Below are 57671 nucleotides of genomic sequence, written 5' to 3'. Positions count from 1 at the left end.
TCGATACAGTTTTGTGCCATCGCGGCAGGATTCCTGTAGCCGTTTCGCCACGGCGCGTAACACTTGGTCGCCGAGCTGGTGGCCATAGGTGTCGTTAAACACTTTAAAATGGTCGATATCGGCCAAGATCACACAAGTGCCTAAGGGGGCTTGGGCTATCATTCCTGCAAAATCAGTGTCAAAGGCGCGGCGATTAAAGCAGCCCGTCAGTGCATCGTAGAGAACGTCTTTTTCTGTTTGTTCAAGTTTTTTCTTTAGTGCGTCTATTTCGGTTTGAGCCTTCTGCAGCTGACCGGTAAAGAACTCTGTGCTCGAGCGAATATTGTCCGACTCTTTCACTAAGCTGCGGACCAGATCGAGTACTTGTTCGACGCTAAAGCCTTCGTCTTCGATGCGGTTGAGCTTTTCAAAATTACTTTCGATACGTGACTGGAAGTCATTGGCATCTAGATTGGTATCTTTGAGTGATTGGGAAAGCTCAGTCACCATAGCATCCAGATTTTGGCGCATTTCTCTGACATCGAGCTCAACTGGGTCGGCAACATATTGGCGATACAAGATTTCGCTACTGACTGGAGGGCAAGTGTTGTATTGGGCAATAACAGTATCGAGTTGTTGATTTAACTCGGGATTTTGTTCACCAACATAAGTGTACCAAAGCGCATAGTTAACTGGGGTGGTCGGAATTTTATGTTTGAGCATCAGAGGCACTGCTTTTTTGAGGTTCAGTGCAGCGGCTTGTAATAACTCTAGCGACATATTGTTACCTTACTCAATGAAAATACACGGATATTTTAAAATTTCGCTATTTTTTATTCTGTTGCAGTCAGATTTAGGTCAACGATAAGAATATCGGTCAGATGGAGACATGATTACCGTTTACTCTTGGATGCAGCGACTCCGTTTGCGCTAAGACTTCCATCATAAATTAAAGATGATATGGTAAAGTCTATCCTTAAAACCAAATAATGATAATAACTTGGGAGAAAGTTGTGAAAAATTTAATCATAACCACAAGTCTGTTGGCCACTATTTCATTACCTGTCTTTGCTGAAACGGCATTTGTGAAAAGTCTCGATCTCGTGCAATACCGAACCGATGTGAAAACCTTAGCGAGCGATGCTTTTGGGGGACGCGCGCCCTTATCTGAAGGTGAGACGTTAACTTTAGACTATTTAGTGACAGCATTTAAAGATATGGGTCTCAAACCCGGATTTGGCGATAGCTATTTACAGGCGGTTCCTTTGGCGCAAATTAGTGCCGATCAAAACATGCAGCTTGATATCGGCGGACTTAAATTTGCCAATGGCAGTGAATTTACCGCAAGAACCCAAAGAATCGCTGACACCGTGAGCCTGAATAAAAGCGATGTGGTATTTGTTGGCTATGGTATCAATGCACCCGAATATGGCTGGAATGATTATCAAGGGTTAGATGTAAAAGGCAAAACGGTCATCGTACTCGTGAATGACCCCGGCTTTGCGACCCAAGATCCAACAATATTTAAAGGCAATGCTATGACCTATTATGGTCGCTGGACTTATAAATATGAGGAAGCGGCGCGTCAAGGCGCTGAGGCCGTGTTTATTGTTCACGAAACAGCGCCTGCCGCCTATGGCTGGGGTGTGGTGCAAAACTCCAACACAGGGACTAAGTTTACTCTGGTCGATGCCAATAATAACCAAGGTCAAGTGGGCGTGATGGGCTGGGTTCAGCACGAAACCGCACAAAAAATCTTTGCCAAAGCGGGATTGGATTTTGATACCTTAAAACAGCAAGCAGCCAAGCCAAACTTTAAGGCTATCCCACTTAAGCTGAGCGCGCAGCTCACGTTAAACAATAAAATTGAACGCGCCGAGTCCCATAACGTCGCGGCCTTACTGCCCGGTAAAACGCGCCCCGAGGAAGTGGTGATGATGCATGCCCATTGGGATCACCTTGGCACTGTGATTGAAGACGGTAAGTCAGAGATTTTAAACGGTGCGGTCGATAATGCCAGCGGTGTGGCGGGGGTTTTAGCGTTAGCGCGTTACTTCAAACAGCAAGCTAGCACGGCGCCACTGGATCGCTCGGTGCTCTTCAGTGCCTTTACTGCAGAAGAAACGGGTCTGATTGGTGCACAGCATTTTGCTCAGCATCCCAATGTGCCAACCAAAAATATCGTCGCCTTTTTAAATATCGATGGCATGAATGTAAATAAAGGCGTGGATTACATTTTGCGCTATGGGGAAGGGGTATCTGAGTTGGAGCAATACTTAGATAAAGCCGCCAAAGCCCAAGACCGTTCGGTAAAAGCGGATCCAAGACCACAGAATGGATTGATGTTTAGATCAGACCATTTTGCGCTGGCCCAGCAAGGTGTACCAGGATTGTTATTTATGAGTCTTGGGGATACAGATCCTGACTATATTGCGCATAAATATCACCAAGGAGCCGATGATTATGATCCAAATTGGACGTTGGAGGGCGTGAGTCAAGACCTAGACTTGATCGCCAGTATGATAACCACCTTAGCGAATGGTTCAGATTGGCCCCATTGGCTTGAATCATCAGACTTTAAAGCCAAACGTGAGCAGGATGGCCGTAAATAGGGTTAATGGGTTGGATCATGAGGGCGCCCAGTAGGCGCCCTTACTTTTTAGCACTAATTTGGGCTAGGGTTCGGGCAACTGTTTGAGCGAGAATGGGGGGTTAATACAATATGGGAAGAGATTTTTTATAGCATTAAAATTAAAAGGAATAGCTGATAGAAAGCATAGGGCCAATAAAATTGTAATAGATGTTGTAATCGGCGATTTGAGTATCTTTATTCGGCGAATTTTGGGCGATATCAACGTCAACTTTATAGTAGTTATAGGCCACGCTCATTCGCCAGTTTGGGGTGATTTGTGCATTAACCCCCACTTTAATATCAACCAGTTCGCCTTTGACATCATTGAGTTTGATATAGAAATACTGTGCATGGCTGGTGATTTGCCAACCGGGAACAAATTCATACTGACCATATATGCCAATGTCGGGCAGTGGCGCAGTGACATTTTCGTCAACAATGCGCGGAATTGCTTGGCTACCGCAGACATTATTGAGTAATTCCGATGAAGCGCAAACACCAATCACCCCTTCAAAACCTGTCTTGATAAACATAGTATGTAAACCAAGTGATAGACCGACATCATAGTTACTGCCTTGAAATACATCATAGCCATAGCCGAAGCGCAGTACATCAATGTTTAAGGTTGAATTTAGATTACCGCCTGCTTTGATATCGTAAATGGTGTCGTTAATCTCGAGCTGGAAGGGTTTGGTTAAGGCTTGGGTTTCGGCGTTACGATGAAGCTGTTTCCAGTCTAGGTAGATATTGTGCCGTTCGTTAAAGTGATAATTTAACTCGATAAAGGGTAAAAATTCGTTTTCTGCAAGTTGTAGATCGGACTCATAATCTAAGGTGAAATTATTACCCGAAATAGGGTTAGTGACTTCCATATTGGTGTCTGATTGCGAATAAAAGCCGCCTAACTGAATAGTAAAATCATCGGCTTGCACTTGAGTGCTGAGCAGTGACGCTATGATTAGGGGTAATAGGCGTATCGACATGTTAAGGAGTGACTCCTGCATTATTCTTATTATGTTTAGCGATAAGGTCAGAATTTAGTGCCATAAAAAAACAACATTTGGAGTTTAACAGCAAATTTTTCAATGTGAACAAAATGTTTTAAAAAATGCAAAAAATTGTGATTCAAAACAAAAGTAGGGCTGGTTCTCGTGAGGTTGAATGAAATTTGAGTGAGCGATCACATCAATTGTGGATTGAAAGACTAAGGGCAAGTGTTTCCTGCCTGAACTGCTTTAGGATTGTTGCGTTATTGATGGGGCGAGATACAAATGGATATAGACACAAACATGGAGGAGAATCATCGATATTGAGAATATCTAGCGGTACGAACCCGCTAGATATTGATATGTCCTAGTGCTTCTATTTCGTCTCGATAGAGGACGCAGACGATAGAAGTGACGGGGTAGAAGTCTCAGCCTCTACGCTATCAGCTACGATTTTTGGGCTACTTGGTTCATCTTTATTAAACATGCCTAAACGGATGCGAATAAAATGCAAAATTTGCGCGGCAATATCCACATTCAAACAGGACTCTAAGCCCTCAAACCCTGGAGATGAGTTAGCCTCACAAATTTTGTAATGGCCGTTATCAAACAATAAATCGATACCTGCAACATCAAGATCGAGAATATTGGCTGTTTGGGTGGCAAGCCATTCAATTTCAGGAGTGATCTGAAATGGACGCGCTGAACCACCGGCACTGACATTGGCTTTGAAACTGTCTTCTTGACCACGCCTTTCATAGCAACCCGCCACACGACCACCAATAGTGAATACGCGTAGATCGCGCCCATGGCTGTTAGCGATAAACTCTTGCAGAATGATGTTAGCGTTTTTATTGGTCGCTTCAATCAACTGCATTAAATCGTCAAATTCACGCGCCTTATGGGATAAAAACACACCACTGCCCTGTGAGCCTGAAAGTGTTTTTATCACCACAGGAAAACCGAGATGGCGTTCTACGAGGGCGATATCGACGGGGAATTTAACCAACATGGTTTTAGGCGTAGGCAGATTTTTCTCGGCCAACAATTGTTGGGAGAATAACTTGTCTTTAACGATTTCAATGGCTTTAGATGGATTGAGGCAATATACCCCTAATCTTTCTAAGTGACGAATAATGGCTAAAGCAAAGTAGGTCGTGCCTGAGCCCATTCGCGGAATGATAAAATCGGGCAGCTCGACGGCTTGCCCATTCAATAAAATACTCTTGTTATCTTCTCTGGTGACAGTCAGATCAAATTCATCAGGTGCATAAACTTCCAACTCTATGTTATCGGCTTTTGCTGCCGCCAGTAGACGCTCAATTTCATACCATTCAGGTTTTAGCTGAGTCGCGGTTTCTTTATATAAAATCCAACCACGCATTTAGTAGCAAACCTTAATCTTCATTCTTTATCCTCGGGTTCAGGTTCATCCTGAACATCATCTTCAATATCAAATACAGCCTCAGCCTCTATTTCTATCTCGGGCTTGGTTGCAGGCAAATGCACTGTACCAACCACGGCATAAAAGGGTTTCCCCATGGCGAGCCTGCGATACTTTACCCAGATCTGCTCTAACAAGCTACTGGGGGCGATATTTCCTTTGGCGACTTCCACAAATTGGGCTTCATCAGAGGTGCAAGGCAGCGTTTTTCCTTCCGCTAAATTCTTCATCGCATGACCATGCAATTCAAGGAGTTCAGCTTCTTTATTGGTAAAATCGCCGCTTCGTTTAAAGCCTTTGGGGAAATTAGCGTCGTCGTAGAAACGTTTTTGAGAGACAAAACTGGCAGCAACTGAGCCGTTAAACGTCTCAGAACCCTTGTTAGCGTTAAAAAAAGACTGTTCAGACATGGCAGATACCCTCTAGTTTTTGATATACAAAGATTTGCAACTGGAGTATTGGCTAGTATTATTGATTTATAAATCAAAAAAAATTGCCTATGTTGGTCAAGAATTTTTATGGATACCGATTTACTAAAAACCTTTCTCGAAGTCTCCCGTACTCGCCATTTTGGTAAAGCGGCTGAGAATCTTTACCTCACCCGAAGCGCTGTGAGCTTTAGGGTGAAACAGCTTGAGAGCATTTTGGGTGTCGCCTTATTTGAACGGCAACGTAATAATATTCAGCCCACGCCAGCAGGCGAACGTATGCTTGGTCATGCCGAGGCGGTGTTAACAGCATGGGAGCGGGCTAAGCAAGATGTTTCCCTCAGTCAGTTACAGTCGACTCAGCTTGCCATTGGTGCAGGGCCGAATATTTGGGACGCTTACTTGCAAGGTTATTTACAGGGACTGCATGTCGGTTTACCTGGCGTGGCGTTGCGCACCGAAGTGCTACCCGCGAATGCAATGACGCGTCAGCTAATGGACCGTACCCTAGATATTGCGATTTCATTCGATCCGCCAAAGCTTGATCAATTTGAGATAGTACAACTGGGGCAAATTAATTTGTTGTTGGTGTCGAGCTTAAAAGGTCAAACGGTAAAAGCGGTTGTGCCGGGGCAATATGTAAAAGTCGATTGGGGTACGGCGTTCAATATTGTTCACGCGCAGGAATATGCCTCGCTGCCAGTGCCAACGCTGCACACAAGTTCAGCGCGTATTGCGTTAGATTTCATCTTGAATAATGGCGGCTGCGCATTTTTACCTGAGCATCTAGTACAACATGCATTGCGCGGCGGCGAATTGCATCTCGTCAGCGGCGCGAATGCCATTTCACGAAATGTGTATCTTGCGTATTGGGCTGAGAATGACCGCTTAGCCCAGATCAAACAAGCCATTGACTTTTTAAGGGACGATGGCTCAATGGTTGCTCATGCGACGGTTTAGAAACTAAGAATTAAAGCACTAGCGGCGTTAATACAACCAGCCAAGTTAATCCACAAAGCGCAAGACTCATAAAGACGGCAGCCGAGGCAATGTCCTTGGCTTGGCCACTTAACGGGTGTATTTCACTGCCGACACGGTCAACCACAGCTTCAATCGCCGAGTTTAATAGCTCAACAATCAACACGATAAACAACGTGAAAATCAGCATAAGGCGTTCAATAGTGCTGATATCAACCCATAAGGCTACGGGTAACATGACTATCGTCAAGATTAATTCCTGTCTGAAGGCGGCTTCGTGGATCCAAGCGGCCTTTAGGCCCTTCATCGAAAATCCTGTCGCTCTGAATATGCGCTTAATACCGTGATTATTGGCTGGTTTCATAGTGTTTCCAATTGACGTTAGCGACAAAGCGCTGAGGTTTTGCTCATTCAAAACAGGGTGAATAAACCCTACTGTTGTCTTTGTTAACATTTGACTGAGTTATAAATTTGGCCGCAGTATAGCCTGAGATGAAAAGTGCATAAACAATTAACTGAGCAAATTTGATCATCAACATTCGTTGTTAACTTAGGGAGTTAGTGACTTTTGCGGTTATTTTAGTGCAACTTTAGCCGTGCGGCCTAAGCTTGATGAAGGATATATTGCAGAGTGGGCAAGGGAATGACTCATACAAACCCGTTACGAAATTTAACATTTAATCATTTCATCCGTTTTAGTGTTTTTAAGCTCAGCTTGCTCATACTTTGCGGTTTAACTCTTTCGGTTAACGCACAAACCTCACCACCTGCCATACAACTAGCTACTGAGTTTGATGCGACTCGAACTTCGCAAGATATTAATATTCAAAATTTTTTGATTAGTGAGAAACTCGACGGGGTTCGAGGTTACTGGAATGGCAAGGAATTATTCACTCGGCAGGGAAATGCCATCGCTACACCCATTTGGTTTACTGCGAATTTTCCGAATTATCCCCTCGATGGTGAATTATGGCTTGGGCGAGGTCAGTTTGAAGCGATGTCGAGTTTAGTTCGACAAACTTCGGCTAAGGATGATGATTGGCGCAAAGTGCGATTTATGGTGTTCGATGTCCCCAAGGCGAGTGGCGACTTTCAGCATCGCTATCAATTTGCGCTGACTGAACTGAGTGGCAAATCGAATTATCTTGAAGTCATAGTGCAGTTCCAAGTAGAAAGCCTTGAAGCCCTGTATCAAAAACTCGATGCCTTAGTTGCAAAAGGCGCCGAAGGCTTGATGCTGCATCGCAGTTCCGCGACTTATATTAGTGGCCGCAATCCTCATCTGATGAAGTTAAAACCTTATTATGATGCTGAAGCTACTGTTATCGCTTATATCCCAGGTAAAGGTCAATTTGCAGGGCAGATGGGCGCATTAAAAGTGCAAACGCCAGACGGCCGAATTTTTAGTATTGGCACAGGTTTTAGTCTCGCAGAGCGCCAACATCCCCCCGCTGTGGGCACTATCATTACCTATAAATATCTTGGTCTTACCGTTAACGGTTTACCGCGGTTTGCCAGTTTTTTACGGGTAAGAACCGATGTTGAAACTGAGTAGCCGTACCTAGTAAATCAAATTGCGCATTAGTCTTTACGCTGAGTAATGCGCAATTGATATTTTGATAGTGTTATTCGTAATAGGCGACTGTCGATAATAGTTGTTCACTGAAATTAAAAATATCATCTACAGAGTTAATAGGATGACGAGTTTCATTTTTATTTTCATCCACTAATCCTAGATACTTTTGTTTAGCATTGAAGTGTAAGCGGCATAAGGGTTTTCGGTTATTATCATCCAATAGTATGCCAAAGTAACTTTGGGTATCCCTTGCGATGATTCGATTAACTTCTATTTTTTGCCTCAATATAGCTTTTATCACATTGAAACCGTCAATTTCTTCTTCAGTAGTAACTACTTTAATTTTTTCATCATTGGATGGGATTGGGGTATCGATTAAATTTTTGTTTTCATCAGTTGGTTTATCATTGCCAATAGCGGATTTTAAACGTTCATTAATGCTGTCGTTGAGAAATTGTCTTAGTGCTTTATGAGTAATTTCAGCAAATTGATGTTTTACTTTAGGTGTAAGAACCCCATCATAAGCCCTTGAGGCAAAAAAGCGAATAAACTCTTCTTCAGGTTCTTTAAATTGCTCACTAATAATACGTTTTATCTGACTCAAGTATTTTAGTTCTCCTGCCGCGCTGACTATTGAGTTAACGTCGAACGAGTTTTTAGTCAGCTTTTTAACTTCAGGAATTAAGTGTTCATCAATATTTTCAAGATCTAAGATCAGAAATGGTTTTTCATCCATTTTGTTAGGAGCATCAAGATCGGTATAAAATTGATATTCAGTACCGTTTGTAAGAATAGCTAAGCGTGCGTTTGTGACAGAAAAATAACGAAATAGTTGTGACGCATGCTTTATGGACAGCTTTTCATTGTACTTTTTGCATTCAATAAGGATTTGCACTTCACCTTCCTTAATTAATGCATAGTCAACTTTCTCACCTTTTTTACCTATAGTATCTGCCGTAAATTCTGGGACAACTTCGCTAGGATTAAAAACATCATATCCTAGAACTGTATGCAAAAATGGCATAACTAAGGCATTCTTAGTCGCTTCCTCAGTTTGAAGGCTATTAGCAATTTGAGGGATGCGTTTTGATAGAGCATCGATTCGTTCAATAAAATCCATTTTACTTTTCCTCTTCTTGTACTTTGTGGTGTATTTTTTATTTGAGCGAGTATGCGGTGGACATTCAGTTTTATTTTAAACCGTACTCTGACATATAAACCTAGTCGATAAAAAATCCTTAGCAAGGAGGCTAATTTGTTTCTGTGCTGTTTATCGTATATTTTACGGGTTAGGTTAAATTTTGTGCGTGCTTGGTATGTATATGGCTCAAGGGGAATATTTTAGCTGAGGTGACACCCTTAACTTTCGGATCGTAGCGCGCATTTTATTTTTGATAATGGTTTGGTGTAAGAATATTTTGTATTTCTAGGTTTAACATGTTGTATTTATAGGTAAATAATTAATGTATTAAGCTGCTTATCATATTAAGTTTACATCTAGGTTTAAGCACATTAGATAAATTATTGATAATACTAAGCTATGAGGTATTCATGTTAAAAAATCAAAGTGTACGGCGAATATTGATGGTTTGTATGGGTAATATCTGCTTGAAATTTAACTCATTGTAATTGTTAGATAAAAACCTCTCTCCAAAATCTCTCCAAAATTCCTCTCCAAAACGCTGTGTGATTTCTGGTGCTAAATCACTAGCTCTATCCACATCTGGCCACGTATATCATGATATGCAGCAGTGGTTCGCGGGTCTTTGTGACCAAGTAAGATTTGAGTGTCGATTCCCTGACCGCTATAGAGTCTTTCTGAAAGTGATCGCAATTCGTGAAAGGTCGTTGTCGATGAACCAAGCTCGTCGCGGCATTCAGAAAAGCGTTTGGTAATGGTATCAACAAACACTTGCCCACCAATGGTTGCACCTCTACTACCGTGTTGATGGTGGATCAGGTATTTAGATACACAGCGGCTACGGCACGATAAAACAACGTTGCCAATGCTCAAATCTAACGCCTCAAGTTTAAGTCCCAATGGCAGCTTGAGCATCGTTGAGGTTTTCTGCTGAAACACATGCAACCATTCGCCTTCAACGTAGGAGTAGGGCGGCTTCGAACGGTTTCCTGTTTTCCAATTTTGATACAGTCTTTCCCAATCGTTGCCCTTTTTAAATTGCATGTTAGCGATATCAACGCGGCGCTGCCCAGTCACCAATGCGAGCAGAATGGTATTTTTAACCCACGGCTCTTTGGTTTCGGCAACCGTGAGGATTTGTTTCACGGCTTCTAGTTCAAGCCGATCCCGAACAACGTTTACCCGTGGAGATTTGGTTGCCGATGCGGGATTAAATCCACCGGTGATTTCTCCCGCTTGAGCGGCTTCTTTGAAAATATCAATAAGTACTGATCTCACCGCCTGCGCAGTTCTTTCTTTTCCTTGCGCTCTTAAAGACTGCATCAGCTCGTAACAATCTTTGGTCGATATGTCTTTGAGGGGAATATTGCCCATTGCTTTTATAGCAATCGTCGCCTGAGACTTACGGGTTTTAAACGTGTTGAGTCTGATCTCGCCGTTATTTAATCTATCGCCCTGGATAGCAATGTATGTTTCAACCCACTTTTTAAAGGCTATGCCATGTTGTGCCACACGTTCAGGCCTAGCGTTATAGTTATCGATAAACGCACTTGCAAGTTGTTGAGCAATTAACAGATTTAATGCGCTTGCTCGTTCCTTTGCGATGGTTCTATCTTTACCTAGCCCCCTAAAGGCCCCATTGCGGGGATCTCGGTACTGGTAATAAACCTCACCATTGCGAGCATCTTGCCGGCAATAAAGGTTTTCTACACCTAGGTCGAACTTACGTGGTCTAGCCGCCATTGAGGATTCTCCTGATAACAGGGTCGCTTATATCACTGACCACAACCTGAGTCGGGTCTACATAAATTGCATTGGATTTAACCGCCCAGCGTCTACCGAGCTTAATTGGTCTTGGGACAATGGACCCTGACTTTGCCCAAGCCTGCAAAGTCGCTTTTGATACAGAGAAGGCGATATGCATTTTCGCCCAATCTTCAAGGGTAATATATTGCTCGATCATATCGGACTCCTGATTAAGTCAGCGCCAGCATTGTTGCAGTGTTCATCATCGTGCCTTACCTGCGTTAAACAGCCTTCATCCTCATCTTCTTGCCATTCACCTGAGTCGATTAATGCTTTGGTGCATTGACTGCAAATCTGATGGGTACGGCCGCAATGTTCGACAAAGGTTGGTCTATGCGCTTCACAGAAATAACCCTCGCAGCTGATCTCATCTTCGCCATGCATACCGCCACACGCATAGGCAAGACCGCGGTCGATTTGTTTGTGGCAACCCGGATGATCACAGGTTGCTTCGAAGGCATAACCAATGGGTCTGCCGTTACTATCCTCACCACAATTTGACCAGCTCATTGTTTGCCATCCTCAATGTAACGATGAAAATCATCCTCGCCACACGTTGCAAACTCTTTTTCGCAATGCGCCCATGAACAGACAAATTCGTTTTCGCATAGATCTGATGCGTAAATCGTATTTTCACCGCCACAGTGTGGACATGAAACTATTAGCCCTGCAGGCTTTGCCATCTTCTTCATTGTTTACCACCATTTGTAACGCTTTTTTCTTGGCCGCAAATTTTTAGAAGCTCATTCGCATCAGTTATTGCACTCTCTATTCCTAGGCATTGTGGATAGTCATTACTTAATACAAATAGGTTTGGCAGTGCTTGTGTAGATATGAAGGTTTTGAGCTTATCCACCTGCATCGCCAGCTGGCTGCGCTCAGCTGTTAGAGTGTCAATTTCTTGCGCTGCCTCAGCCGCAAGATTCTTTTCACCACGACGAGATAAGTCGTCTTGATCTGTAGCGAACTGCTTTAGCCGTTCAGATAGTGAAAGCTGCTTCATGCTGCTTCCTTATCTTTCGGTGCGAAAAACAGTGCGACGGGGCCATCTTCGGTGTCGTGAATACTCAGCAAGAATGAGCCGGCCTTGTCGCAAACGGGTTGCCAATCGCTGATATCGGTGTCGCCCTCGTCAAAATAGCGCTCGATGAGGTTTTCAGGGGCATCGAGTTCAAACCAAATCGCCACAAACTCGCCGCCTTGGCGTGCAGCCCATGCTTCACACTCCACACGGGTCACACCTTCATCCCACTCGGGCAAATCGGGATGGGTCCAATAACCTTCTTCACGTTCTACAGTTGCTGCTTGTATCGACTTCATGCTGCTTCTCCTTGGCGCTGGGCTTGATATGCCCGCCATGCGGGCAAATCAGTGTTTGATACTCGCCAATCAAGCTCGCCAGCCTTGTCATAGGCCACTGAGCCGCCATATTGAGCACCCTCAAAAGTAAATGTCGCAGTGCAATACAGTTGTGGATATGCACCGTTAAACGCCGTGAAGGTCAGATCAGGGCGCAGTGATAACAGCTGTTGCTTAAAGGCTTCGGCCTTAGCATTGTGCTGCGTAATGTCAGCTTGCTTTTGTGAATGGCACGCCGCGTTGCAATAAAACGCCTCGCCGATGCCGATCACCGCTTCAATGTCCGTTGCATTGCCTTCATCGTCTTCGGCTTTAATTGGGTTGCCGCAGTGGTAACAGGTAAAACACCAACCATCGGCCAGTAACACTTGATAAGGCACGTTGCCTTGCTCAGCGTATTGGTCATATTCAGGGCAGCGAGTAACCGACATATCATCTTCAAAGGTCAGATTGAGTTCGCCCGCACCTATGCGACGAGCGGCGGCTGCATGTTGATGAAACGCAATGCACGCGGCGCCCTCGCAATGTTCTTGTACTTGAAACGCTTTAATCTTGGGTGTGTTCATGCTGCTTCTCCTCTTATCCTGAGTTTTGATTCTGCGTTGAGTGCGAATACTTCGGCGTCGGCTTGCCCGAAGTCGCTGCACTCTATGGCGTTAAATGACTTACAAATGCCCCAGCCGTGGTAATTGTTGGGGGTGTACTTCACTTCGATTTGTTGCTGATCGCACATCAAGGTGGAGTAGGGCTTAGATAGCGTGACCACACCTGCTTTAGTGCTAAACGTATTCATGCCGCCTCCTTGTTTTGGTTGCCGCTTGTTTGGCTGACAGGCGAATGGCAGGGCAGGCGCATTGGGTGATATCGGTACGAATACACTATGGTGCGGCTAATGCCCTTGGCGAGGTTGGTTAAGCCGTTGCCCAATGCTTGCCAGTACAGGCAATCTAACGCGCCGAGCGCCAGCGCAATTTTGATGCTGTCGCCCGTTTTTGCCTTGAGTAACAGGCTTAACTTATGGCTGCGGTAATGATTTAACAGATGGCGAAACGCCGCTGATTGAGTCATTTAGGCCACCTGCTTCGGTTGCAAAGGGATTGTTAGCAAAGGGTTTGATTGCAGCTTGGCCCAGTCGATGGCCTTAATGGCCTCGACTGTGGCGGCGATTTGCTCTAGCTTCTTTTGCCCGCGCATAAAGTTTGAAAGCTCAATACCGTGGCGAGCGGCCGCGCGTTCGGCGGGTAGGGCGCTGGTGTAATGCAGCGTTAACGCGGCAATCACCTCGGGCGAACTAATGCGGGTAAGCGACAGCAATAACGCAACACGCTCTTGTGATTCAAAGCCTGGGAGTAAGTGGTTCATGCCGCACCGCCTGTGGTACTGATCACTTTGAACTCGATCACCCACACCCACGGGTTGGCATCCCAATTTTTATAGATTGAGTTCCATAGGGATTTAAAAGCATGCTGTGGTTTTTTATACCAACGCCAATGAGGGGAGTGAGGTTTATGGTTCGAATGCTTTTCAACGCCCCCCCACTTTTGGTAAAGGGCGTGATGTTGCAAACCTTCTGCTTTTGCATCTTGCTCGCTGATATCATTTAGCCTTTCTACCCGAACGGCGGTGACTTCAAGCAGAATACGAGCGCAAGAACGAGGCATATGGATAGATGGTTTCCAATTGCTTTCTCCGTCGGCATGTGAAGCTTTGAATAACACCGTTCCGTTAGCCAGACATGAGCAAGGTGATTCACTGCAACCACATTCATCAGATGAATTGAATTGTCGCCAAGTCTCACGAACATAAAGCTGATCACCAACCAAGCCAAATGGACTACTTACTTCATCAGAACACCAAAACTTGAATATTCCTTTTGATGTTTCTAGCGGGAGTCTTTCGCTTTGAACTTGAGCAGGATTAACAGTTCTCCGCGTCTGCGTTTTACGGCCATCAAGAATGGCGCGCACCATTTCGGTGTTGAAGATAATAGGGCGCTGTTTCATGCCGCCACCTCTGCCTTAGTCAGTGACAGGATCCAGTTGCGTAACTCAATCATTTGAGGGCACAAATACATTGACGCGACATAGGTATATAGATGTGGGTAATCATGCTGTTTACGCCTGATAAACCAATTCGCATCAGCTTCGGTGAGGCAGGATTTAATGACCTCTTCAATTTCTTGAAAGTGAAGTTTGGTGAGGTTTGATGGCAAATCGTAATGATCTGAATCAACATCAAAATCTTCGATAAACGCTTGAGTGAATACGTCGGCAAATGATTCGATTTCATCGTGGTAAGATTCGATCTTGTCGTTCTCGAATAACCACGTTTTACACCATTCGGCATCATGCTCTAGTAACCATTCAGCAAGGTTGCTTTTATCGCCATCATCAGAGTGATAGAGCGTTGAATAATCGCCGTCTTCACCGTAAAAAATCTCCCAGTGATGATCGTTGTAGCCTTCTTGAGTCACTAAGTAGCGCTTGCAGCGCACTTGCCAGATTGGCTCCGCAGTAATGCGATTATCTTGTTGATGCATTTGCTGAGACATTTCAAGCAAGAATGCGGGGATTTCGATGTGTTGGCTCATGCTGATTTCCTTATCTTCTAACCAAGAAACGGTGCAAACCTTTGGCGGCACGAATGGCGACAGTGCGGTCGGTGGTAAACTTGCCACCGGGCAACATCCAACCTTCCTTAAACGCGACGATATGACCAACGCCGATTTTGATATCGCTGTGTAGCGGTTTGTCATCAGTTAACATGCTGCACTCCTTCTCTCGTCATCACACTCAGCAGGGCTAAGCTGCGGCTTCGCCGTTAAACACCACCAGATTGATGATGGGTTTCTTGGTTTTGGGGTTCACCTTGTCCGACAGCTTGTGATAGCGAATATGCACATCGCGGTGGGCTTCTTGGGTCATGGCTAAAACGATGTATTGCTGGCACAGCGCGGGCGTCGATAACGAATGCGACAGGCGTTGTGGCTTCATGGTTTCAAACAAGTGCTTCGCCATCTCATCCAACTTTGCTTGGTACTCGTCGGGGCTCAGTTGACGGCGGTTAGGGTGCGCACCGACTGAGGTGCTGCACTTTTTGGCCGCTTGATTTTTCGCTAAGGTCATGGACACGCCGTAAACAAAAAACATAATTGCCTCCAACAAGGTGAAACTGTCGCCGTAATCGTTACAGGGATATGGACCATCACCCCTTGGTTGCTTTGCCTAAATCGTGAATGTTCGCGGCTGCTCTGTGGCTTTACTGCTTAGCGGCCGACGGGCGTGGCTGGCGTCATCGTGTGCAGCGGATGCACATTAGTGACGGCTTGCGAGTCGTTACGCCACACCATCACTTTGCCGTACAAGCCTTGTAGGGGCTCAGTGAAGCGCAGGCTGAAATTGAGCCCGAGTTCGCCCGTGTGGCGAATGAACTGGCGGTAAAATGCTGGGCTTGGGTGGTGATAGGCAAAATGCTTGACCAGCTCGGCGCAACGGGCTTGCACTCGTGGGCAATCCATCGGGTCGATGTGGCCCTTGGCCAGCGCCATCAAGCAGGCAAAACGTATTGCAACCAGTAGACGAAACTCATCGCGTTGCTTAGGTGTGGTGTGAACTTTTGCTAGAATCATTTCCTTGTCCTCGGTAGTGCCCATTGGGAGCAAAGCTCGAAAGGGCCGTCAGTCGTTTATGGTTCAGCATGTCAGTGCTTGAGATTAGCTTTCTGTTTGGCAGTTTTAATCAACGAATCAAATGTACGTTATGTACATATCTAGGTAAATACAAAATGTATATTTATTTTGTGTGGCTACTTTTATACAAAATAGTGATGTAAGTGATTATAAATACACATAAAAAATGAGGGGTTGATATAGGAAATGTACAAATTGTTCAATAATATGATAAGGAAGAACTATTTTTTGGATGTAGCTAGTGATTAATTGGTGATCTATGCCGATTTTGAGCTCAACAATTGATTAAAAAATAAACTCATGGAGGGGGCGTAAAAGAATTCAAGATCTTAAAGGATGGGGATAGTGATACGTAGGTTTCTAGCCAAACTAGCACCGATGATTTTATGCTTTTGCCTTGTTAGATTTGTATAAGTAGATACTTATTTTTTTAGGGTTACTTAGGTTAAAATCGAGTTAGTGAAGTGATTAAGGATGATTGCGGAAAATAAGTAAATCTAAGAATAGCTGCCCACTAAATGTAAGCATAGAAGCAAAGCGCTGGTTTATAGCTATCGATAGGAGTGTTTGCATGTTCAGCCAAAGCAGTTAATTTTTTAAGATAATCCGCTGAATATGTTAGTAGTTGTATAGAAATATAATTATACATTCTGATGCCATAGTTAGAAGATATAAATTATAGAGCTAAAAATCAAGATACTGACAAATGTAATGTATTTCTTTCTAACCCTACAATCGTTTCTGGCATTAAGCAGAAAGGGAAATTGTTCGGCAACATGATATCTGCTGTATTGTAAAATGATTTTAAGATAAATTTGATAAAGTTCCCAGGACATATAGGAGCAACAATAGGAATTCTACAGTTCTTGTATTGACCAAGACTCATATGGCTAGATGGATGCGTCAGTTCTTGAAAATTTTCAGGATCGTAATCAAAACGTATTGGTACAGGTAGAATGGACTTTAATATAACATCAGCGTAGTAATTACTTTCATCGATATATAGTTCAGGATCATTCTGAAATGACTCGAAACTTGGCGATGGAAAATAACATAGTCGATGCTTTATCAGATTTTCTCGTTGATCAAAACAATACAATATCTGAATAAGACCTCCGTCAAGAAGTCTAAAGTTAAACTGCCGATTCTCAAATAAGTGAGTGTAAATTTCAGAATACGCTACATTCTTTAAAGCTATAGAAACATCATTGAATCCTGAAAATGTTACATGTGTTTCAGTATGATTTTTAACTTCAGAAGCAAAGTTCTGGTCATCACATATGCCCGATTTAATCAACTCAGAAGTTATTTTATTGATTGATGAAACAGCAGTCTTTGGTGTCAAAATACTATCCTTGACTTAATTTAGCTAAAAGAGCCTTTCTTAATTCCTCAGGAATATCTTCTAAACTAACTTCACCATCTAATAAATTAGATAAGTTTTGAGCACTTCGCTTAGCTTCATTTACTCGTCGTTTTTCTGAAGAAGTCATATCTCTATTTACAACTCTCATCTTTTGTCTTTCCAATTCGAGAGGATATCTAAATTGTAGAGAAAAATTATTATCAACAACTTTTTGATATTCTTGAACAATACCATCGAAGTCTTTACCAACACCATAAATTCTCAGCCATGCTTTTGTTCGCGTCATTGCTGTGAACAATATATTTCGCTTTTTAGATAGTTCAAAATCAGTATTGCAATACTCTGCATGCATGATATAAACCATCGCCGCCTCATTGCCTTTAGCGCGATAAATAGAAGTGAAAGTCACACTGTTATCTGAAAAAAATTCATCAGGCGAGGCTGTAATCCCTGCTATAGAAGAGTTGATCCCTTTTTGAAATAACATATCTCTTAAAGTGCCAACTTCACTCCTCAACTTCATTGCATTAGGGTGAATAACAAGTATATCGCTTGCGAGTATTTCATCTTCTGTAATATTTTTCTCAATTTGTGCTGCTATACATTCTGCTTGAGAGTAAGCTGAATCAAATTTTTGTAAATGTAAAATATCTTCTGCCGTATTGTGAGCACTAAGTAACGCAGGACTAGAGTGTGCACTCCTAGATAGTGTTAGATGACTATTTTCTTCTAGTCTTCCATTAAGCACTTCATAACCTATTTCTCCCCATAATTCTGGATAGTCAAACATTTGAATCATTGGATTATGATATATTCCAAAACCTAAAGCATGAGCAGCAGTTAATATATTCCCAGGATTCCTATAACAGATATCTAAAATAATATCTTGAGCTGCTTTGTCAAACTTAGCATTTGGCTGTCCTGTAGAATCAGTACCCCATATTTCATCAGGAGATGACATACCACTATCACCTAGATTTTGAAGCTCATCATATGCATATATGAGTTTCTGAGGTTTATGTAGCATTCCGTAGCATAACTGAAGGAAAGATGGTGAAAAATCCTGTGCTTCATCAATCAAAATTAAATCATATATGGGTTTCATTTCTGATGTTTGCTGCAAGAATAAATCGCAAATAAACTCAAACTCTTTACCATATTGGGTTACAAGGCTTTTTGCGGCCGAGTAGTCATAGTAACGAACATTATTCGCACAACATGCTTCGTAATACATACCTGTACTACTTGGGCTTCCCCAAGCATGGATGATATTTATCATGTCCCAATCAGGTAACTCACCTGATGCATCCTCATAAAATTGAGTTATAAGCCGTTTAAATTGCTCTTTTAGAGAACGACTATTAAATGTTATGGCAATTTTCCAGTTTGGATTTTGAGAATGTATATGTGCAACTTTTCGAGCTAATACCACTGTTTTTCCAGAACCAGCTAAACCTCTAATCCTTTGAATACCGTCAATGTTTTCAAGAACAGCTCTTGTTTGGCTAACATCCAATGTAGCAAGTTCACTCTCTAACTTTTTCAAGACAGCCCCTTTAGAGTCATCTTTAGTTACATAGTTTCTTTTTTTAGTCTTTTTCAGACTTGATAGTGATTGGAGCCTAGAAAGAGTTGGTTTTAATAATTCTGGTTGTAAAAATTGGACATGACAAACTGCATCTAAAACTTCTTGCGGTGTTCGGCATAATTGAACCGAATCACAGAGATCTTGATCATAACCAACTGGAATCAATGGGGCGTAAGTAATAGAGTTAACTGGTACTACTAACACTCTATTTTTTGTTAACTCCTTCAATTCAGATAGTCTCGCACTAATTTTAAGGTGCACCTCGTCTACGCGATCGACATAATCCTCTGATATTGTACGTGTTTCAAGAAAATGAATAATTGAAATACCATGTTCTTCTGTACAGAGCAAAGCATCTAATTTAATGCCTCCTTCACTTGAGGATATTACTGGAAAACCTCGATAAAAATGCCCTGTAAGACCTAGCTCTTGTCCAAATATCTCATCAAGTTGTTGACTTGCAACTTGGCTTACAGATGGTGTTCCTAAAAATGTGATCATGTGAACCAAGCCTTTACGTAAGTTCTTACAGCATTAATGAAAGTAAGCAGAATAGCGATTATATTGATTTTTTATAAAACTGTTTTTAAATAATAAAATTTGAAGAAAAACCTTAGTTCGTACTATACAGCCCTATAAAAATAGTCAATGTCAAAAGAATTGTTCAACTTTAGAGCATTTTACAAAGAGGCAAGTCTGGGAAACATGTTTGAGTGTAAATTTTTTGCATATTGTCATATCACTAAATTATAACCAACATTGTTAGTTTTATGTCTTCTGCTAATGCCTAAAAAATTTTAATTTTAGCATCTACAACAACACCAATGATTCTACAGTCTCCATTGATTGGCATCGTCGGGTATGCAGAATTAAGTGGCCTTAGGAATTTCTGACCTGCATCGATCACCAATTTTTTAAACGTTGCTTCATTTACATCAGTCAACTTTGCAACCACAAAAGACCCATTTTGGAAATCTTTCTCTGTATCCACTAAGACAAGCGTCCCTTCTGGAAAACTTGTTCCAGCGGGAGACGTCATAGAATCTCCTTGTACACGTAACCAAAAACATCGATCACTCGTTCGCTCTGTTGTTTCATACCATTCGTCTGTGCTAGACGACATGCATAGTTCTAAAGCCTCAGTCCAAGCTCCAGCCTGCACATAACTAATAACGGGAAATTTTTTCTGGTATGCAATAGGTGATTTCGTGTGGACCACGTTTGAAATCGCTTCATCAGGATATTCTAAAGTCCCATCAGAATGAAGTAAAAGCGAGTCAAGACTGACAGCTTTTAGAATTTTTGCTATTTGGCTTAATGAAGGTTCACGGCGTTTATTCAACCAATGGCCCATTCCTCCCGGAGTTACTTCTATCAACTCTGCGAGCTTTTCTTGGGTCATCCCAATTTCTTTAATTCTGGCTTTAACCAGATCAGTCCAATTCATTTTCATTCCCAAAATGTACATTATGTACAAATACTATCAACGAACAAAATGTACATTCTTGTTGCTTGCTAAATATACATAATGTACATTTGCATAAAGTGTCAATTCTGAGGTGAGCATGCAACAGATTCGAAACATCAGAGAGAGAGCCCGAATTTCCGTAAAAGCTCTCTCTCAAATCATCGGTACGGATGTGTCAACCTTCTATCACTATGAAACAGGGCGAAGAACTCCTGACTTCAATCAATGCTGGAAAATTGTAAACGCACTTAACCGTCTTGGCGCCCAATGTTCATTTGCAGATGTATTTCCAAATCCATTGGATATATCAGCAGATGATAGCGTTGCCTAACTTCTAGGCCGGAATGCGAACCCGATGCCAGTAAGCGTTTTGAAGTATCCACTGTTACGGCTCGCTATTAGCGACTTACATGCATTAGTACGCGAGCCGTGATCCAGTTAGTAAGTAGTGAACATCGGTCCAATTAATTTCTAATCTTCAATAACAGTAAGTTAACAGAGAGAGGCTTATTAGCATGAAAACCAATTCACGTAAAAAAGATAGCCGTTTGAATTTGTTGATGAAAACGATTCATCGGGTGTTGGAGTTACCCAAGATGACGCGCTTTGCACTGGCGATAGATTTTGTTGCGGCAGTTGAACGTCTCGGGCTAAGCGAGGTGTTGGCGGCGGAGGGCATTAGCTTTGCGAGCAGTCAAGACGTGCACAACGATGCGCGGATAAATGCCCAAAAGTTGTTCCGTTGGCTCGGCCAGTACGAGGGCCAACATCCGCAGGCTGATCGCTTGTTTCATGTTGAGCAAGCACTGGTGGCGGCGCTACCTGAGCATTTGCGGGTGCAGTATCTCAACGATGTGTTTGGTTGCACTGGGGTGACGGTAATTGCCGACCGCATGAATGATGGCCATGTGTTGCATGTGGCCGATATGGCGGCATCGCTCACCAAAGAGAACGCCGAGGCGCAAGTGGCGGTGATCCATTTGGGCGATGAGCCGAAGCGCGAGCAGTTAGTGGCGGCGCACCGTGAGTTAAAAGAGTCGGCGGCGACCACGCAAGCCAGCATGGCGGCGTTAGAGCTGGCGTATCCGTATTTAGCGAGTCATGGCGGTAAGGCGGCGCAATTCGCGGCCGAGAAGTGACAGCGATGCCGCAATCGAACCTTAACATCAATGTTATCGCCAGCGCTAAGACTGAGCTGCATCAGCAGTTGATCCGCTTGGGCGACATGATCGGCGACGGTTTGCATTTAGAACCCGATGGCAAATGGATTGCGAAAGAGTATGTAAAAGTGGCGCGGGCGTTAGGTTATCGGCCCAAACGAGCGAATCACAGCGCACAGATTAATGCGGTGATGCTTAAGCGGGTAGCTGATGTGCCGTGTGGCCAGTGCGGTTTGGCTTTAAAGCAAACCAAGTCGGGCTCAAAACGCGCCGTGTGTGCCAATGGGCATAAGTGGCAGTTGTTGAAATGAGTTGTTGGAATGAGCTGTTGAAATGAAAGAAGGAGTGAATGGCATGTTCACAAATCAGTTAAGTGATAACTGGGTGCGTAAAAAACGCCGTTATCAAATTGCCCGCCACAGTTTGGCGACCGATGCGGGCTTGATACCTAAGATAAAGTGGGGAGCATAACGATGTTTGATCCTGAATGTTTAATTTGTTGTTTGGAGGGCGGCGCCGCGTGTTCGGTACATGGGCAAGTTAGCCGTGATGATGGGCCCGCCGTGGCCGCGCTTACCGAGATGGAAACCGCGCAAGTGACGTTACTCATGATGCAAGCAAAGCAGTTAATGCTTAAGGCGATGGCGCTTAAATCTAAGTCGAACATGCCTAATCGCACTGAGCCTAACGTGGCTGAGCTTAGCGCCAATGAGCTTAGCGCGGCAACCTCTGAACGGGCAGCGTTAAGTGGCGTGAACATGGGCAAAGACATTGCCTGTTTTCATGGGCATACCACGGCGGAGTTGTTTAAGCGAACGCAGGTGGGCCGAATGGTTGAGGTGTTAAGGAGCTGCGATGAATTGCAGCATAGTCGCCCCGAGCGTTGGGCGGTTATCGCGACCGACATCGTGGATAAGGCGTTGCTGGGCAGCAACAAGCAGTTGTTGCTGCCGACGGTGAGCATCGATTGGATTATGAATTATCTGCTAATGGAAGAACAACGCGCGGAGCGTTCTATTGCGCTATTGGCTGAGGATGTAGGCGCGGCTGATATGAGTGCAGCTAATGTGAGTGCCATAGCGACTAGCCGTAACGCGCACATTAAACGGCGTGATTTTTTTAGCCAGTTGCGCAGTAACTTGGCGCACAAGGTTTACTTGCTTGGCAGTGAAGGCGAGCGAGCGGAGGGCAACGGGGCGCATTGCAGTTGACCCGTTGCAGTAGACATAAGAAAGCCCGCTGAAGTTTTGGCGACCGATGCGGGCTTAATACCTAAGAGAGGCATTGACATATTACTGAAGCAGAGGGGGGAGGTCAAATTTGGATTTTGCGCTGAGTGGTTAGTGATTCGGCTTGGTGTTTTATTCGAGAAGGAGCTGCTGTTGAGCCGTCTCAAGATTGCAGCAGGAGGCTTCTACATAAGCGAAATATTCAGCTTGAGTGGTTTTGTTGAAGATGAAATAACCGCCTAGTACATCCAGCTGTCCGTAGATGATGTGGCCAATTTCAAAGCTTTTTGGATTGTAAATATCCATGACGCTGATATTGCCATTATCAAGTTTTACTGCAATACGGCCGCAGTTTTGGCTTATTTCAATAACGGTTCCATATGTTTTTTTTGACATGACAAGTTTGGCTCAACTAGCTGTTTTTATTGATTAATTAAGTCATTTGAAGTTTTGGCGACCGATGGGGCTTAATCACTAAGAGAGGTATTTATATGTTAGGCAAGCATTTTTATTTCGTCAATTTTGAGCCGTGGGTTGCTCCGTTTGGGGGTGACTTATGAGTATGGAATTGATGGTAAAAGCGATGAAGGCCAAGGTGGGTAATCCACTGCGCAAGCTGGTGTTGATCAAGCTTGCCGATAACGCCAATGACCAAGGCGAATGCTGGCCGAGTTACGAGTATATTTCGCAGGCTTGCGAGATAAGCGAGCGGTCGGCGATTAACCACATTAATGCGCTGGTTGACGTCGGACTGGTGCGCAAAATTACCCGCAAGAGTGAGCATAAACGCAATACATCCAACCTGTATATTTTGGACTTTTCATCGTGTGTTCTGAGTGATAAACCTGCTCAAACCCTACATTTTACTGAGGGTGCAGCAAATTCACCCTTAGAAAATACTGAGGGTGCAGCATATTCACCCCTAGAAAATATTGGGGGTGCAGCAGATTCACCCCTAGCCAATTTTGAGGGTGCAGCAAATGCACCCATGGGTGCAGGAGATTCACCCTCTGAGGGTGCAGGAGCTGCACCCAGAATCTGTCACTCTTTTGAACCTATCAAAGAATCTTTAAAAGACTCTTGTCCAGCAACGAGTGCTAAGTCGGTTTTCAATGCGTTTTTCAAAGCCTACCCCGCCCATCGCAAAGGCGGCTCGGATTCGGCTGCATGGAAAGCGTGGAAGGCTGAAAAGCTGACCGATGCCGATTGCGTGTTGGCGGTGAGCTGGTTGAAGGACGCTGCGGCGCTGGATGCGAGTTGGGGTTTTAGCGCTAACGGCCAGTTTGTGCTCGGCATTACCAAGTTTATCCGCGAACGCCACTGGTTAACGCCGTTGCCAAGACCGATGGGTACCGCGGTTGGGCAAGTGGATTGGAGCTACGCGGTGTATGACCCAGAGGACCCTTTGATATGACGGCCAACCAAAATGCGAGCATGAAATCACTGCAGACCTTAATCCGCCAGCCGCTGGTTGGGCAAGGGCGTGTGAGCCAACCCGAACCCACGGCAATGGACATGGCGATTGTGGACAGCGTGTTTAGCAAGTTGCGGGTGTTGTTCCCCGTGAGTGCGCCGCGGCCTGAGGACGAAGCAACCCACAAAGCCGAGTGGCTTAAAACCTTGGCGGCGCAGGGAATTGCCAGCCGCGAGCAAGTGCAAGCGGGGTTGAATCGCGCTAGACGCGAGCAGGGCGATAGGCAGTTTTGGCCGACACCGCGCCAGTTTGCTTTGTGGTGCCAACCCACGGCTTGTGATTTGGGGCTGCCCAAGTTGGAAGCCGCGTTTAAGGAGGCTGCGCGCCATTACCATCACCCTGACAAACATACGTGGAGCCATGATGTGGTGCGTTTAGCAGTACGCGAGACGGGCAGTTGGATGTTTGCAACAGGGCTTGAAAAGGACGTGTTGATGACGTTTGAACGCAATTACACAGTGCTGTGTCGGCGCTTTAGCCGTGGCGAGTTGACCGATGTGGAATTGCCAAAGGCACTACCTGAAACGGTGACGCGGCCCACTGAGGCGGCCAAGGCGAAATCAATTATTGCCAATTTACGTGCAAACTTTGGGCTTAAGGGGGCAAACGATGGCAACTAAACCACTGACACAGCGCGAACGCTTGATGCGCATCATCACCGGCAAACGGTTTTGGACCCTGTTTGAAATCCAGCAAGAAAGCTTTAACCGCTTTGGGGTTCACGACAGCGAGACAGCCTTAAGTGCGCGGTTTCGGGATATGCCGATGAACCAGCGGGTAAAGCGGATACGCTCGGGTACCCATCACACCTTTGAATATCGGTTGGAGGGCTAGATGGCGCAGATGGTGATAGCAACAGGCGTGGAGCAAGGCAAGTTAAACGATGCAGTATTGCGCCGTTGGTTGCGGGCAGGGATAACGCGGGACTTTCGGGACTCGCAGTTTCCGGCGGTGCGGTTACGGGCCTCGACCGATAGACGCCAAGCCTCGGTGTATTTAGTGATGAACGAAGCGGGCAAAACCGTGTGGCAAAAACAGGGCGTGTGGCCAGTGATGTGCTTGAAGACTTTTCTAGCGGAATTACCCAGCCTGTTAGCCAAACGCAGCATGGGCCAAACGGTAATCAGCAACGAGTTTGCTACGGTTTCGCAACAGCTGGCGCAGTAACTGTAAATCGTTAGTGAGTAAACATCTCAGCGGCTGCTTTGGTGAGTTACCACTCAATGAGCTGAACTTTATCGCAGTGGACAGTTATTTAATCAAACCCATGTTGGCGCAGGGTTATTCGGCCAATTACATCAAAGCGGCGGTGAAGGTGTTGAAACGAGCGCTATCGGTTGCGGCCGATTTACGGGTGTTAGACACCAATAGCTTGGCGGGGTATCGGGTGCAAATGAGTTTGAAGATGCCGCCTTTGGTAGGTACGCAATTAAGCGAGTCGGACGTGGGCCCGTTATTCAGCGCATTGCGTAATGCAGCAAGACCGGTGGCGATGTTGTTTGTGCTGATGTTGATGTTCGGTACCCGCATTGGTGAAACCCGTTTAGCACGTTGGGACCACTTCGCCGGCGATTACTGGTTTATCCCGGCTGAGAATGCCAAGAACCGCCAAGAGCACCGACTACCCATGACGCCCACAGCCAAGAAGCTGATAACCCATTACGCCCAGTGGCAATACACGCATGTGGGCAAGCGGGCGTTTTTGTTCCCAGGTGAGGTAGGGCCGGTGAGTATTCGCACCGCGCAATATTGGAGTGAAACGATTCGGTTTAAGGCGTTTACCTCCCATGCACTGCGCAAACTGTGCCGCACCATTATTGCCGACATGGGTGTAGACACCATGGTGGGTGAGCGGATTTTGAATCACACCTTGCCATTACTGCTGCGTACTTACGTTAACAGCACCTTAGATAAGGGCATGTTGATGGCGTTAGATGCCTACCATGCGCACTTAATCACACTGGGGTTTGATGATGTGGCGCCCGAGATTATGCGCCAATCGACCACTGAGCCGAGTGAGCCAGACGAGCCAATGTTAGTGGGGTGGTTATGACGATGACAATAACAATATCAATTAGCACAACTGGGTTATGGACTTCACGCAGGAGGATTTATGGCTAATCGCGCCGCGGATGTATTGAAAGTAGGGCGCCGTTTACGGGGCATGACCCAAGACGAAGTGGCTGAGATTTACGGCATTAGCCGCAACACTTATCAACGTTGGGAAAATGGCCGCACTACTGCGCCCTATGACGATGTGACATCGATATGCCTTGATGTGTTTAAGCTTTCGATTGAGAAGATAAATGAGGTGGCCAATGGGCTTTAGCGATGAACCCGAGCAGAGGATGAACATTAAGGCGTTGCGGTTAGGGCTGTATCGCTGGGGCCGTTATTGGGTGTACCAAGAATTGGGCAAGGGGTTTTCGAATCGCAGCGCCTGCGACCGTTTAGGCGAAGCGCTGGGCGGCAACTTAAAGCACGAACTTAACGTGCCTGCCCACGTCGCCCATTTTGACCAGCTCGTTGAGCAGTTATCCCTTAACTGCAAACGCGCCATCCGCGCCCATTACCTCTGCAAAGAGCAATGGGCCCTAATGGGATTTGACAGCAAAAAATCTTACATCTTCTGGCTAAGAAAAGCCGAAATGGCACTGCTAGATAGGATGAATTAGAAGGAACGCCCTCTTGCGAGGGCTGGCGGGTTAGACGGTTGTCCACCAAGACTGCTAACCCGTTGATTGGATTTTATCAAAGGTTTGGACAGATACCTATGCAAAGTAATTAACTATTAAATGATGAAAAGAAATATGCGCTTGCAGAAAGAATAACATATTTGCTTTCATGATTTGACCGTGAGTTTTGTGGCCTGTAGTAAGAAAATAGTAAAATAGGACGTTAAATCAACCAAACTAGATTTTGATTATTTTTTGTAATACTCACATTTTGTTAGTGTTTTATTGTGAGTCGTTCTTCAATTGACAGTATTTGAAATCGTGGATTCATCACTATGGTTCTTGCACTTTACTGTATGAGCATTGCCCGAAAATGCATCAATATTCACATCAATGCCAGTGAAGCTGCACTGGCATGATTTTTCTAAAGGCTTGCTTTACTAAGTAGAAGGGCACTCATTTAGACAGAAATGCTTCATACTTCCCTCAATAGATATTCTGTAATGGAGAAGCCTTTACAAATACCACCTGTAGCCATTATCTAACTTTCCTTGTCTTGAACCTCTATTGCGAATAATGACTGTCATTAATAAAAAATACTAAGCAAATTGTTCATTTTTAAAAGTACAGATCATACTGATACTTTAGGGGATCTTGTATATCGTTCCCTAAGAGCGATATACAAATTTTTCCGTTTGCACCATTCGAAAAAGTATTAGACAGGAGCTAGTTTATGTTTAAAAGCATGACAATAATACAAAAAATGACCACAGTGTTTTTTATCCTTTCTTTACTGGTGTTGGGATTGGCTTGGTTTTCAGTCATTCAACTTGCCAGCTTGCATAGTAATACGACTAAGATTACTGAAAACCTAATCCCTTCTATTCGTGCATCTGCTCAAATGCATGTTGCATTACTTGATGCTCGACGTGCTGAATTAAATATGGTAATTGACGTGATGAAACAGGACTCTGCTGCCCTGGAGATTAGTAAGCAACGCTTTGAGACAGCTAAGCGCGAGTTTGAAATCGCTGACAAGAAATATGCCAAACTAGATTTTGTATCAGAGCAAGACAAACAACAATTTACAGAACTTGGCATCGCTGCAGAAAAATATTTCGCTGCACACTCATCATTGGTGACAGCCATTGAAAAAGGGGACATGGCGAGTGCAAATGTGATGATCAAAACAGTGACCAAACAAACTTTGGAAGAGGCTGGAGAAGAAACTGCGAATTTACGAAATGAAAATGATCGCGCAGCACAGGAGATGGCGATAAGTAGTGAGTCAGCCTATAAAACAGCCAAAATGCTCAGCATTATAGTGGGACTTGGTACAATATTTTTTGTACTAGCGATGGCATTACTGTTAATCCGTCAGATAAAAAATCCCATAATGTTGTTGTTAAAGCAAACTGAACAGGTATCAGCTGGTAACTTGACCAATAAGCTCGACATGAATATGTTTGCCCGTGATGAGTTTGGTCAACTGGCAGATAGCTTTAATGAGATGCAAGATAACTTGCGCATGCTGGTTAGTGAGGTTTCCAACTCTGTAGTGCAACTTAGCTCTGCGGCCGAGGAGATAAGCGCTGTTGCTTTGCAGTCATCCAACAATATGGAAACTCAGCAAAATGAGCTAAACCAGTTAGCCACTGCGATGCATGAGATGCAAGCTACCGTACAAGACGTCGCTCGAAATACCAACGATGCCGCCAATGCAGCGACACAGGCAAGTGGCACTGCGACGCAAGGTAGTGAAACAGTTAATGACTCGATTGTGCGTATTGATAAGGTCGCTGGAGCGATAGAAGCTACCGCGGTAGTGATCCGTAAATTGGGAGATGATAGCCGTAATATTGGGATGGTATTGGAGGTGATACAAGGTATTGCTGAACAAACTAACTTGTTGGCGCTGAACGCGGCCATTGAAGCTGCTAGGGCAGGTGAACAGGGTAGAGGGTTTGCTGTCGTGGCAGATGAGGTGCGAACGCTAGCCAAACGGACACAGGACTCCACTTCTCAAATCAATAGCATCATTTCTGAATTGCAGTTACGGGCTAGTGAAGCTGGGAATACTATGCAACAGAGCCAAGCTATGATGATTGAGACTGTTAACAAAGCTAAAGAGGCCGGAGAATCGATTGCGAAAATCAGCGGTTCAGTGAGCAGTATTTCTCAAATGAATATTCAGATTGCTACCGCGACAGAAGAACAGGGCGCGGTAAGTGAAGAGCTAAACCGTAATGTCGCAAATATTAGCGACGCTTCTGAAGAGGTGGCTACTGGTGCGAAACAGATGGCGATGGCATGTAACGATCTGAATCATTTAGCCACGCAGTTGCAGGATGTTGTGAGGAAATTTCGTATTTAACTAAATTATTTATTTTATATAATAAAGCACTGGCATTATGTCGGTGTTTTTTATGAGCATTAATAAATGAGAAGAGAATCACATTATCTTTAAAAAATTTTATCAGTTTCATGTTTTGTCGTCATGTTGGGTCGTACAATGCGGTCCCATCATGTGACTATCTGAATTTGTCTGGCTAATTGTGCATGAATAGCAGTTTGTTCTAACTCATGCAACACAGTCCTGATTTGTCTTCGGCATTGATAGCTATCTATGGATAATGCATGGTTTTCATCATTTTCCAAATTTGTCTGATATCTTCTAGAAGGTATGTAGTACCGTCATAGGGAATGATGCTTGGATTGGATTTGAAGCAATGCTTATGTTTGGCATTAAGCTTCGTCACGTGCAGTAGTTGGTCGTTGCTTTGTTACTCATAGTGTAAAGTGCCCCAAAGTATTCGTGCGGGGCGCTATTTAGTCAGTCTAGTATTCTAAAATACTCTTTCATTAAAACTTATTCACTTCTTCTTAACCTAACTTCTGTTGTAAAGTTGCATAATTGGGTAAACATATTGATGTTTTGTCTGATTTAGTTAATTGCAGGCTGAGGAGTAAGCAATCTTGACTATTAATAGGACAAGGCTATCAGCACTTAGGTATTAACAATTGTATGGAAAAATCTTTACACAGTATCAAGTCGGTTATGTCCTAGACCCACTCTTTGTTGGGCCTGTATTTGTCATTACTGCTAAAGCTGAAATGGTACGATATTTGCTTTTTTGAAAAATTGCACTGGTTTTATCTACTTGAACTATACTCTGATTGAAAATGCATCTTATATGCTATAAAAGAAATTATTATTTAAATTATTGGTTTTTGTAGTTGTAAAGTTGGATAAGGTAGCTTTGATTTTATATATTTTAAACTAATAAAAGTAGAGTTAACAACTAAGCTACTCATTATAAAGTAAGATAGAATGGTTAATTTATTTCATGTGAAAACAATGTGTTGTATTTTTTTTGTATTTCTAATTTAGGAATGAGATAAATGAGTTTTATTGGTGTATTGGTTGCAATATTATTTATATTAGTTGGAAACCTTATCGAAGGTGGGCATCCTAGTGCCTTACTGGACTTACCAGCATTTATGATTGTTATCGGGGGAACAATAGGTGCAACTGTAGCACAGTTTCCTTTTTCAGTAATTATTGCTTCAATAAAACGCTTTAAGTGGCTCATTTTCCCTTTACGAACTGATTTGGCGGAGCGTGCCGAGTTTTTGGTCGAAATTGCAGGCGATGTGCGAAAAGGTGGTTTACTATCAATTGAAGATAAGATAGACCAAATTAACGATCCTTTTTTACATAAAGGACTTCAATTACTCGTTGATGGTTATGAAAAAGACAATATTGTAGAAATCTTAGAAAAAGAGATTGAATTTGAACAGCACGGTGTAGAACAAACTGTAAAAGTATATGAGGCAATGGGTGGCTATTGTCCTACGATGGGAATTGTTGGTGCTGTATTTGGACTAATTCATGCTATGGGGTTACTTGATGCCCCAGATAAATTAGGTGGTGCGATTGCAGTCGCATTTATTGCAACTATTTATGGCGTTGCTGCGGCTAATATCATCTTCCTGCCATTTGGAAACCGTTACAAAGCGTTTGCACATCAGTTAAGTGTATTTAAAGAGATGACTCTGACTGGAATAATTGGCATTGCAGACGGTGAGTCTCCACAACGTTTACAAGCTCATTTAAATCCATATTTGGAGCACTAACGAGATGAGAAAAAAGAAGGTTGATCCCCCAGAAAATCATGAACGTTGGTTAATTTCTTACGCAGATTTTATGACACTGCTATTTGCCTTATTTGTCGTGTTGTACTCATTTGCGATGAGTGATAAAAATGAAGCAAAGTTTATGGTTGAAGGTCTTATAGATTCATTGGCTAAAATCGGGTTGATATCAACTCCTGCTGTGACTTCATTAGCACCTGGAGGAACGAGTATACTCGAACCCAATACTGTGACATCCGTTGTAGATGCAGAACCAAAGCTTATTGAACTTGCAACAACTGCACCTGCAAGCTCCGAGAGCAATGACAATACGCTAGCAAATGCGAAGAGCAATGACACAATAAAAAAGTATAAAGAAATAATATCCGCTAAGTTAAAAAATGAAATAGAAAATCAAGAAATTGAAATTGATGCTGTGAGTGATAGTCTCATCATTCGAATCGGTGACAACAACACTTTTTTTGCATCGGGCTCTGCTTTTATACAACCTAAATTTGTACCGCTAATTGATAAGATTGCCGAGATTATCGCGTCAGTCCCAGGAAGAATAGTGATAGCCGGACATACTGACGCAACATTGCCAATGGAGATTTATGCTGACAATTGGGACTTATCATCTTTAAGAGCTACTGCAGTCGTTAGAGTAATCACTAAAAACAAGGGCGTAAACCCAAGTAGAATTATTGTTCAGGGCTTAGCTGATACACAACCTCGTTTTAAAAATGATACACCTGAACATCGTCAGAAAAACCGCAGAATAGAAATAATTATAAACCAGGGTAATACCGTTGAAAGCCATATTCCTATACCTGAATAATCATACAAAACTGTCTGACTAACACACTATTTTCTTAATGTTAACGCTCTTTATCTACAGAGAATGGCTTCTGAGTTAAATATAACGAGAATGTGTTTCATTAGCTAAAATTAATATTAAGGCAAACCCTAAGCAATAACACAAAAATAATGCTGAGGCTTATCTGATATAACTACAAATGTAAGCTCTTTTACTTTGCTCATTGCAACAATTCCCGGCTACTGAGCCGATTACTAATAAAAATAGCCAGTTTGGTGGCAAGTGGCATATCCAATTCTATAACGGTCATGGCCGTCGGAATGGACCAGTCATTTATCTATACGTCAGGATGGTGAGAGGAAAACAAAAGTAACGGCTCTCACTATGAGGTGGCATTGCTGATAAAGAGCTAATGCCTACCGCTTTTAGCCCAGAGATTACCTTTTGAAATGAATACCTTCCAAAGTTCAGAAACCTAATAGCTGGTCAGTAAAAGTCAATCTCATTTGCGTTAGTGACATTAAATCCTATAAACGTTTATCAATCTCTTACAGTACAAAAGATTTGAATATGCACATTATAACGAACAAGTCGCAGAAACATTAAGTAGGGAGAAGACACCGAACAAAGTCATCAAACTCGGTAACCTGTTCATCAGCAAGTAGCGCTACCAGCTAACAACTTTTGGTGCAATTGCATTTCGTGAAAAATTCAATAAAAATCGCTTATGAAACAAGAAATTAAATATCATTCACATAATTTAATTAACAGTGAAAAACTGATATTTTATCCACTTATTTAACTATCAAGTTGCTATTTCACACACTTAAAGGCACAAAATGACAGACTGGATTTATTTTCTTAAAGCGTTTCTACTTGGAATTATTGAAGGTATCACTGAATTTTTACCAATTTCAAGTACTGGACATCTTATTTTAATTGGTGATTGGATTAACTTTCCCTCACATGAGGCAAAAGTATTTGAGGTTGTCATTCAATTAGGAGGGATTTTAGCAGTATGTTGGTTATTCCGAATTAAAATTATAACACTAATTAATGGGGTACTAAAGTCCGACCCTGTAGCACAACGATTTGCAGCTATGGTCATGATTGCTTTCTTGCCAGCCGCTATTATAGGGGCATTATTTATTAGCAATATTAAACAGCTTTTATTTAATACAACCGTAGTTGCTTCAACATTAATTATTGGAGGAATTATCATACTTTGGGTTGAAGGACGAAAAAAAACAGTTGAAATAACAAGTATTGAACAGATAGGATTAAAACAAGCTATAGCAATAGGAATAGCACAATGTATTTCAATGATCCCAGGCACATCTAGATCTGGTGCTACTATTATTGGCGGTATGTTATCAGGGGTATCACGGCAAGCTGCAACAGAGTTTTCATTTTTCTTAGCCATACCAACCATGCTAGGTGCCGCAGTATACGATGCATCAAAAAATTATCATTTGCTAAGTATAGATGATATTTGGGCAATAGTTTTTGGATTTATTGCAGCATTTTTCTCGGCAATTATTGTTGTTAATACACTAATTCAATTTGTTGCCAAACATTCATTAAATATTTTTGCATGGTACAGAATTATATTAGGCATAATAATTCTTGTTCTTGCCTGATACAAGTAAGGCTTATAAAAATATCGTAACACAATAAAAGCATTCACATAAACCACATGTGAATAAATGAAAAAGTACCAATAAAAAACATACAGTTAATTTTAATTTGATGGCTAGGCGAAACTTCCACCTAACCATCAATTATAATTATTAAAAAACAACATTCGCTAAAAGCAATGTTAACGCGTAGCCCAAGCAATAACATAAAAATAATGCTGGGACATATCTGATATAACTAACAAATGTAAGCTCTTTTACTTTGCTCATTGCAACAATTCCCGCTGCTGAGCCAATTACTAATAAAGAACCACCAACACCAACACTGTAGGTTAAACCAAGCCATTCAGAAGTATTGAGAACAGGCTCAGCCTTCAGCAGCGCAGCAGTAAGCGGAACGTTATCAATTAAAGCAGAGCCCAAGCCAGCGACAAAGTTTGAAATATTGGGGTTAAACATCGCATATGCTTTAGCCAATAAATCCAGTGTTCCAATTTCTTTAAGCATTCCAACCAACAATAAAATCCCCAAGAAGAATAATAATGTGTCATATTCAACTTGGCGAATGTATTCAAGGATTTTTATCTCCTCTTTATCACTACGAAAAACATGGCCAACTAAAAACATAATTGATAGACCAGTTAAAAAGGTTAACACAGGGGGTATTTCAAACAGAATGTTAAACAACATAGTCATCATAATTGTACAAAAGAAAATGAAGGCAATAAGCACATCAACCTTTTGATATGTAAGTTTATCGTTCGAAGTCGTAACGAACCCTTCAATTTTATAAGAAAAAATTGTAGCCAATAAAATTACACTTATAGATGATGGAATAAACAATATAATAAGTTCAGACATCTTTACATGTCCACTCAAAAAAATCATTAGAGTAGTGACATCACCAGTAATAAGTGCTACCCCTCCAGAGTTGACTGAGAAGATGATTAGTACAGCCATTTTTAGACGAATACTATCTTCTAATTTAAACGTATATAGTAAACCAATGGAAACAAGGGTTGCTGTGACGTTATCGCAAAATGCTGAAAGAACAAGTGAAAACAAACCTACTTGGATCATCAGCAATCTCACAGAAACCTTCTGTGGGAATATTTTTTGTACCATCACTTGAATCATACCTTTGGCATTAAGGTATGCAACAAACGTCATTGTGGACATTAAAAATAACCAAAGAGTTGCAATCTCGAGTAAGTTTTCATTGAATTTATGCGCTACAACCTCCTGATTTGCCACGCCATCAGCATTAATGAAAAGTGTAGCCCACGCTATACAACCAAAAAAAAGCGTTGTTTTTGCTTTATTGATATGAGTAATTTCTTCAAAAATAATACTTAGCAAAGCTAATATAGCTAATGATATTAAAAACGCATGTAACATAATTTTTATCCAGTAAAATAAAAATTCATCAATACTAAATGCTGTGATTCTTACAAAAGACAACAAATAGCAATTTATAGAGCATTAACAGCAATTTATATTAACATGCAGTCAACAAAAATAAAATGGTTAACGTTTCATTTTTAACGTTTATTCACTCTCAATGTATTTATGAGAAATAGAGTTATTGCCAATATCTAATTGTCATTGATTACAGAACTTGATGCAGTAAAGATATTAAATGCATTTGACGAATACTCAACAAGTTTACTGTTTTCTTCAGCAATAAATAATGCGCTAATATCGTTTTTATTAGCAGCCTCAACCCCTCTCTCATGCCCCAAACATAAAAGTGCAGTAGACCAAGCGTCAGCAAGCGTTGGATCCTTATTCAATACAGTAACCGATACAGTGTTATGTATTACAGGATAACCAGTTCTGGCGTCTAAAATGTGTGATAAACGGACACCATTATTATCAAAGTAATGCCGATAAGTACCAGAAGTCATTATTGCTTGATCTTGTTTTATGGTTAATAGCTTGTGTAGTATATTTTTATCCGGCAAAGGACGTTCAATCGCAACTTTCCAATTAGAGCCATCGGGTTTATGCCCCTTTACTACCATTTCCCCACCAATTTCAACTAAATAATTTTTAACATCATATAATTCTAACGTTTCAGCTAACTTACCCACACTATAACCCTGAGCAATGGAGGACAAATCTACATTAATATATGGACTCGATTTTGACATCGCATTAGATTGTAAATGTAAATGTTGCATCCCTGTTTTTTTAAGTGTTTCAGAAATAGCTATTTCACTTGGGACCATTAACTGAAACTTATCAAAACCCCATAGATCAAATAAGGATTTTACCGTTAGATCATAACATCCATAACTTTTGGCAGAGACGTTTTTAGCCTTTTCAACTAAACTCACGATTTCCTCGCCTACTACGATAAGCTCTGTACTCATGGATGAGTTAAATAGGCTAATAGTTGAGTCGGGCCTATAATTAGAGAGATTCTTATCTAGCTCTTCAAGTTTCTTATTTATATTCGCCTCAAGTAAAGAAGAGTTAACATTATTTGGGCTCCAAAAACTTATGTGCCATGTTGTCCCTTGTGCCTCTCCTTCCAGTTTAAATATGTGTGGTGTAGGCTGACAACCTACCATCATCAAACAAATAATAGAAAAACAACCAGTCAATCTCATGTTAAATCTCCAAACTCGTCATTTCGTTATCCAATGGTTAATTTTGTTTCGGGGTAACGTATACGTTTAGATTTTGGGCTCGCTAAAAAATAGGCAAGAGTTAAGGGGCCTAATCGTCCCATAAACATTAAAAATATTATAATGAATTGACCAGCCACAGTTAAATTAGGTGTTAACCCCCTTGACAATCCTACGGTCCCAAATGCGGATACAGCTTCAAAAATAATATCTATCATTGGCGCATCCTCACTGAGTAATAAGAAAAATATAGAGGCCCAAATTGTTCCAACAGATATCATCGCCAGTGCTAATGCTTTACTTATTGTCTCTTTAGATATACCACGATGATAAACATAAACAGTTTCATAACGTCTTAAATAACCATAAGTTGCCAATATTAGCACCATAAATGTCACGACTTTTATGCCACTTGCGGTGCTTAACGAACCTCCACCGATGAACATTAACATTAACATTAATGCGGTTGTTGAATCTTCAAGTTCATTTATCGGAAGTGTATTAAATCCAGCCGTTCTTGGGGTTACAGCTTGGAACCAAGACGCTAGCCATTTACCCGTTTCAGATAATGGCGATAAAGTCATAGGGTTATTATATTCAATACAATAAATAGCGAGTACGGCTACAGCATTAATAATAACCGTCCCAATAATCATCATTTTGCTATAAGTTGTTAATTTAGCCCAGCGTCTTTGACGCCATAAGTCAATCCAAACACTAAACCCTAAGCCTCCAATAATAAATAATGCGGTAATTGTCAAATTGATAACAGGATCTTCAACATAGGGGATGAGACTGTCCGGACTTAGCCCTACGCCAGCATTATTAAAAGCAGATATTGTGTAAAAAAAACCATGAAACAGACTCGTTTTCCAACCTAGTTCATCTGACCAAGAAATAGATAAAATCAACATGCCAATTAATTCAACACAGAGAGAGAAAATGAATACCGACTTAGCAGTATTCACTAATGTCGAACTATTCGTACTATTATAAGCCTCTTTTGCTATAGTATTTTGGAAAAACCCAATTTTCCCGCCTAAAGCTAACAAGGTTACAATAGCAAATGTCATGATGCCTAAACCACCAAGTTGAATTAATAGGGCAACAATGACCTGTCCAAATGTGGTATATACAGTTCCTACATCAAAAACGACTAAACCTGTCACTGTTACTGCAGAAGTTGCATTAAATAAACTCTGACTCCAAGTAACAGGGGCTGTTGTGGCTATTGGCAATTTAAGCAGTAGAGTGCCAATTAATATTAAAATAATAAAGCTCACCGACAGTATTAAAGGTGGAGCCGCCAGTATTTTTTTTGCCGCTTTAGGTGTTTTCTTTGCTATATAAATCGATGGATGCCAAGAAACCATGATTAGATTAACCTTGGAGCAATAGATTTAAGTTCATTTTGAGTCCCATAAAGTAATAATATATCCTCTTCATGTAGACAAAAGTCAGTGCTAAAGCTAGAGAAAACCTGAGTGCCACGTTTAACTAATATCGGTTTAACACTGCCTTTTAAAAGTTCGAATATAAGCGTATTATGCAATTTATTTCGTATATGAACTTCAACAACGTATAAACCGTTTCCTAATGGTAAATAATTATTCACCATCGGATAATTAAGTGCCTGTGCTACGCGGATCCCCATTTCCTCTTCAGGGTGAATTATGCGGTTAACTCCTAATTTAGAAACAATCGTGTGATGAGCCTTAGTACTCGCCTTAACCCATATTTTTTTTACACCAATATTTTTTAATGCTAAGGTACACAATAAGCTTGACTGCATATCTTCGCCAATAGCAACTAAAACAGCCTCACTATTTTCAAGATCTAATTCACGTAAGGCATTTTCATCAGTGGAATCACAAACAACGGTTTGAGTTAATTCATCAACATACTTTTCTGCCAACTTTGGATCTCGTTCGACTCCTGTTACAGTATGCCCTAAATTGATTAATTCTAACGATGCAGCAGTACCAAAACGACCGAGCCCAATCACTGTAAAATGTGCCATAACTGTCCTAAATGCAGGATAAAAAAACAGCAGAACAGTAACCTAACGCTTTTTTTATAGCAATACTCTTATTGGTACATATTCAATACTACTCCATACTCGTCTGATTTTTCATCGCATTATTAATATTGTGGTGTTGTTGGATAAAACCTCCACTCATCTATTTTGTCACAACTCCATTAGCTAAAATCAGGAAATGTGATATTGAATAACGATTCCAACACAGAATAATCAGCAACAAAGATTAACAATAATTTATAAAAACCACCTCAATCTTAATGAAGTTCTTATTGATTAAAACAAGGCCAAAAGGCATAGTGCAGCGATAAATTGGGTCCTAAAACGCATTTTTTGAAGTGTCACAAGCAATGCCTTATATCGCCATAACGAGTGGCACCTAAGCGGCACCTAATAGGTTACCCCGTATTGTGAGAGTGTGAAATGCTGTGTATAAAAGTTTTGGGTAAGGGATGTGAAAAATGCACAAATACTGCCGCACTAATTACTGCGATCGCTAATAATCATAGTATCAGTATTAATTTGATTATGGAGACAAATCCAGAAATAATAATGGACTATAGAGTGGTGAGTTCACCAGCAGTTGTCATTAACGAAAGATTGGTGCATTGGGGCTCTACTCCCCAACAACAGATGGTCGAGTCATGGCTGAAAATTTAACGCCGAACCATTACACTATTGCAGCCAAATACAATAGAACGGTATCCTTAACCAATACGAGTATTTAAACAGAACCCCAAAATTAATGTACAAGAACTATACATCGTAAAAGAGATACAAGATGTATCTCCTTATAAAATCATTAATTTACAAAACATTAATCACAAAACACAGGCTATTGACAGTTCTTATCTTGATCACGTGTTTTCCAAAGTGAATAGAGTACACCTGCGACAAGTAAGCCAAAGGTAACGCCTAAAGAAAGTGCCGTAGGGATTTTAAAATCCACTAACCCTTCATGGTTAAAATACACTAGACCCACTTTCACCCCAATAAATACTAATACCACTGACAGCGCATACTTAAGGTATTCGAAACGGTGCACCACAGCTGCCAAAGCAAAATACAAGGCTCGTAGCCCCAGAATCGCGAAGATATTCGAGGTATAGACAATAAAAGGATCTTGGGTAATCGCAAAAATAGCTGGAATACTGTCAACTGCAAACACCAAATCCGCGGTTTCTACTAAGATCAACGCCAAGAATAACGGCGTAGCCCACCATCCTTTTGTTAACTGATGCTCTTCACCCCGTACCCAGAATTTTTCTTTATGCAACGTTGGCGTAAAACGCATCTTAGTGCGTAACCATTTGTAAAACTTATTATCTTGGATATCACCGTGCTCATCGTTTGAGAAGAGCATTTTCACGCCAGTGAAAATCAAGAAGAGTCCAAATAACACAAGTACACCTTGATACTGGGCAACAAGCACGGCTCCAAGACCGATCATAATGGCGCGCAACACTAATACGCCCATAATGCCCCAGAAAAGCACTCTATGTTGGTATAAACGTGGGATACCTAAGCTACTGAAGATTAACGCGATAACAAATACGTTATCCATAGACAGTGATTTTTCAATCAGATAGCCCGTTAGGTATTCCATACCAGCGGTTGAGCCCTTGTACCACCAGAGCCAAGCCCCAAACAATAAGCCCATACAGATATAAAAGGCTGAAAGCTTTAAACTTTCAGCCACAGTAATTTCATGCTGCTCCTTGTGCAATACACCAAGGTCAAAGGCTAATAACGCCAGCACAAAACCGAAAAACATTAACCAAACCCAAAGCGGGTAACCCACAAATAGCGTGGAAAAAAATTCCATATGTATCCTTAATCACATTCAACTGAAGTTAACACTTATCAATATAACTTGAAGCCTCGGTTCACCAAAGCATGCCCGCATAAAGAATAGAAACAGTGTATATGATTTAGTTAATGGAAATAACTTATTGTCGATTACTCAAAAATGCATACAAAATTTGGCACTACTGAGAAAAATTAAAGTTTATTAATAATACCTTAAGCGATTGCAAGCCAACATAGATCCCTCTTACCATGAAATCGGTAACTTATAATTGACTAGGATCACAGAATGTTATTCAGGCATCTTGTCGTTTGGCTATATAGCCTTGCAGTGTTACTTGGTGCATCCAAATCAGTTATCCAGGTTGAGTTTACTGGTAGTTCAGCATTACTTGACAGTAGTCATGTCGTTACTCTTCTGCCTACCTCAGAACCTTCATTCAATTCACTTCGACCCCTTTCTGATAACAATGAACTGCTGACACCTCAATTATCGACAATTATCACTCAGTTTTCAGTCAATGAACATTCGAACACTCTCCCGTCCAATGCTGCGCTAGGAAGTCTTTGTCGTGGAATGCCGATAGGACAAGCTCCCCCCTTGGTTTTTTAACGATTTAATCCCTTACATAACTAAATTAATATACTGAGGATTTTTATCATGAAAACTTTGCATCCCTTTAATGTGAACTCTTCGCCTTTATACGTTGCACATCATCCACTCACTCTCCAATGCCCCGCTATAGCAGCTATGCAGCAGATAGCCGAACATCACTTATGGTCTTTGCCACTGGAAATGTCGGTTGCAGATGCCAGAAAACGTCTATTGACGACCTCTGGTATAACATTTCTGGTCATCAATCCGTCAGGCCGTTGGGAAGGAGTCATCGGCTCTGCCGAAGTTGCTTCGGATCGTATACTGCCCATAGTCAGCAAAACAGTAACGCCATTTTCGCTGACACTAGCAGATGTAATGCTACCCCGAGATAAACTGCAAGCCGTAACCCTGTTAGAACTTCAGTTTGCCACTGTAGCTGATGTCTTAAATACTTTAAGCGCTTCTTCTATAAGACTATTATTGGTTATCGATGCCGACGATAAGCTTTGTGGCATTATCAGCGGTGATAATATAGCTGAACGACTATGCTTACCTACGCAGCCAAAACAAAGTTTCGCAGCTGAGATAGTTCATCAATTACATGAAAGCCATAAGCTAGCGACCAACCATTAGTACAGTTAGGCATTCAAGTGAAATGCGGTTGGATAACCAACCGCATTAATTCGCTTAGTATGCAAGCCTAAAAGAGTTGATACGGAGCAGTATTACATTTGAAATACATCAGTAAACGAATGTTATTTATAAACTAAGCAGTGATTGATCAAGTGATTCTGTATGCTTTATCACTGGCTCAAAAGTAACACTGTTATAAGTGATTCACCACTAAGCTATTTCGTTCCTCACTCAACACCTGCAGATAAATTTCCGTAGCCTTGCTGTCACAGTGTCCTATTAGCTTGCTGACCACATTCACCGGCAGACGTGTCACCCGATCTCGTTACGCTTTTGCCCAGTCGTCAGCTTTACCCAATCCCAATTTACATCATGAGTTGTGAGCAGTAATACGCTAATGACGGTCGATAATGGCCGGTACCTAAGCATGGTGTTCCGCTTGGTCATACGATCCTGCTGTGTTGACCTGCAGGTGTGTCCGTTAATCTCACGCTGGCTAATTGCTTGTTGGGATAAGGGTATGGATAGGGCTGATACCTAGCATCAAGCTGAATTCTTCCGTTCGTTAGCTGCTTAATACCTGCAGATGCATTAGTCATTCAGGTATTCGCTTATGTCTGTGGGTGAAGTCGGCATTGATAGGGCATATATAGGCGTGTTGTACAGCGATGGCGAGTGGCGGATACCGCACGTTTCCTTAGTCTTATTTGTTACATGTGTGTTGTTTTGAGATAGGTGTATTAAACCATTGGGATTCAACAGTGCTTCGATGCGGCCTAGATAATCCCTAGATCCCCTCAAAAAGTTGGGAGCACTCAAACCTATGTGGCAGCTGGGCTACAGGCGAGTCGTTGCATCAACCCTAGAGGAGGATGCAACGACTCGCTTTTGTTGCTTTTGTGTTAACGCTTGAAGGACGTAAAGGGTAGGGCAAAAGGTGAGGTTTTTGGCAGTTCTGGGTGAATTGATGGCGCCCAAATGGATCCTTCTATTCGGCTCACTGTTTCGGTCGCGGCCTCATCCTGGGAAGGCGTTATCCTCTTGCCGTTTTTAGTCATCGAAAGCAGGTGAACTGGGATGATCTGCACACTGTTTCTGGGTGATTGAACTCGTTTTTAGGCTCATGCTGCCTTAATCTGAATTGTTATTGATATGTTTCTATTCAATGGGTGTTGTTCAGTGTGTTGCACCAATATGGTTCAACCGTTTTTCGATGCGGCCTAGATAATCCCTAGATAGCCTCAAAAAGTTGGGAGCACTCTAGCCCATGCAGCAGTAAGGCTACAGACGAGTCATTGCATCAACCCTAGTGGAGGATGCAATAGCGGGCATTTGTTGCTTTAGTGTTAATTGTTGGCAATGGGGTGAAGAGGGTAAAAGCCAAGGTTTTAGATGGTTTTAGGTGAACAGCAGCTGTCTAGGACTTGGCTTACTTTAGCCGAGTGCCAGGCTCGTTCTCTTTACCTATATTAGTCATCCTGCATGTATAGGAATGGAGCGATGATCATGTGCAATTATGATGAATTTAGATTTTCAGATGGGCGGATTTTGTGCCTCGCCGATGCTCACGGTTTGATTGAAGCCGAACGCGACACCTTATGGTGATGAGAATCACTATCAACTCGATGTGGATGCGAACCATTATCATCACGGGTCCTTCTGGCGCGGTTGATTGCGGGGGCAGTGACGCGCAGTGCTTCACTACATATGAGGATTTTAGAGGGCTTGGTTGTTGTTTTATTAGCGGGCTTTTAGGGGGCGTGCATAATTTTGAACGCTATATATGGTGTTGATTATAAATAATTATTCTCCTTACTTTCTCAGAAGCTCAAAAAATAGGTGTGCTCGGATATACCAACTTCGACAGATCGATTTTGTGATCCTTTGATCTTTGCTTTATGCGCCAATGTTATATCTCCATTTTTTTACTTCGGAGGATGAGGTAGTGGCGATATAAGCGGAGCAAAGAGGGCTAAACCACCTTCTTAGGAAGGTGGTTTATTTCAATTTGGCTTATTTTTTAAAGAATGCTTCGTTTGTACCGTATGGGCCTAGGTTAAGATCACGTTTACGAATGGCATCAACACGATCAAAGGCTTCTTCAGCCACTCTCAAGTTTTTCACATCTTTGCGCCAATAGTATTTAAAACCATCAAAATGAGCATTATTCGGATACCAGTAGAACACGCCTAAACCGTCTTTGTTTAAAATTGGCGTGTTGTGGATATGAGCCCCAGGTATGTAGAAGTATTGACCTTTAGCTAGGGTTTCAAATTTATTGTTTGCTAATGTTTTACTTGTGCCATTTACGACGTAATAACACTCTGGTTGGCCATGAAAGTGCGGCTCATGATCTGACTTGCCACCATTAGTAATACCGATAACAACTGGGCTGTCAGACAATTCTTTCCAAATATAGCCAACGGGAGAGTTTTTAGGGTCGCAGTTTTTTGCTTCTAGGACATTGCCATTATCATCCAAGGTTTTACAAAAACGTTGATCCGCGGCGATGCTGTCGTTGGGTTTAATGGTATTAAAATCGATTTTGCCTGCTTCCCAATCAGTAATATAAGCTTCAATTTCTGGGTTACGACATTGCTCAGGCATAGTATCTTGTGGGACATAAGGAGTACTGTCCGCTGGCACCGGTGTCATTTGTTGATATGGAAGTTGTGCATGGTTACATTGTGGGCCTTGCGCCATAGCTGCCGTTGATGCCAATGCGGCGATTCCAAAAAGCATTTTTAATTTCATCATTATCTATCCTATTGTCTTAATTTTTAAAATGGCGGTATTGTGTTGGTATTATTGTTCTGTCACGAACAATAAAGAGATTGGTCTACCGCAAAGGTGAAATGGATCACGTCATGTTTTCAGTGGCAAACTTATTCGTGACTCTGCTCGCGAATAATCTTATCTGCGACCCTAGCATTAGAAATAGAATTGCAGACTGCCTTGTGCATAGTTGGAGGCTCCCTGAGTTGCCCTTGGCTGGGATACTGTGGGCACAAGAGAAGTGATATTGTCTTGCATTTGATAACGACCTATTTCAGCGCCTAAAGTGAGTGATTGGGTTAAATTGGTGAATAAGTTAACCCCAGAATGACTGCGATCTGTTTGTTCTACTTTTGTGGATGTGTGCCCATAAAAGATACTTGAACGTGTGTGTTGGGTCCAAAAGTGCCTATAGGCGAACATGACGGATAAAGAATTTTCTAATTGCCTATCTGTGATATCTCTAGCTGCATCGGTTCCTACATAGCGCCCTAAATGACCATAGTGCAATTGAATACGAAGATCATCTTTCCCTATGGAATGTATTTTTGCCGCTATTGATGTACCACCACCCCATTGGGCTGTATCGGCGGAGTCTAAATATCTTAGTAAACCTGATATCGACACATTACCCCAGTCACCCGATTGGTTGTAACGAACGATCATGTCTGGCAGATAATCATGGTTGGTATCAATCCATAGTGGTTCTGTTGACGTGAGTGCTGTGGCGAATTTAGTTTGTGCACTTGCTTGTTCTGGTGATTGAGTTCCGTAGGTGTATGGGTTTTCTAGGGCAAACTGCCAATGGGCTGTGTCATAGCGTACCTGCGCTTGTCTTATCATGGCTTGACCAACTAATGGCCCGCCTAAATCGGCTGTTTCAGCAAAGGTGCTGGTATTGACTAAGGTGGACCAAGTTTGCCCAGCCGTTACGCCTTGGTAGGATATAAATGCGTGCCTTAGGCGGGGGCTGTAGGAATTGGAAATGATCGGATTCCCCTGCGCCGAGCCAACAAAGTCAATTTCAGCAAAGGCTTGAACTTCATTTGAGGTGATGGTCATATTTACGCGACTTTCTTGCGCACTGAATTGAGTACGTTTAGTGTTATCCGCGAAAGAACCTCCACCTGTCCAACTGTCTTGAAACTTCAGATTACCTTCAACATAACGTGCGTTTGCCTTAATAAATCCCCCCATTTGTAACTCTGTTCCATAGAGTGGTGAAAACGGAATAAAAAATAGGGATAAGGCGAGTAAAGTGTGTTGCTTCATGGTTGGCTAAATCACATTGAAAAATAAAAAATGCCCTAATAAATAGGGCATAAAAGAAGGGTCGATCAAAACCGCAGGAACGTCCCGATCGACTTGATTATTACAAACAAGAGTTAGAATGGAGAGTTAGAAATAATAGCCAAAGTTGATGTTAATGCGTTTATCCCAATCATTACCGACTTCCGGTAATCCAACATGGTCGTTATTGGCAGTAGAGAAGGTCATATTTTTACCCATAACAAAGTCGATCATTGTGTAGGTAGGACCTGCAGAAATCGCCATACCAGTGACGTTTTGCATACTGTTATCGTAGCTATCATCATCAACATCTGGCGTCATTAAACCAAAGTCGTTGTAGAACTTAATGCTACCCCAATCTGTGTTCACGGTTTTGGCAATGTTGATGTTATAGGCTTGGCCCTTAGAAGCAATTTCATACTGCCAGCTCACTACTGACACGCCAATTTTATTGGAGTCGATAGCATCTGCAGCATCGTATTCATATTGCATGGCTTGCATTTGTAAATTCCAGCCTTTGTAGCTGCTGTCTAAATGCAATGCTACGGCATAGCGATCGCCATTGTTGCCCGTCTCGCTGTTGTAGATTTGGCCATACTGCACAGAGCCACCAAAGGTAGTCGAGCCGCCTTCGTATTCTGTTGTATAAGTTTGGCGCACGTTTAACTGGTTAGTTTCTTCATTGTGATACTCAGTGCCATTGATGGTACCGGTATACAAATCGGTCGAATAACGCTTATTCTCGGTCGCACCATATTCAGCATTTTTGTAAAAGGCTAAATCAGTATGCCAACCATTTTTTTCGTAGGTGGCTTTAAGACCGATATCATGATCATCCTCAAAACCTAAGTAGTAAGGTAGACCAAACCACCAACTGTTAGAAATAAACTCGCGATTACCAAAGGGTACCTTGTTGATACCAAATTGCAGTTGCCAGTCTGGATCAATGTTGTAGTAACCATAACCGTACTTAATATAGTTAGTGCCTGAAGTAAAACGGTATTCTGCGGCTAAACCGAAGTCGCCTTTTTTACCATCAAATTTAATTGCGGCCATATCAAAATTAAAATCGCCGCCTTTGTCTTTTGAGGCTTTGTCATAATCTTTATAACCATAGTTAACACGCACTGCACCGCCAACGTTAATACCATCTTCTTGTTGTTCTGCAGCAAAAGCGGCTGAACTCGACATGGCCATTGCAGTTGCAACCATGGACAGCATAAACCGAGTGGATTGTTTCATCATCGTTACCTTTTATTTTAGTATATGAATTTTAATAATTAATTTACATTTCTTTGAACCAAGTACGGTGGCATTCAGCACAAACTGGGGCCTTTTTTTCGTGTTCAGCGTGGCAGGCTAAGCAGCTTGCACCTTCGTTGTAGTGCAACGATTTGTGCGGATGAGCTTCTGGGATCGGTAGCTTTTTCTCGTCAACGGGGATACTGGTTATGTCACCGTGACATTCAACGCACGCAGCGTCGGTAGCATTTTGCTTACCTGAACCTTGGTGACAGCTTTTACAGCCTTCTTGATAGAGAGACTCATGATTTACTCGGCCTTGAGTGCTGCCTTTCATTTTGACCAGCTCTCCGGCGTTTACATTGCCAGCAAATACGAATCCAATAAGGAGTGTTAGTAGTAATTTATTCATAATATTTAAGCCTGCATGTCAGATTTGATGGTTTCAGATACGATAATTCCCATCGTCAAGCACTCTAGGCATGCCGTTGAACTTAAACGTGTTCCACCATGTGTACCACCGGTCGCTTCACCAACTGCATACAGTTTCTTAATTGTCGTTAACGATTGACTGTGCATAACACGGGCACCTAAATCGGTTTTTAATCCTCCCATGCAGTAATGCACTTTTGGCCAGATCCGCGAGACAATAAAGGGAGGTTTCAGCTGTACAGCCGTATCCATCATGCGGCCAAAGAGTGGATCAACACCTTTAGGTACTTGTTGGTTGTACTCAGTAACGGTTTGTTTTAACTCATTTAGTGGGATATTAAACTGCTTAGCTAATTGCTCTAGGCTATCGACTTTCCAGGCAATTTGGTCACGCACGGCACGGGTGACGCGTTCATCGCCAACATGGTCATCATGATTAAAAAACACGACAGGATAAGCGGGGGAACCATCTGCATTACGGTTTTTCATTATGGCGTCAGAGCAGGTTTTTCTGTCGGCACGTTCATTCATAAACCGTTTACCATCAAGAACATTGACGGAAATGCCCTTATGGAAACCAATCGACAGTAACGCATTTGACCAACCGAAGCCGCCTTCATCAGGCGAACCCCAGTGGCCAGTTTGAATAAAGCTCATATGTATAGGCAGTGCACCGTGTGCCATGGCTGTAAGGGTGACTTCTCCAGTCGCTCCTAGCGCATTGGTGCAATCGAGTGTCTTATCAAGCGATGGATCAACCAGCTCACGCAGTTTTAAATTTCGAGAAAAACCACCGTGGGCAAGGATAACGGCCTTGTTAGCTTTGATATAGATTGTTTTGCCGGTTTTGAGATCGGGGAAACGATAATTTTGGCGAACTTTGAGGCCGATAATTTCCTGACCATCCATGATGAAATCTTCAACATAGTGTTGCAGACGATATTCAACTCCTTCTTTTTTACCCACTTCATAAAGTTTAGTGGTGATATCGCCGCCCACACCGTGTTGGGTACGAATCGCTCGTGCTTTATTATGGCCACCCACTTGCTGGTTAAATCCTTCGCGAAACTTTACCCCTGCATTAATACACATGTCATAGGCATCCAGTGCGCGATTAGCCATTTGGCGCAACATGTCAGTATTTTGCATACCGCGGCCAGAAATGATCTGATCTTTAACCAGTTCCTCTGGCGAATCATCTTGAATGCCTTGGGCTAATTGGATTGGGTTTTTGGGAATGGCTAGCCAACCGCCATTAATCGCAGAGTTACCGCCAATGACTTGCATTTTCTCCAGTACAAGTACGGAACCAAGACCTTGGCGTTTAGAATTGAGTGAAGCAGATAAACCCGCGAAACCTGAACCCACGACGATAACATCGCGTGTTTCATCCCATTTTATGTTTGATGCGCACTCGTTAGCTGATGCTGCACTTGGCAGTGCGGCTGCAATACCGCCAATAGCTGCACCTGCACCCAGTTTTAAAAAGTTTCTTCTATTATGCATGTTGTTCACCCTCTACTTCAGTATGCAAGCAAGATAGAGGCTATGGGGCAGGCTAAAGGTGAACTAAGTCACGGCTTTTTTGGAGTGGCAAACTTATTCGTGAGTTATGTCTAGAATAATCTTTTTTGAAAATGAATGTTTTTTGCAACAAAAATGTAAGTGAAGGGATTTTAATCTATGAAAAAAACTTGTTGTTGCAATGTATGCTTGAGGTAACTCACAAAGAACATAAATAAAATGCTCACTTGCGTGAGCTTTATCCCGATTAGTCATCCTTACCCTATAACAGGCATAAGTTAACAACGCATAATTCACGCTTACTTAGCGTTTTATTTGGGTTTAGTGCATGAAATGTCCTTCTGACACACTATCTATTTTAAGGTGCAATCAAATACTGGATGCAGCTGAGCTGTTGATTGAGTCGCAAGGCATCGTCTCTTTTAAGTTTTCTCAACTGGCCAAAGAAGTCGGTTGTTCTACTGGCACCTTGTACAAATTTTTTGAACGTAAAGAAGACGTTTTAGTTTGTCTGTTCCTAAGAAGTGCAACCTCTAATCACTTGCCAATTTTTATTAATAAAAATCCTGAATTAACGGCTAAAGAACGAGTATTGTTGCCAATTCTATTTACCTTTGAAACGATAAAACGCAGCAAAAGCTTTGCAACGTTACGTTCTGTTTCTGTTAATACCATGGTATGGCAACTTGCTAGTGATGAAAAAGTCGAACGCTTTAAAAAGCGCATTAATGCGTTCTGGGGCTGGTTTACTGACTCGCTCAATCTAGCAGTAGAAAAAGGGGAATTAGAGGCGACACCATTACAGGTAAAGGAGTTAGTACAGGGCATCACCTTTTATTTAACCGGGGCGTTAACTCAATTTGAGAGCCAGCTTATCGCGCCAGAATACCTTTCTAATCGTCGCGAAACCTGTTACCGACATTTGGCTAAATTGATGGGGCAATATAAGTGGAAAATGCCCTTAACCCCAGAATTATATGATTCTTTAGAGGCCAGAACGATTAAGTTCTTCGACCAACATTATCGTGATCATATGAGTTGCGCTGCATGTAGTGCGCTGTCTTGTACAAATGGTGTTGGGGGTAACGGTGATTGAAATCAACAAAGCTCTGTTTCAGTAGGTTTTATACTTGTGCCCAAATTCAACTCAGAAGAATGGTTTCTTTTACGGATAATTTATCAAACTAGTGTGTTGCGGCTCTTCATAGCAATCTAATTTTTGATCAAACTTTATTATGTTCTTAGATAAAGTTGGTGAGAGGTTGGCCTGAATAAAGTCATCAGGCTAGGTATGCTTGCAAATAATTCGTTCGCTGTTCATATTTCCAGCATGAAATATTCATTTAAAAAAACAGATTAGATTTACTAGTGCTAAAAATAGTGCAAATTATACGGTCAAATACAGTGTAAGCTATTGAATACACAGGCTGCACATTTCGCATTTGCATGTAAATGCACATAAATTATTAGGGTAATTAAAACGTGAAAAATCACATAATTTATGTTTAGATTCAGTTGGTTATGATTTATCGATTCACTGTCATGGGGTGTCAGGGGCGGAGGTTCGAATCCTCTCATACCGACCAAATTCCTCTTTTTATAAGAGTTAAAATGCCTGCAAACTTAATTGTTTGAAGGCTTTTTTATTTTTATGCGATTTTAAAGTTCTTTTTAAGCATGCCAAAAGACTTAGGTATATGTAATGGTAAAGTGTCCCAGTTTGAATCATGAAAAACATAACAAATATGGGCAGGCTGCGCGTAGCTGCGACTTTATCCCAGTGTTGAATCACCCCGAGGTTTGATTGATTGGGGGGGTAATGGATAAGTTGTATAGTTAAATAGAAATTTTCTGAAAGCTTTGGGTAATGCTTTGAAGATTCAGGAGTGGCATTTATTGGGAGCAAAAAATTAGTTGGACACACTTTTTGTTCCCGTCTTATGGTTGAATAAACTGCATTAAAAAACCAAAATACCACGCCAACAAAGAAGCCCAAGTATAACCCCAAACTGCCATCAATAAAGCAGCGGAAGCCAGCCTTGGGTGAAAAGCACTGGCGATAACTGGTGCAGAAGCCGCACCACCAATATTACACTGACTCGCGATCGCGAAGTACATGATGGGTAATCGAAAAAATACAGTAAAAATAAATAAGATAATAATGTGTATAGAGAACCAAATAAGAGCGATACAAACGTAATAGGGCGCGGCGCTCAATGCGCTAATATCAAAGTTCAACCCCATCAACATTATCATGATATAGATTAAAAAAAGAGCTATCTGCTGAGTTTCCTTGACTAACACATATCTTGCATTTGTTAATGAAAATAATAATCCTAAAAAAGTTGCAATTAATACTGACCAAAAAAAATCAGAAGTAAGATTGTATTTAAATAAGTGTGGGAAACTATTAGCGATTCTTGTTGCAAGGAAGGATGATAATTTTTCACTAAAGAGAATTACAATGAAAAAAGTCAAGCTCAATATCAGAATCCAATAATAGCTTTTTTGTTTTCCTATCACTTTACGTTTGATGTCAGTGCAAAATATCGGTCTATAGCGTTTATCAGCTTTCAGGAAATCATCGATTTTATCTTGGCGTTCTGCAATGAAAAGTAATATAACCATCCATATACCGGAAAAAAGAATATTAATTGCCATCATTACCGCAAATACGGCATCACCGACACTGTGGATTTCTTTTACAGCCAATTGATTGGCGGTTCCGCCAAGCCAGTTTGCCATCAGTGTTGACATGCCTTTCCAAGCAGCATTATCTCCCTGCCAGACGAGTTCGTTCGGAAAAAATATAGAGCCTAACCATAGGCTTAATGGACCACCAATACAGATGCTCACAGCACCTAGCACGTACATACCGAGAAGTTTTTTTCCCACTAAACTGAGAGCAAAGAAATCGGTACCTAAAATCAACAAAAATAAACAACCGGGCATTAAGTGTGTTTTGGCCATTTCGCTAAGCTGACTATTGCTCGCATCAATTATATTTAGCGAGCTAAAGATGGCAGGTAAGGTGTAGCACATTAGCATCAGTGGAAAAATACGATAAAATTGCTTAAAAAGTGTAATAGAGGATGTGTGTGTATAAAATAAACCACATAGTAAAAAGACTAAAAAAAATCCTATTCCAAGATCTGATGATATCAATTTAATTCACCTAGTAAGAATAGCTGGTATACATATATTATATTCTACAGTAGCTTACTAAAGGCTAGGAAACTCATGCTTAATGCAGATAATTCTTCTCCTTCACGCTGAATTGACCAATAAGTTCGTTTATAATCCCATCCATCCACAGGTAATAAAATAAGGTCTTTTCTTGCTAATTCAGCGTCAATCGCTAATAGGGGTAATACACTCAAACCTATACCTGTTCCAATTGCCCTTTTAATAGAGCCAATGGTTGACATGCAGATTTCATCACGAACGTGAATATTTAAGCTTTTTAATAGCTGAATTGCACGAATTCGAGAGAACGATGATTCATGGTCGAATATCCACAATTGTTCACTAAGCCAAGATTTTGTATTTAAACCATTCGCAGCAGGATGAGTTACGCCACTCACAATGCAAAGATTATCTTGTAACCAATGCTCACAAATGAGATTTTTACTCGCGGGTTTAGCATCAATAAAGCCTAAGTCTAGTTCTTTTTCTGAAACCATTTTTTCAATAACTAAACTATTATCAATGACTAGTTTTATTTTTACATCGGGATATTGGTTCTTAAATAATGGAATTTTTCTAGATAATACATAGTTACCAGCAGTCTTACTGCTCCCAATGGTTAACGTCCCCTTAATGCCATGTTCAGGGAATGAAAATATATTTTCTAACTCTTTTCCCTTGGATAGCATTTCATTAGCATAAGGTAATATTATTTCTCCATGCGCATTTACAACCAAACCTCCCGCTACTCGCTCAAATAATCTACAGCCTAAAGACCCTTCTAATTCTTTAAGTGCCATACTTACAGCTGGCGTTGACATATGAAGCACTTTTGCCGCTTTTGAGATCTGCCTCTCAGAATGTATGGCTTTAAAGATCATCAATTGTCTTAATGTTATCCGCATCTTGTGCTCCGCGAGGGAAAAATCAGTTATACTAGCAGTATAATAGTTTAAAATGATAAATAATTAACATGATAAATATCTGATTTTTATAAAGCGGCTATTTAGCCGCTTTATCTATAGAGGTTAAAATAGATATCTTGTAGATACAAAAATGAGAGTATCATCAAACTCAGTATGTCCTTTGGCGTCAGTATAATCACCATCAAAATAGGAAATACCTACCCCAAAAGTCAAATCCTTTTGAGCCTTAAAATCAACGCCTACAGAATATTGACTTGCATCACTCTCTTTTAGTGTTTTTAGATCTGCTCCGGCATTTTTTGTCACTTTACCCAGCCCAGCATCATCTTTTAAATATTGAAATTTTATATCATATTTATTAATAGGAACAATCATACTTAACAGATAGGAGTTACCTTTAATATCATCATAAATACTTGACTCAGAGTGCTGGTACATAGCCCCCAATTTTACGGATGAAATAGCAACACCACCCACCAGTCTTGTTGCCTCTAACTGGTTCAATCCATCAGCATAGGCTATTGAAATATAGTGACTATTCTTTTTAAGTGCTGCATCGCCTAGGGACAAGCTAATTGCATAATTGTTTTGTTTATCAGAAAGTTCTGGATTTTTTTGATTAAAATCCTTATCAAAAACATAACTGATACCCATAGTAACACCTGCGACCTTAGCGCTATTTAATGTTACCGAATCGCCTAATCTATCGTTACCTGCAATGATCATATTCATATCGCTTGAGGTAATATTAAATAAATCTACTTTACCTTCAGCACTTTTAAAAACGGTATCATTTCTTCCGAAAACAGCCGAACCATAGTTAGTTTTAAAACCTAAGTAAGAGTTCCTCGGTTTGAAAATATTAGAGTCATCGTTATCAAAGCTTTCTATCCCAGCTTCAAATTTATATAACAAGCTAAAATTATCATATACACTATACTCACCTTTAACGCCTAAATACGATGCATAATTTTCAAGGGAAAATCCATCAACTTTTTCGTTACCAGAAAGACCATTACTTGAGTTGGCCACACCAAGCCACAGTCTTCCATAAAAATCTAGTGGCTCAGATAAAGCTGGAGTTGAACAAATTAAAATAAAACTAAAACCAATATATTTAGCATTTTTCATCGACATCACCTTTTTAGAATGTAAAAGCAATGCCATATTAGAGATTTAAGCAAACACATCTCCGCTTTAGATCACATCTAATCAACAAAAACATCGAGTTAAGCATAACTTAAAGTGTGTTAAGTTATATTTAATGATTTCAATTTATTGCTCTATGTCACTATTTAAAAAAATTAAGAAACTATCATCACGCCAAATCTTACCAAAATAAAAACTGGAGAATTGCATGAAGATAAAATACTTGAGTATTATTGTCTGTTCGATTTTAACTGCGTCATCATGGGCGGCTGATAATAAAAATGATTTAGCATCATTCCATAAAGATGTTAATGGTTGTAAAACCTGCCATACAGCACCTAATAAAGTGAGCGATAGCGAGACATTTGAAAATAAACAATGTAAATCCTGCCATGGTGATTATGGGAAACTAGCAAATCCTAAACTAGAAATTGACCCACATTCTTCACACTTAGGTGATATTAATTGTACGTCTTGTCATAAAGGACATGAACAACCAAAGTTATATTGTAATGAATGTCATTCATTTAAAGGGCTCGACATGCCTTTTAATAAAGCAAAATCTAAAGAACCGTGGGACAAAGGTTGGGATAATGAAGCAATAAATAAAGCGATAGCTGCAGGTCCTAAAGAAACAACGGATGTGATTGTTGTTGGAGCCGGTAGTGCTGGGTTTAATGCTGCGATTGCAGCTAAAAAGGCGGGGGCTAACGTTATATTGCTTGATAAAGCACCATTTAGTGGTGGTAACTCTATGCTCGCCGCAGGCGGGTATAATGCTGTGGGTACAGTTCAGCAAAAAGATCATAAAGTCGATGATAAAATCGAATGGTATGTCGAAGATACAATGAAAGGCGGTCGATATGCTAACGACCCTAAATTGGTACAAATATTAGCGGAGCAATCGGCTGATGGCATTAAATGGTTAGAATCTTTAGGCGCCAATATGGATGATTTAAAACGCTCTGGCGGCGCTAGAGTCGATAGAACACATCGTCCATCTGGTGGTTTAAGTGTTGGTCCACATATTATTGATGTACTAAGAAAAGCATCGGATAAAGAAGGGGTTGATACAAGACTCAACTCCAAAGTTGTTAAACTGGTTGTTGATGATGAACAAAAAATTGTGGGTGTTGTCATCCACGGTAAACACTCTGGTCACTATATGGTTGCAGCTAAGTCGGTTGTTTTAGCCACCGGTGGTTATGGGTTTAATAAAGAAATGATTGCTTTTTATCGCCCTACATTTAAAGGCATGACAAGTTCAAATAATATCACTTCAACTGGGGATGGTATTGAACTTGCTAAAGCAGTCGGTGCAAGTATGACTGATATTGATTGGATCCAGACACATCCAACAGTAGGAAAAGATAGCCGTATATTAATTTCAGAAACGGTTCGAGGTGTCGGGGCCATAATGGTTAATAAAGAAGGCGATCGCTTTATCAATGAATTAACCACTCGAGATAAAGCCTCCGATGCCATTCTAAAACAGCCTGAACAATATGCTTGGCTAGTATTTGATAATGAATTATATAAAAAAGCTAAAATGGTTCAGGGGTATGATCATTTAGAAATGCTTGAAAAGGCCAATACTGTTGCAGAGCTTGCAAAAATAACAGGAATGACTCCAAGTGTTTTAGACAAAACTATCACAAACTACAACCATTATTTCAAACAGGGTAAAGATGAGGCATTTAACCGTGAGCAGATGCCGCTATCAATAGAAAAATCTCCTTATTATGCCGTAAAAGTTGCTCCTGGCATCCATCATACTATGGGGGGAGTTGCCATTGACACTAAAGCTGAAGTACTCGATATACAAAGCCAACCGCTCAAAGGTTTATTTGCGGCGGGAGAGGTGACTGGTGGTGTTCATGGGTATAATCGACTGGGTGGTAACGCTGTCGCTGATACTGTAATTTTCGGTAAAATCGCAGGGACAAATGCTGCCAAACATGCTCTAAATACAAAGTAACGCTAAATCAGTGAGAGACTCGTTATTGTCTCTCACAACATCTCAAGTTTTATTCATCGTAAATATTAGCAATAAAATTATTGCTTGAGTTAAAGTACTCCCCTGCTATTTTTGAGAGGCTAATGTAGTCTCTCTTTTTTATTTGTCGGCAGCATTAGATTCGATGGATTTTGCTCACTTTTCGATGGCTTCATCTTTTTAGATAGCGCGGGAATATTGGCGAAATGTACTTACTCTTTCCATGAATCGAATAATACACTGTAGGCGAGTCCAGCATCGCACCACTTCTTAGAGAACCAGTTACAGATTTGAACGTCGGAACCTTAAGCCGGATACGCAGTAACGATTACTATCACTGAACCTACATTTCCAGCGTTTAAAATTATTACACATATATTGATCAGCTTTAATGCTCAATAGGATTGTATTGGTAGACTTTCCTACAGAGCATCAAAGCGGGTGAGGCTATTTGGCAGTATTATGCCGCGCAAGCCAGGCACTCAAGCGCTCTTGTGTGCCGATGACAAAGACAAAAAACGCCGGTACGAAGAATATTGCCAACAAGGTGCCACTGAGCATGCCACCGAATACGCCAGTACCGATAGCATGCTGAGTTTCGGCGCTGGCGCCGCTCGCAAGCATTAAGGTACCACTCCGAGAGTAAATGCCAGTGACGTCATCAGAATTGGCCGTAGACGCAGGCGTGCAGCAGTCACTGCAGCGTCTATCAGCGTATGGCCCTCGGCATGCAGTTGGCGGGCGAACTCGACGATGAGGATAGCATTTTTGCCGATAGGCCGAGGTGGTGGCTAGGGACTGGCGGTACTGCCACGCGCCCGCACAGACACGCCCATAAATACCCAAATGTTGCGCGTCGGCCCGTTCCAAATCGACTTAGACCGTCACGAGGCTAGCGTAATCTGTAACAGTCAGCAGCAAGCTACATATTCGAGGCATTTCGCCGAGTCGATCCGTCTCGCTCTCGAAAAAGTGGTGGCAGTGGGCTCGGCCTCGTAGTGGTTAAAACAATTGCTGAAGCTCACGGCGGCCACGTGGTCTGCCAGCCATCGGGTCGTGGAGGAACAATATTCGTTCTGTCTTGGCCTGTTAAGGCAAGTTAAGGCTCCCCTTAACTACATCCTGATACTGGAATTATCTATATGAACGGTGATGTGCTTAGTGATTCCTGCACGTATGGTCACCACGCCAGAGCACATTGCTGAATCGGGAAAATGCAGGGATTGTAGATATTCTCTAGATCCCATTGGTTGTTATTCGATATTGATTACAACTAATGGGATGTTATTTTGTTTGAATACGCTCAATTTGTTGTACTTGTAGCCTTGATATCGCATTTGCGTGTAACTGTACATAAATTTTCGAGGTAATTAAAACGTGCAAAATCACATAATTTATGTTTAAATTTAGCAGGTTATAATTAAGCGATTCACTGTTATAGAGTGTCAGGGGTCTGAGGTTCGAATCCTCTCAGACCGATCAAATTAGATGCTTTTTGTTAGTTTGTTTTAATCATTAAAATAACCAGCAGTTAAGTAAAACAAAACCCAGTGTTAGCATTGCTATACGGGTTTTGTTTTTTATACCTTTTCGCTGCCGATATGACTAACGCTGCTTGCGACTAAGGTTCAAGTTCGAGTGATTAGGCTGGCTTTGGCACAGCAAAAGGCAAAAATTTTCAAGGCGAAATCGTCAATTTCACAAATTATATGCATCCGCCATTTAGCATTTAAGACATTATTGAGTAGGACATTTACCTATGCGCGCGTTTGTTTTACGAGCAAGATCAGCACCTACTGACAGTCAGTTGTTTTTGGCTTCTGTCGGCCAAGAGGCGCATACCGAGATTTTAGCTCATACCCTGATGAACACTATCTT

59 protein-coding genes and 2 pseudogenes (2 of these 61 only partly in view) are annotated in these 57671 nt (G+C 41.7%); 23 read left to right on the top strand and 38 right to left on the bottom strand.

Annotation, left to right across the window (positions count from 1 at the left end; translation table 11 throughout):
• Window positions 1-759, bottom strand: the 5' portion of a protein-coding gene (locus CKQ84_RS21915) for a GGDEF domain-containing protein (RefSeq protein WP_028760265.1). The gene continues 267 nt to the left of window position 1, outside the view; only the first 759 of its 1026 coding nucleotides appear in the window; it begins with the start codon at window positions 757-759; the stop codon falls past the left edge of the window.
• Between the two features lie 209 nt (window positions 760-968).
• On the opposite strand from CKQ84_RS21915, the gene CKQ84_RS21910 reads away from it, so the two are divergent.
• Entirely contained in the window at window positions 969-2591 is a 1623-nt protein-coding gene (locus tag CKQ84_RS21910; RefSeq protein WP_173913207.1) for a M28 family metallopeptidase, read from the top strand.
• A gap of 139 nt (window positions 2592-2730) precedes the next feature.
• Here CKQ84_RS21910 and CKQ84_RS21905 read toward each other — a convergent pair whose 3' ends face one another.
• The 3 genes from CKQ84_RS21905 to CKQ84_RS21895 form a co-directional block, all read right to left on the bottom strand.
• Entirely contained in the window at window positions 2731-3594 is an 864-nt protein-coding gene (locus CKQ84_RS21905) for a hypothetical protein (protein ID WP_028760263.1), read from the bottom strand.
• Window positions 3595-3973: 379 nt separating this feature from the next.
• Entirely contained in the window at window positions 3974-4981 is a 1008-nt protein-coding gene (locus CKQ84_RS21900; RefSeq protein WP_105252744.1) for a RimK family alpha-L-glutamate ligase, read from the bottom strand.
• Between the two features lie 20 nt (window positions 4982-5001).
• Window positions 5002-5451, bottom strand: a complete 450-nt coding sequence (locus CKQ84_RS21895; protein ID WP_028760261.1) for a DUF413 domain-containing protein — start codon at window positions 5449-5451, stop codon at window positions 5002-5004.
• Between the two features lie 108 nt (window positions 5452-5559).
• On the opposite strand from CKQ84_RS21895, the gene hdfR reads away from it, so the two are divergent.
• Window positions 5560-6429: an HTH-type transcriptional regulator HdfR gene (gene hdfR / locus CKQ84_RS21890; protein ID WP_105252743.1), complete on the top strand. Its 870-nt coding sequence runs from the start codon at window positions 5560-5562 to the stop codon at window positions 6427-6429.
• Between the two features lie 10 nt (window positions 6430-6439).
• On the opposite strand, the gene CKQ84_RS21885 is transcribed toward hdfR, so the two are convergent.
• Window positions 6440-6811 carry a diacylglycerol kinase gene (locus CKQ84_RS21885; RefSeq protein WP_028760259.1) on the bottom strand — a complete coding sequence of 124 codons (372 nt, stop codon included), beginning with the start codon at window positions 6809-6811 and terminating at the stop codon, window positions 6440-6442.
• A gap of 279 nt (window positions 6812-7090) precedes the next feature.
• Between CKQ84_RS21885 and CKQ84_RS21880 the strand changes: the two genes are divergently transcribed.
• A complete protein-coding gene (locus CKQ84_RS21880) occupies window positions 7091-8002 on the top strand; it encodes a DNA ligase (protein ID WP_105252742.1) in 912 nt (303 codons plus the stop codon).
• A 70-nt stretch (window positions 8003-8072) separates the two neighbouring features.
• On the opposite strand, the gene CKQ84_RS21875 is transcribed toward CKQ84_RS21880, so the two are convergent.
• From CKQ84_RS21875 to CKQ84_RS21785, 18 genes are all read right to left on the bottom strand, one after another.
• Window positions 8073-9143: a type I restriction endonuclease gene (locus CKQ84_RS21875; RefSeq protein WP_105252741.1), complete on the bottom strand. Its 1071-nt coding sequence runs from the start codon at window positions 9141-9143 to the stop codon at window positions 8073-8075.
• A 579-nt stretch (window positions 9144-9722) separates the two neighbouring features.
• A complete protein-coding gene (locus CKQ84_RS21870; RefSeq protein ID WP_105252740.1) occupies window positions 9723-10907 on the bottom strand; it encodes a phage integrase Arm DNA-binding domain-containing protein in 1185 nt (394 codons plus the stop codon).
• A complete protein-coding gene (locus CKQ84_RS21865; protein WP_012088952.1) occupies window positions 10897-11127 on the bottom strand; it encodes an excisionase in 231 nt (76 codons plus the stop codon). The genes CKQ84_RS21870 and CKQ84_RS21865 overlap by 11 nt, the downstream gene beginning before the upstream one ends.
• Complete coding sequence (locus CKQ84_RS21860; protein ID WP_105252739.1) at window positions 11124-11480, bottom strand: hypothetical protein; 357 nt, start codon at window positions 11478-11480, stop codon at window positions 11124-11126. The genes CKQ84_RS21865 and CKQ84_RS21860 overlap by 4 nt, the downstream gene beginning before the upstream one ends.
• Window positions 11481-11658: 178 nt before the next feature.
• Complete coding sequence (locus CKQ84_RS21850; protein ID WP_105252738.1) at window positions 11659-11973, bottom strand: hypothetical protein; 315 nt, start codon at window positions 11971-11973, stop codon at window positions 11659-11661.
• Window positions 11970-12290 carry a hypothetical protein gene (locus CKQ84_RS21845; protein WP_105252737.1) on the bottom strand — a complete coding sequence of 107 codons (321 nt, stop codon included), beginning with the start codon at window positions 12288-12290 and terminating at the stop codon, window positions 11970-11972. The genes CKQ84_RS21850 and CKQ84_RS21845 overlap by 4 nt, the downstream gene beginning before the upstream one ends.
• Entirely contained in the window at window positions 12287-12895 is a 609-nt protein-coding gene (locus CKQ84_RS21840; protein WP_105252736.1) for a hypothetical protein, read from the bottom strand. Before CKQ84_RS21840 ends, CKQ84_RS21845 begins: the two co-directional genes overlap by 4 nt.
• Entirely contained in the window at window positions 12892-13122 is a 231-nt protein-coding gene (locus tag CKQ84_RS21835; RefSeq protein ID WP_105252735.1) for a hypothetical protein, read from the bottom strand. The genes CKQ84_RS21840 and CKQ84_RS21835 overlap by 4 nt, the downstream gene beginning before the upstream one ends.
• A complete protein-coding gene (locus CKQ84_RS21830) occupies window positions 13119-13397 on the bottom strand; it encodes a hypothetical protein (RefSeq protein ID WP_105252734.1) in 279 nt (92 codons plus the stop codon). Before CKQ84_RS21830 ends, CKQ84_RS21835 begins: the two co-directional genes overlap by 4 nt.
• Window positions 13398-13691, bottom strand: a complete 294-nt coding sequence (locus tag CKQ84_RS21825) for a hypothetical protein (protein ID WP_105252733.1) — start codon at window positions 13689-13691, stop codon at window positions 13398-13400. It abuts the gene before it with no gap.
• The gene (locus CKQ84_RS21820; RefSeq protein ID WP_105252732.1) at window positions 13688-14332 is read right to left on the bottom strand and encodes a hypothetical protein; all 645 of its coding nucleotides are present in this window, start codon (window positions 14330-14332) and stop codon (window positions 13688-13690) included. Before CKQ84_RS21820 ends, CKQ84_RS21825 begins: the two co-directional genes overlap by 4 nt.
• Window positions 14329-14919: an ead/Ea22-like family protein gene (locus tag CKQ84_RS21815; protein WP_105252731.1), complete on the bottom strand. Its 591-nt coding sequence runs from the start codon at window positions 14917-14919 to the stop codon at window positions 14329-14331. The genes CKQ84_RS21820 and CKQ84_RS21815 overlap by 4 nt, the downstream gene beginning before the upstream one ends.
• A 10-nt stretch (window positions 14920-14929) precedes the next feature.
• Complete coding sequence (locus CKQ84_RS21810; protein ID WP_006083880.1) at window positions 14930-15094, bottom strand: hypothetical protein; 165 nt, start codon at window positions 15092-15094, stop codon at window positions 14930-14932.
• A gap of 36 nt (window positions 15095-15130) precedes the next feature.
• Window positions 15131-15478 (bottom strand): hypothetical protein, encoded by a 348-nt coding sequence (locus CKQ84_RS21805; protein ID WP_105252730.1) that lies wholly within the window; start codon window positions 15476-15478, stop codon window positions 15131-15133.
• A gap of 116 nt (window positions 15479-15594) precedes the next feature.
• Window positions 15595-15957: a hypothetical protein gene (locus CKQ84_RS21800; protein ID WP_105252729.1), complete on the bottom strand. Its 363-nt coding sequence runs from the start codon at window positions 15955-15957 to the stop codon at window positions 15595-15597.
• Between the two features lie 751 nt (window positions 15958-16708).
• Entirely contained in the window at window positions 16709-17362 is a 654-nt protein-coding gene (locus tag CKQ84_RS21795) for a DUF2290 domain-containing protein (RefSeq protein WP_216822566.1), read from the bottom strand.
• Window positions 17363-17366: 4 nt separating this feature from the next.
• A complete protein-coding gene (locus tag CKQ84_RS21790) occupies window positions 17367-19472 on the bottom strand; it encodes a DEAD/DEAH box helicase (protein WP_105252727.1) in 2106 nt (701 codons plus the stop codon).
• Window positions 19473-19758: 286 nt separating this feature from the next.
• Window positions 19759-20418: a LexA family transcriptional regulator gene (locus CKQ84_RS21785; protein ID WP_254053146.1), complete on the bottom strand. Its 660-nt coding sequence runs from the start codon at window positions 20416-20418 to the stop codon at window positions 19759-19761.
• Window positions 20419-20536: 118 nt separating this feature from the next.
• Between CKQ84_RS21785 and CKQ84_RS21780 the strand changes: the two genes are divergently transcribed.
• From CKQ84_RS21780 to CKQ84_RS21765, 4 genes are all read left to right on the top strand, one after another.
• A complete protein-coding gene (locus CKQ84_RS21780; protein WP_105252726.1) occupies window positions 20537-20770 on the top strand; it encodes a helix-turn-helix transcriptional regulator in 234 nt (77 codons plus the stop codon).
• Between the two features lie 184 nt (window positions 20771-20954).
• Window positions 20955-21578, top strand: a complete 624-nt coding sequence (locus CKQ84_RS21775; RefSeq protein ID WP_105252725.1) for a hypothetical protein — start codon at window positions 20955-20957, stop codon at window positions 21576-21578.
• A gap of 5 nt (window positions 21579-21583) precedes the next feature.
• Window positions 21584-21910 carry a hypothetical protein gene (locus CKQ84_RS21770; protein ID WP_006083868.1) on the top strand — a complete coding sequence of 109 codons (327 nt, stop codon included), beginning with the start codon at window positions 21584-21586 and terminating at the stop codon, window positions 21908-21910.
• Between the two features lie 162 nt (window positions 21911-22072).
• Window positions 22073-22810: a hypothetical protein gene (locus tag CKQ84_RS21765; RefSeq protein WP_105252724.1), complete on the top strand. Its 738-nt coding sequence runs from the start codon at window positions 22073-22075 to the stop codon at window positions 22808-22810.
• Between the two features lie 150 nt (window positions 22811-22960).
• Here the strand turns inward: CKQ84_RS21765 and CKQ84_RS21760 are convergent, their stop codons facing one another.
• Window positions 22961-23224: a hypothetical protein gene (locus tag CKQ84_RS21760; RefSeq protein WP_105252723.1), complete on the bottom strand. Its 264-nt coding sequence runs from the start codon at window positions 23222-23224 to the stop codon at window positions 22961-22963.
• Between the two features lie 160 nt (window positions 23225-23384).
• Here CKQ84_RS21760 and CKQ84_RS21755 point away from each other — a divergent pair, with 160 nt between their 5' ends.
• From CKQ84_RS21755 to CKQ84_RS21710, 10 genes and pseudogenes are all read left to right on the top strand, one after another.
• The gene (locus CKQ84_RS21755) at window positions 23385-24242 is read left to right on the top strand and encodes a helix-turn-helix domain-containing protein (protein ID WP_105252245.1); all 858 of its coding nucleotides are present in this window, start codon (window positions 23385-23387) and stop codon (window positions 24240-24242) included.
• A complete protein-coding gene (locus CKQ84_RS21750; RefSeq protein ID WP_105252246.1) occupies window positions 24239-24922 on the top strand; it encodes a replication protein P in 684 nt (227 codons plus the stop codon). Before CKQ84_RS21755 ends, CKQ84_RS21750 begins: the two co-directional genes overlap by 4 nt.
• Window positions 24912-25136, top strand: coding sequence for a hypothetical protein (locus CKQ84_RS21745; RefSeq protein WP_006082025.1), 225 nt, complete (start codon window positions 24912-24914; stop codon window positions 25134-25136). Before CKQ84_RS21750 ends, CKQ84_RS21745 begins: the two co-directional genes overlap by 11 nt.
• A pseudogene (locus tag CKQ84_RS21740) lies at window positions 25137-26355 on the top strand (tyrosine-type recombinase/integrase). It abuts the gene before it with no gap.
• A gap of 60 nt (window positions 26356-26415) precedes the next feature.
• A complete protein-coding gene (locus tag CKQ84_RS21735; protein ID WP_006082023.1) occupies window positions 26416-26631 on the top strand; it encodes a helix-turn-helix transcriptional regulator in 216 nt (71 codons plus the stop codon).
• Window positions 26621-26977, top strand: coding sequence for a hypothetical protein (locus CKQ84_RS21730; protein WP_105252722.1), 357 nt, complete (start codon window positions 26621-26623; stop codon window positions 26975-26977). Before CKQ84_RS21735 ends, CKQ84_RS21730 begins: the two co-directional genes overlap by 11 nt.
• Before the next feature lie 733 nt (window positions 26978-27710).
• Window positions 27711-29351: a methyl-accepting chemotaxis protein gene (locus CKQ84_RS21725; RefSeq protein ID WP_105252721.1), complete on the top strand. Its 1641-nt coding sequence runs from the start codon at window positions 27711-27713 to the stop codon at window positions 29349-29351.
• A 1028-nt stretch (window positions 29352-30379) separates the two neighbouring features.
• Window positions 30380-31114, top strand: a complete 735-nt coding sequence (locus CKQ84_RS21720) for a flagellar motor protein (protein WP_028759663.1) — start codon at window positions 30380-30382, stop codon at window positions 31112-31114.
• Between the two features lie 4 nt (window positions 31115-31118).
• Window positions 31119-31949: an OmpA family protein gene (locus CKQ84_RS21715; protein WP_105252720.1), complete on the top strand. Its 831-nt coding sequence runs from the start codon at window positions 31119-31121 to the stop codon at window positions 31947-31949.
• An 818-nt stretch (window positions 31950-32767) separates the two neighbouring features.
• Window positions 32768-33568 (top strand): undecaprenyl-diphosphate phosphatase, encoded by an 801-nt coding sequence (locus tag CKQ84_RS21710; protein WP_105252719.1) that lies wholly within the window; start codon window positions 32768-32770, stop codon window positions 33566-33568.
• 150 nt (window positions 33569-33718) lie between these two features.
• Here CKQ84_RS21710 and nhaD read toward each other — a convergent pair whose 3' ends face one another.
• From nhaD to CKQ84_RS21690, 4 genes are all read right to left on the bottom strand, one after another.
• Window positions 33719-34963, bottom strand: coding sequence for a sodium:proton antiporter NhaD (gene nhaD, locus CKQ84_RS21705; RefSeq protein ID WP_028759666.1), 1245 nt, complete (start codon window positions 34961-34963; stop codon window positions 33719-33721).
• Between the two features lie 197 nt (window positions 34964-35160).
• On the bottom strand, window positions 35161-36180 hold the full coding sequence (locus CKQ84_RS21700) for an FAD:protein FMN transferase (protein WP_049821686.1): 1020 nt from the start codon (window positions 36178-36180) through the stop codon (window positions 35161-35163).
• A 26-nt stretch (window positions 36181-36206) separates the two neighbouring features.
• Window positions 36207-37571, bottom strand: coding sequence for a TrkH family potassium uptake protein (locus CKQ84_RS21695; RefSeq protein ID WP_105252718.1), 1365 nt, complete (start codon window positions 37569-37571; stop codon window positions 36207-36209).
• Window positions 37572-37573: 2 nt separating this feature from the next.
• The gene (locus CKQ84_RS21690) at window positions 37574-38218 is read right to left on the bottom strand and encodes a TrkA family potassium uptake protein (protein WP_105252717.1); all 645 of its coding nucleotides are present in this window, start codon (window positions 38216-38218) and stop codon (window positions 37574-37576) included.
• Window positions 38219-38659: 441 nt separating this feature from the next.
• On the opposite strand from CKQ84_RS21690, the gene CKQ84_RS21685 reads away from it, so the two are divergent.
• Window positions 38660-38896 carry a thioredoxin family protein gene (locus CKQ84_RS21685; protein ID WP_028759669.1) on the top strand — a complete coding sequence of 79 codons (237 nt, stop codon included), beginning with the start codon at window positions 38660-38662 and terminating at the stop codon, window positions 38894-38896.
• A 175-nt stretch (window positions 38897-39071) separates the two neighbouring features.
• On the opposite strand, the gene CKQ84_RS21680 is transcribed toward CKQ84_RS21685, so the two are convergent.
• Window positions 39072-40061 (bottom strand): TerC family protein, encoded by a 990-nt coding sequence (locus CKQ84_RS21680; RefSeq protein WP_105252716.1) that lies wholly within the window; start codon window positions 40059-40061, stop codon window positions 39072-39074.
• Window positions 40062-40703: 642 nt separating this feature from the next.
• Here CKQ84_RS21680 and CKQ84_RS21675 point away from each other — a divergent pair.
• Entirely contained in the window at window positions 40704-41273 is a 570-nt protein-coding gene (locus tag CKQ84_RS21675; RefSeq protein WP_028759671.1) for a CBS domain-containing protein, read from the top strand.
• A gap of 2013 nt (window positions 41274-43286) precedes the next feature.
• On the opposite strand, the gene CKQ84_RS21665 is transcribed toward CKQ84_RS21675, so the two are convergent.
• From CKQ84_RS21665 to CKQ84_RS21645, 5 genes are all read right to left on the bottom strand, one after another.
• Window positions 43287-44030, bottom strand: coding sequence for a cupin (locus CKQ84_RS21665; RefSeq protein WP_105252715.1), 744 nt, complete (start codon window positions 44028-44030; stop codon window positions 43287-43289).
• Window positions 44031-44204: 174 nt separating this feature from the next.
• Window positions 44205-45320, bottom strand: coding sequence for a DcaP family trimeric outer membrane transporter (locus tag CKQ84_RS21660; protein WP_105252714.1), 1116 nt, complete (start codon window positions 45318-45320; stop codon window positions 44205-44207).
• Window positions 45321-45446: 126 nt separating this feature from the next.
• The gene (locus CKQ84_RS21655) at window positions 45447-46583 is read right to left on the bottom strand and encodes a hypothetical protein (protein WP_012089431.1); all 1137 of its coding nucleotides are present in this window, start codon (window positions 46581-46583) and stop codon (window positions 45447-45449) included.
• Window positions 46584-46623: 40 nt separating this feature from the next.
• On the bottom strand, window positions 46624-46992 hold the full coding sequence (locus CKQ84_RS21650; protein WP_012089430.1) for a cytochrome c3 family protein: 369 nt from the start codon (window positions 46990-46992) through the stop codon (window positions 46624-46626).
• Between the two features lie 5 nt (window positions 46993-46997).
• Window positions 46998-48518, bottom strand: coding sequence for a flavocytochrome c (locus tag CKQ84_RS21645; protein WP_105252713.1), 1521 nt, complete (start codon window positions 48516-48518; stop codon window positions 46998-47000).
• A gap of 346 nt (window positions 48519-48864) precedes the next feature.
• Here CKQ84_RS21645 and CKQ84_RS21640 point away from each other — a divergent pair, with 346 nt between their 5' ends.
• Entirely contained in the window at window positions 48865-49632 is a 768-nt protein-coding gene (locus CKQ84_RS21640) for a TetR/AcrR family transcriptional regulator (RefSeq protein ID WP_105252712.1), read from the top strand.
• 842 nt (window positions 49633-50474) lie between these two features.
• Here CKQ84_RS21640 and CKQ84_RS21635 read toward each other — a convergent pair.
• From CKQ84_RS21635 to CKQ84_RS21625, 3 genes are all read right to left on the bottom strand, one after another.
• On the bottom strand, window positions 50475-51701 hold the full coding sequence (locus CKQ84_RS21635; protein WP_105252711.1) for a DUF819 domain-containing protein: 1227 nt from the start codon (window positions 51699-51701) through the stop codon (window positions 50475-50477).
• A gap of 44 nt (window positions 51702-51745) precedes the next feature.
• Window positions 51746-52627 (bottom strand): LysR family transcriptional regulator, encoded by an 882-nt coding sequence (locus CKQ84_RS21630; protein WP_105252710.1) that lies wholly within the window; start codon window positions 52625-52627, stop codon window positions 51746-51748.
• Between the two features lie 123 nt (window positions 52628-52750).
• Window positions 52751-53779, bottom strand: a complete 1029-nt coding sequence (locus CKQ84_RS21625) for a porin (RefSeq protein ID WP_105252709.1) — start codon at window positions 53777-53779, stop codon at window positions 52751-52753.
• Window positions 53780-54005: 226 nt separating this feature from the next.
• Here CKQ84_RS21625 and CKQ84_RS21620 point away from each other — a divergent pair, with 226 nt between their 5' ends.
• Window positions 54006-55775 (top strand): flavocytochrome c, encoded by a 1770-nt coding sequence (locus CKQ84_RS21620; RefSeq protein ID WP_105252708.1) that lies wholly within the window; start codon window positions 54006-54008, stop codon window positions 55773-55775.
• Window positions 55776-56240: 465 nt separating this feature from the next.
• On the opposite strand, the pseudogene CKQ84_RS21615 reads toward CKQ84_RS21620, so the two are convergent.
• Window positions 56241-56563, bottom strand: a pseudogene (locus tag CKQ84_RS21615) (efflux RND transporter permease subunit); the annotation flags it as partial.
• Window positions 56564-56719: 156 nt separating this feature from the next.
• Here CKQ84_RS21615 and CKQ84_RS21605 point away from each other — a divergent pair.
• Window positions 56720-56896 (top strand): ATP-binding protein, encoded by a 177-nt coding sequence (locus CKQ84_RS21605; RefSeq protein WP_301553936.1) that lies wholly within the window; start codon window positions 56720-56722, stop codon window positions 56894-56896.
• A gap of 656 nt (window positions 56897-57552) precedes the next feature.
• Window positions 57553-57671, top strand: partial view of a tRNA (pseudouridine(54)-N(1))-methyltransferase TrmY gene (trmY, locus tag CKQ84_RS21600; protein ID WP_028759682.1) — the start only. The gene runs 478 nt beyond the window's last position; only the first 119 of its 597 coding nucleotides appear in the window; it begins with the start codon at window positions 57553-57555; its stop codon lies beyond the right edge, outside the window.

This window comes from Shewanella sp. WE21 (assembly GCF_002966515.1).
In the GTDB taxonomy this organism is placed as follows: Bacteria; Pseudomonadota; Gammaproteobacteria; order Enterobacterales; family Shewanellaceae; genus Shewanella; species Shewanella oncorhynchi.
Note: the sequence above shows the minus strand (reverse complement) of the source record. Positions and strands in the feature narration are given on the sequence as shown.

Excerpts from the sequence above, each read along its gene's own strand:
- CKQ84_RS21730 (WP_105252722.1), top strand. The coding sequence starts at position 26,621 with ATGGGCTTTAGCGATGAACCCGAGCAGAGGATGAACATTAAGGCGTTG.
- CKQ84_RS21625 (WP_105252709.1), bottom strand. The coding sequence starts at position 53,779 with ATGAAAAATGCTAAATATATTGGTTTTAGTTTTATTTTAATTTGTTCA.
- CKQ84_RS21905 (WP_028760263.1), bottom strand. The coding sequence starts at position 3,594 with ATGTCGATACGCCTATTACCCCTAATCATAGCGTCACTGCTCAGCACT.
- CKQ84_RS21690 (WP_105252717.1), bottom strand. The coding sequence starts at position 38,218 with ATGGCACATTTTACAGTGATTGGGCTCGGTCGTTTTGGTACTGCTGCA.
- CKQ84_RS21885 (WP_028760259.1), bottom strand. The coding sequence starts at position 6,811 with ATGAAACCAGCCAATAATCACGGTATTAAGCGCATATTCAGAGCGACA.
- CKQ84_RS21720 (WP_028759663.1), top strand. The coding sequence starts at position 30,380 with ATGAGTTTTATTGGTGTATTGGTTGCAATATTATTTATATTAGTTGGA.
- CKQ84_RS21910 (WP_173913207.1), top strand. The coding sequence starts at position 969 with ATGATAATAACTTGGGAGAAAGTTGTGAAAAATTTAATCATAACCACA.
- CKQ84_RS21865 (WP_012088952.1), bottom strand. The coding sequence starts at position 11,127 with ATGATCGAGCAATATATTACCCTTGAAGATTGGGCGAAAATGCATATC.
- CKQ84_RS21785 (WP_254053146.1), bottom strand. The coding sequence starts at position 20,418 with ATGAATTGGACTGATCTGGTTAAAGCCAGAATTAAAGAAATTGGGATG.
- CKQ84_RS21755 (WP_105252245.1), top strand. The coding sequence starts at position 23,385 with ATGAGTATGGAATTGATGGTAAAAGCGATGAAGGCCAAGGTGGGTAAT.
- CKQ84_RS21685 (WP_028759669.1), top strand. The coding sequence starts at position 38,660 with ATGCTGTGTATAAAAGTTTTGGGTAAGGGATGTGAAAAATGCACAAAT.
- CKQ84_RS21630 (WP_105252710.1), bottom strand. The coding sequence starts at position 52,627 with ATGCGGATAACATTAAGACAATTGATGATCTTTAAAGCCATACATTCT.
- hdfR (WP_105252743.1), top strand. The coding sequence starts at position 5,560 with ATGGATACCGATTTACTAAAAACCTTTCTCGAAGTCTCCCGTACTCGC.
- CKQ84_RS21810 (WP_006083880.1), bottom strand. The coding sequence starts at position 15,094 with ATGTTAACTGATGACAAACCGCTACACAGCGATATCAAAATCGGCGTT.
- CKQ84_RS21700 (WP_049821686.1), bottom strand. The coding sequence starts at position 36,180 with ATGAGATTGACTGGTTGTTTTTCTATTATTTGTTTGATGATGGTAGGT.
- CKQ84_RS21695 (WP_105252718.1), bottom strand. The coding sequence starts at position 37,571 with ATGGTTTCTTGGCATCCATCGATTTATATAGCAAAGAAAACACCTAAA.
- nhaD (WP_028759666.1), bottom strand. The coding sequence starts at position 34,963 with ATGTTACATGCGTTTTTAATATCATTAGCTATATTAGCTTTGCTAAGT.
- CKQ84_RS21680 (WP_105252716.1), bottom strand. The coding sequence starts at position 40,061 with ATGGAATTTTTTTCCACGCTATTTGTGGGTTACCCGCTTTGGGTTTGG.
- CKQ84_RS21800 (WP_105252729.1), bottom strand. The coding sequence starts at position 15,957 with ATGATTCTAGCAAAAGTTCACACCACACCTAAGCAACGCGATGAGTTT.
- CKQ84_RS21765 (WP_105252724.1), top strand. The coding sequence starts at position 22,073 with ATGTTTGATCCTGAATGTTTAATTTGTTGTTTGGAGGGCGGCGCCGCG.
- CKQ84_RS21655 (WP_012089431.1), bottom strand. The coding sequence starts at position 46,583 with ATGATGAAACAATCCACTCGGTTTATGCTGTCCATGGTTGCAACTGCA.
- CKQ84_RS21850 (WP_105252738.1), bottom strand. The coding sequence starts at position 11,973 with ATGAAGCAGCTTTCACTATCTGAACGGCTAAAGCAGTTCGCTACAGAT.
- CKQ84_RS21710 (WP_105252719.1), top strand. The coding sequence starts at position 32,768 with ATGACAGACTGGATTTATTTTCTTAAAGCGTTTCTACTTGGAATTATT.
- CKQ84_RS21675 (WP_028759671.1), top strand. The coding sequence starts at position 40,704 with ATGAAAACTTTGCATCCCTTTAATGTGAACTCTTCGCCTTTATACGTT.
- CKQ84_RS21660 (WP_105252714.1), bottom strand. The coding sequence starts at position 45,320 with ATGAAGCAACACACTTTACTCGCCTTATCCCTATTTTTTATTCCGTTT.
- CKQ84_RS21815 (WP_105252731.1), bottom strand. The coding sequence starts at position 14,919 with ATGAGCCAACACATCGAAATCCCCGCATTCTTGCTTGAAATGTCTCAG.
- CKQ84_RS21775 (WP_105252725.1), top strand. The coding sequence starts at position 20,955 with ATGAAAACCAATTCACGTAAAAAAGATAGCCGTTTGAATTTGTTGATG.
- CKQ84_RS21760 (WP_105252723.1), bottom strand. The coding sequence starts at position 23,224 with ATGTCAAAAAAAACATATGGAACCGTTATTGAAATAAGCCAAAACTGC.
- CKQ84_RS21870 (WP_105252740.1), bottom strand. The coding sequence starts at position 10,907 with ATGGCGGCTAGACCACGTAAGTTCGACCTAGGTGTAGAAAACCTTTAT.
- CKQ84_RS21835 (WP_105252735.1), bottom strand. The coding sequence starts at position 13,122 with ATGAATACGTTTAGCACTAAAGCAGGTGTGGTCACGCTATCTAAGCCC.
- CKQ84_RS21820 (WP_105252732.1), bottom strand. The coding sequence starts at position 14,332 with ATGAAACAGCGCCCTATTATCTTCAACACCGAAATGGTGCGCGCCATT.
- CKQ84_RS21735 (WP_006082023.1), top strand. The coding sequence starts at position 26,416 with ATGGCTAATCGCGCCGCGGATGTATTGAAAGTAGGGCGCCGTTTACGG.
- CKQ84_RS21645 (WP_105252713.1), bottom strand. The coding sequence starts at position 48,518 with ATGCATAATAGAAGAAACTTTTTAAAACTGGGTGCAGGTGCAGCTATT.
- CKQ84_RS21805 (WP_105252730.1), bottom strand. The coding sequence starts at position 15,478 with ATGTTTTTTGTTTACGGCGTGTCCATGACCTTAGCGAAAAATCAAGCG.
- CKQ84_RS21790 (WP_105252727.1), bottom strand. The coding sequence starts at position 19,472 with ATGATCACATTTTTAGGAACACCATCTGTAAGCCAAGTTGCAAGTCAA.
- CKQ84_RS21745 (WP_006082025.1), top strand. The coding sequence starts at position 24,912 with ATGGCAACTAAACCACTGACACAGCGCGAACGCTTGATGCGCATCATC.
- CKQ84_RS21640 (WP_105252712.1), top strand. The coding sequence starts at position 48,865 with ATGAAATGTCCTTCTGACACACTATCTATTTTAAGGTGCAATCAAATA.
- CKQ84_RS21665 (WP_105252715.1), bottom strand. The coding sequence starts at position 44,030 with ATGATGAAATTAAAAATGCTTTTTGGAATCGCCGCATTGGCATCAACG.
- CKQ84_RS21650 (WP_012089430.1), bottom strand. The coding sequence starts at position 46,992 with ATGAATAAATTACTACTAACACTCCTTATTGGATTCGTATTTGCTGGC.
- CKQ84_RS21880 (WP_105252742.1), top strand. The coding sequence starts at position 7,091 with ATGACTCATACAAACCCGTTACGAAATTTAACATTTAATCATTTCATC.
- CKQ84_RS21620 (WP_105252708.1), top strand. The coding sequence starts at position 54,006 with ATGAAGATAAAATACTTGAGTATTATTGTCTGTTCGATTTTAACTGCG.
- CKQ84_RS21845 (WP_105252737.1), bottom strand. The coding sequence starts at position 12,290 with ATGAAGTCGATACAAGCAGCAACTGTAGAACGTGAAGAAGGTTATTGG.
- CKQ84_RS21860 (WP_105252739.1), bottom strand. The coding sequence starts at position 11,480 with ATGAGCTGGTCAAATTGTGGTGAGGATAGTAACGGCAGACCCATTGGT.
- CKQ84_RS21895 (WP_028760261.1), bottom strand. The coding sequence starts at position 5,451 with ATGTCTGAACAGTCTTTTTTTAACGCTAACAAGGGTTCTGAGACGTTT.
- CKQ84_RS21875 (WP_105252741.1), bottom strand. The coding sequence starts at position 9,143 with ATGGATTTTATTGAACGAATCGATGCTCTATCAAAACGCATCCCTCAA.
- CKQ84_RS21770 (WP_006083868.1), top strand. The coding sequence starts at position 21,584 with ATGCCGCAATCGAACCTTAACATCAATGTTATCGCCAGCGCTAAGACT.
- CKQ84_RS21780 (WP_105252726.1), top strand. The coding sequence starts at position 20,537 with ATGCAACAGATTCGAAACATCAGAGAGAGAGCCCGAATTTCCGTAAAA.
- CKQ84_RS21900 (WP_105252744.1), bottom strand. The coding sequence starts at position 4,981 with ATGCGTGGTTGGATTTTATATAAAGAAACCGCGACTCAGCTAAAACCT.
- CKQ84_RS21715 (WP_105252720.1), top strand. The coding sequence starts at position 31,119 with ATGAGAAAAAAGAAGGTTGATCCCCCAGAAAATCATGAACGTTGGTTA.
- CKQ84_RS21840 (WP_105252736.1), bottom strand. The coding sequence starts at position 12,895 with ATGAACACACCCAAGATTAAAGCGTTTCAAGTACAAGAACATTGCGAG.
- CKQ84_RS21725 (WP_105252721.1), top strand. The coding sequence starts at position 27,711 with ATGTTTAAAAGCATGACAATAATACAAAAAATGACCACAGTGTTTTTT.
- CKQ84_RS21825 (WP_105252733.1), bottom strand. The coding sequence starts at position 13,691 with ATGAACCACTTACTCCCAGGCTTTGAATCACAAGAGCGTGTTGCGTTA.
- CKQ84_RS21750 (WP_105252246.1), top strand. The coding sequence starts at position 24,239 with ATGACGGCCAACCAAAATGCGAGCATGAAATCACTGCAGACCTTAATC.
- CKQ84_RS21830 (WP_105252734.1), bottom strand. The coding sequence starts at position 13,397 with ATGACTCAATCAGCGGCGTTTCGCCATCTGTTAAATCATTACCGCAGC.